General features: G+C 71.5%; 48 protein-coding genes (2 of these 48 running past the window's edge). 28 read left to right on the top strand and 20 right to left on the bottom strand.

The features are described from left to right. A protein-coding gene (locus ACFWV8_RS04860) for an ABC transporter permease (protein WP_384198006.1) crosses the window boundary here: on the top strand, positions 1-487 show its 3' portion. Its footprint begins 374 nt before the window's first position; 487 of the gene's 861 nt are visible here — the last part of the coding sequence; the start codon falls outside the window, past its left edge; its stop codon occupies positions 485-487. Positions 488-511: 24 nt separating this feature from the next. Here ACFWV8_RS04860 and ACFWV8_RS04855 read toward each other — a convergent pair whose 3' ends face one another. After that, positions 512-1,300 carry an SDR family NAD(P)-dependent oxidoreductase gene (locus ACFWV8_RS04855; protein ID WP_384198004.1) on the bottom strand — a complete coding sequence of 263 codons (789 nt, stop codon included), beginning with the start codon at positions 1,298-1,300 and terminating at the stop codon, positions 512-514. A 114-nt stretch (positions 1,301-1,414) separates the two neighbouring features. On the opposite strand from ACFWV8_RS04855, the gene ACFWV8_RS04850 reads away from it, so the two are divergent. Further along, positions 1,415-2,008: a TetR/AcrR family transcriptional regulator gene (locus tag ACFWV8_RS04850; RefSeq protein WP_384198002.1), complete on the top strand. Its 594-nt coding sequence runs from the start codon at positions 1,415-1,417 to the stop codon at positions 2,006-2,008. A 139-nt stretch (positions 2,009-2,147) separates the two neighbouring features. Beyond that, a complete protein-coding gene (locus tag ACFWV8_RS04845) occupies positions 2,148-4,520 on the top strand; it encodes an FG-GAP-like repeat-containing protein (RefSeq protein WP_384198000.1) in 2,373 nt (790 codons plus the stop codon). A gap of 220 nt (positions 4,521-4,740) precedes the next feature. Here the strand turns inward: ACFWV8_RS04845 and sodN are convergent, their stop codons facing one another. Further along, on the bottom strand, positions 4,741-5,136 hold the full coding sequence (gene sodN, locus ACFWV8_RS04840; protein ID WP_189105510.1) for a superoxide dismutase, Ni: 396 nt from the start codon (positions 5,134-5,136) through the stop codon (positions 4,741-4,743). A gap of 151 nt (positions 5,137-5,287) precedes the next feature. Here sodN and sodX point away from each other — a divergent pair, with 151 nt between their 5' ends. Then, the gene (sodX, locus tag ACFWV8_RS04835) at positions 5,288-5,707 is read left to right on the top strand and encodes a nickel-type superoxide dismutase maturation protease (RefSeq protein WP_384197998.1); all 420 of its coding nucleotides are present in this window, start codon (positions 5,288-5,290) and stop codon (positions 5,705-5,707) included. On the opposite strand, the gene ACFWV8_RS04830 is transcribed toward sodX, so the two are convergent. After that, positions 5,611-6,243: a CGNR zinc finger domain-containing protein gene (locus ACFWV8_RS04830; RefSeq protein ID WP_329381695.1), complete on the bottom strand. Its 633-nt coding sequence runs from the start codon at positions 6,241-6,243 to the stop codon at positions 5,611-5,613. The two genes, sodX and ACFWV8_RS04830, sit on opposite strands and share 97 nt — an antisense overlap. 80 nt (positions 6,244-6,323) lie before the next feature. Between ACFWV8_RS04830 and ACFWV8_RS04825 the strand changes: the two genes are divergently transcribed. Continuing rightward, complete coding sequence (locus tag ACFWV8_RS04825) at positions 6,324-7,145, top strand: class I SAM-dependent methyltransferase (RefSeq protein WP_384197996.1); 822 nt, start codon at positions 6,324-6,326, stop codon at positions 7,143-7,145. 56 nt (positions 7,146-7,201) lie between these two features. Here ACFWV8_RS04825 and ACFWV8_RS04820 read toward each other — a convergent pair whose 3' ends face one another. The 3 genes from ACFWV8_RS04820 to ACFWV8_RS04810 are packed head-to-tail and all read right to left on the bottom strand — an operon-like array spanning position 7,202 to position 9,928. Then, positions 7,202-7,993: an amino acid ABC transporter ATP-binding protein gene (locus tag ACFWV8_RS04820; protein WP_329381692.1), complete on the bottom strand. Its 792-nt coding sequence runs from the start codon at positions 7,991-7,993 to the stop codon at positions 7,202-7,204. After that, positions 7,990-8,937 carry an amino acid ABC transporter permease gene (locus ACFWV8_RS04815; RefSeq protein WP_384197993.1) on the bottom strand — a complete coding sequence of 316 codons (948 nt, stop codon included), beginning with the start codon at positions 8,935-8,937 and terminating at the stop codon, positions 7,990-7,992. The genes ACFWV8_RS04820 and ACFWV8_RS04815 overlap by 4 nt, the downstream gene beginning before the upstream one ends. Before the next feature lie 28 nt (positions 8,938-8,965). After that, complete coding sequence (locus ACFWV8_RS04810) at positions 8,966-9,928, bottom strand: ABC transporter substrate-binding protein (protein WP_384197991.1); 963 nt, start codon at positions 9,926-9,928, stop codon at positions 8,966-8,968. Positions 9,929-10,463: 535 nt separating this feature from the next. On the opposite strand from ACFWV8_RS04810, the gene ACFWV8_RS04805 reads away from it, so the two are divergent. The 8 genes from ACFWV8_RS04805 (at position 10,464) to ACFWV8_RS04770 (ending at position 17,156) form a co-directional block, all read left to right on the top strand. Beyond that, on the top strand, positions 10,464-11,711 hold the full coding sequence (locus tag ACFWV8_RS04805; protein ID WP_329381683.1) for an NADP-dependent malic enzyme: 1,248 nt from the start codon (positions 10,464-10,466) through the stop codon (positions 11,709-11,711). 387 nt (positions 11,712-12,098) lie between these two features. Further along, positions 12,099-12,644, top strand: coding sequence for a hypothetical protein (locus ACFWV8_RS04800; RefSeq protein ID WP_384197989.1), 546 nt, complete (start codon positions 12,099-12,101; stop codon positions 12,642-12,644). Between the two features lie 174 nt (positions 12,645-12,818). After that, positions 12,819-13,400: a phosphoesterase gene (locus ACFWV8_RS04795; RefSeq protein ID WP_384197987.1), complete on the top strand. Its 582-nt coding sequence runs from the start codon at positions 12,819-12,821 to the stop codon at positions 13,398-13,400. Beyond that, positions 13,397-14,953 (top strand): alkaline phosphatase D family protein, encoded by a 1,557-nt coding sequence (locus ACFWV8_RS04790; protein ID WP_384197985.1) that lies wholly within the window; start codon positions 13,397-13,399, stop codon positions 14,951-14,953. The genes ACFWV8_RS04795 and ACFWV8_RS04790 overlap by 4 nt, the downstream gene beginning before the upstream one ends. 83 nt (positions 14,954-15,036) lie before the next feature. Beyond that, positions 15,037-15,999 carry a zinc-binding dehydrogenase gene (locus tag ACFWV8_RS04785; protein WP_384197983.1) on the top strand — a complete coding sequence of 321 codons (963 nt, stop codon included), beginning with the start codon at positions 15,037-15,039 and terminating at the stop codon, positions 15,997-15,999. Between the two features lie 10 nt (positions 16,000-16,009). Continuing rightward, entirely contained in the window at positions 16,010-16,345 is a 336-nt protein-coding gene (locus ACFWV8_RS04780; RefSeq protein WP_384197982.1) for a hypothetical protein, read from the top strand. Positions 16,346-16,395: 50 nt separating this feature from the next. Further along, positions 16,396-16,605 carry a helix-turn-helix domain-containing protein gene (locus tag ACFWV8_RS04775; RefSeq protein ID WP_069630502.1) on the top strand — a complete coding sequence of 70 codons (210 nt, stop codon included), beginning with the start codon at positions 16,396-16,398 and terminating at the stop codon, positions 16,603-16,605. Beyond that, positions 16,605-17,156, top strand: coding sequence for a Clp protease N-terminal domain-containing protein (locus tag ACFWV8_RS04770; protein WP_384197980.1), 552 nt, complete (start codon positions 16,605-16,607; stop codon positions 17,154-17,156). Before ACFWV8_RS04775 ends, ACFWV8_RS04770 begins: the two co-directional genes overlap by 1 nt. 125 nt (positions 17,157-17,281) lie before the next feature. Here the strand turns inward: ACFWV8_RS04770 and ACFWV8_RS04765 are convergent, their stop codons facing one another. From ACFWV8_RS04765 to ACFWV8_RS04755, 3 genes are all read right to left on the bottom strand, one after another. Continuing rightward, entirely contained in the window at positions 17,282-18,229 is a 948-nt protein-coding gene (locus ACFWV8_RS04765) for a helix-turn-helix transcriptional regulator (protein ID WP_384197978.1), read from the bottom strand. Position 18,230: 1 nt separating this feature from the next. Beyond that, positions 18,231-19,136: a DUF4097 domain-containing protein gene (locus ACFWV8_RS04760; RefSeq protein WP_384197976.1), complete on the bottom strand. Its 906-nt coding sequence runs from the start codon at positions 19,134-19,136 to the stop codon at positions 18,231-18,233. A gap of 112 nt (positions 19,137-19,248) precedes the next feature. Next, positions 19,249-19,428: a DUF6104 family protein gene (locus ACFWV8_RS04755; protein ID WP_189105494.1), complete on the bottom strand. Its 180-nt coding sequence runs from the start codon at positions 19,426-19,428 to the stop codon at positions 19,249-19,251. 76 nt (positions 19,429-19,504) lie between these two features. On the opposite strand from ACFWV8_RS04755, the gene ACFWV8_RS04750 reads away from it, so the two are divergent. From ACFWV8_RS04750 to fxsT, 7 genes are all read left to right on the top strand, one after another. Further along, positions 19,505-19,999, top strand: coding sequence for a CU044_2847 family protein (locus ACFWV8_RS04750; protein WP_384197974.1), 495 nt, complete (start codon positions 19,505-19,507; stop codon positions 19,997-19,999). Between the two features lie 154 nt (positions 20,000-20,153). After that, positions 20,154-22,184, top strand: a complete 2,031-nt coding sequence (locus ACFWV8_RS04745; protein WP_384197972.1) for a trypsin-like peptidase domain-containing protein — start codon at positions 20,154-20,156, stop codon at positions 22,182-22,184. Positions 22,185-22,296: 112 nt separating this feature from the next. Next, complete coding sequence (locus tag ACFWV8_RS04740) at positions 22,297-23,358, top strand: AAA family ATPase (protein ID WP_384197970.1); 1,062 nt, start codon at positions 22,297-22,299, stop codon at positions 23,356-23,358. A gap of 4 nt (positions 23,359-23,362) precedes the next feature. Beyond that, positions 23,363-26,398: an SAV_2336 N-terminal domain-related protein gene (locus ACFWV8_RS04735; RefSeq protein ID WP_384197968.1), complete on the top strand. Its 3,036-nt coding sequence runs from the start codon at positions 23,363-23,365 to the stop codon at positions 26,396-26,398. Between the two features lie 376 nt (positions 26,399-26,774). Further along, positions 26,775-26,966, top strand: a complete 192-nt coding sequence (locus ACFWV8_RS04730; protein WP_384197966.1) for a hypothetical protein — start codon at positions 26,775-26,777, stop codon at positions 26,964-26,966. Between the two features lie 52 nt (positions 26,967-27,018). Beyond that, positions 27,019-28,296: an aKG-HExxH-type peptide beta-hydroxylase gene (locus ACFWV8_RS04725; protein WP_384197965.1), complete on the top strand. Its 1,278-nt coding sequence runs from the start codon at positions 27,019-27,021 to the stop codon at positions 28,294-28,296. 56 nt (positions 28,297-28,352) lie between these two features. Further along, on the top strand, positions 28,353-31,373 hold the full coding sequence (gene fxsT / locus ACFWV8_RS04720; RefSeq protein WP_384197963.1) for an FxSxx-COOH system tetratricopeptide repeat protein: 3,021 nt from the start codon (positions 28,353-28,355) through the stop codon (positions 31,371-31,373). A 78-nt stretch (positions 31,374-31,451) separates the two neighbouring features. On the opposite strand, the gene ACFWV8_RS04715 is transcribed toward fxsT, so the two are convergent. From ACFWV8_RS04715 to ACFWV8_RS04700, 4 genes are all read right to left on the bottom strand, one after another. Then, positions 31,452-35,324, bottom strand: coding sequence for a multifunctional oxoglutarate decarboxylase/oxoglutarate dehydrogenase thiamine pyrophosphate-binding subunit/dihydrolipoyllysine-residue succinyltransferase subunit (locus ACFWV8_RS04715; protein ID WP_384197961.1), 3,873 nt, complete (start codon positions 35,322-35,324; stop codon positions 31,452-31,454). Positions 35,325-35,571: 247 nt separating this feature from the next. Next, positions 35,572-36,594, bottom strand: a complete 1,023-nt coding sequence (locus tag ACFWV8_RS04710) for an ATP-binding protein (RefSeq protein ID WP_384198079.1) — start codon at positions 36,592-36,594, stop codon at positions 35,572-35,574. Positions 36,595-36,743: 149 nt separating this feature from the next. Next, positions 36,744-37,481, bottom strand: a complete 738-nt coding sequence (locus ACFWV8_RS04705; protein ID WP_329381634.1) for a response regulator transcription factor — start codon at positions 37,479-37,481, stop codon at positions 36,744-36,746. A 109-nt stretch (positions 37,482-37,590) separates the two neighbouring features. Then, positions 37,591-38,358, bottom strand: coding sequence for a spermidine synthase (locus tag ACFWV8_RS04700; RefSeq protein ID WP_384198077.1), 768 nt, complete (start codon positions 38,356-38,358; stop codon positions 37,591-37,593). A gap of 194 nt (positions 38,359-38,552) precedes the next feature. On the opposite strand from ACFWV8_RS04700, the gene lon reads away from it, so the two are divergent. Continuing rightward, entirely contained in the window at positions 38,553-40,967 is a 2,415-nt protein-coding gene (gene lon / locus ACFWV8_RS04695) for an endopeptidase La (protein WP_384197960.1), read from the top strand. Between the two features lie 125 nt (positions 40,968-41,092). Here lon and ACFWV8_RS04690 read toward each other — a convergent pair whose 3' ends face one another. Further along, a complete protein-coding gene (locus ACFWV8_RS04690; RefSeq protein ID WP_329381628.1) occupies positions 41,093-41,938 on the bottom strand; it encodes a lysozyme in 846 nt (281 codons plus the stop codon). Positions 41,939-42,179: 241 nt separating this feature from the next. Here ACFWV8_RS04690 and ACFWV8_RS04685 point away from each other — a divergent pair, with 241 nt between their 5' ends. After that, the gene (locus ACFWV8_RS04685; RefSeq protein WP_384197958.1) at positions 42,180-42,674 is read left to right on the top strand and encodes a MarR family winged helix-turn-helix transcriptional regulator; all 495 of its coding nucleotides are present in this window, start codon (positions 42,180-42,182) and stop codon (positions 42,672-42,674) included. Positions 42,675-42,722: 48 nt separating this feature from the next. Here ACFWV8_RS04685 and ACFWV8_RS04680 read toward each other — a convergent pair whose 3' ends face one another. Further along, positions 42,723-43,508, bottom strand: coding sequence for a hypothetical protein (locus ACFWV8_RS04680; RefSeq protein ID WP_384197956.1), 786 nt, complete (start codon positions 43,506-43,508; stop codon positions 42,723-42,725). A 482-nt stretch (positions 43,509-43,990) separates the two neighbouring features. Between ACFWV8_RS04680 and ACFWV8_RS04675 the strand changes: the two genes are divergently transcribed. Genes ACFWV8_RS04675 through ACFWV8_RS04655 form a run of 5 tightly spaced genes read left to right on the top strand, consistent with a single transcriptional unit; the run spans position 43,991 to position 49,708 of the window. Continuing rightward, positions 43,991-46,849 (top strand): nitrate- and nitrite sensing domain-containing protein, encoded by a 2,859-nt coding sequence (locus ACFWV8_RS04675; protein ID WP_384198075.1) that lies wholly within the window; start codon positions 43,991-43,993, stop codon positions 46,847-46,849. Further along, positions 46,846-47,334 carry a roadblock/LC7 domain-containing protein gene (locus ACFWV8_RS04670; RefSeq protein ID WP_384197954.1) on the top strand — a complete coding sequence of 163 codons (489 nt, stop codon included), beginning with the start codon at positions 46,846-46,848 and terminating at the stop codon, positions 47,332-47,334. The genes ACFWV8_RS04675 and ACFWV8_RS04670 overlap by 4 nt, the downstream gene beginning before the upstream one ends. Next, the gene (locus tag ACFWV8_RS04665) at positions 47,331-47,798 is read left to right on the top strand and encodes a DUF742 domain-containing protein (RefSeq protein WP_384197953.1); all 468 of its coding nucleotides are present in this window, start codon (positions 47,331-47,333) and stop codon (positions 47,796-47,798) included. The genes ACFWV8_RS04670 and ACFWV8_RS04665 overlap by 4 nt, the downstream gene beginning before the upstream one ends. Then, a complete protein-coding gene (locus tag ACFWV8_RS04660; protein WP_384197951.1) occupies positions 47,779-48,435 on the top strand; it encodes an ATP/GTP-binding protein in 657 nt (218 codons plus the stop codon). The genes ACFWV8_RS04665 and ACFWV8_RS04660 overlap by 20 nt, the downstream gene beginning before the upstream one ends. 28 nt (positions 48,436-48,463) lie before the next feature. Next, a complete protein-coding gene (locus ACFWV8_RS04655) occupies positions 48,464-49,708 on the top strand; it encodes a styrene monooxygenase/indole monooxygenase family protein (RefSeq protein WP_384197949.1) in 1,245 nt (414 codons plus the stop codon). A gap of 15 nt (positions 49,709-49,723) precedes the next feature. Here the strand turns inward: ACFWV8_RS04655 and ACFWV8_RS04650 are convergent, their stop codons facing one another. From ACFWV8_RS04650 to ACFWV8_RS04640, 3 genes are all read right to left on the bottom strand, one after another. Next, positions 49,724-51,007: an NlpC/P60 family protein gene (locus ACFWV8_RS04650; protein ID WP_384197948.1), complete on the bottom strand. Its 1,284-nt coding sequence runs from the start codon at positions 51,005-51,007 to the stop codon at positions 49,724-49,726. A 158-nt stretch (positions 51,008-51,165) separates the two neighbouring features. Then, a complete protein-coding gene (locus tag ACFWV8_RS04645) occupies positions 51,166-53,835 on the bottom strand; it encodes a PQQ-binding-like beta-propeller repeat protein (RefSeq protein WP_384198073.1) in 2,670 nt (889 codons plus the stop codon). A 200-nt stretch (positions 53,836-54,035) separates the two neighbouring features. Continuing rightward, complete coding sequence (locus ACFWV8_RS04640) at positions 54,036-54,308, bottom strand: hypothetical protein (RefSeq protein ID WP_384198072.1); 273 nt, start codon at positions 54,306-54,308, stop codon at positions 54,036-54,038. A gap of 258 nt (positions 54,309-54,566) precedes the next feature. Here ACFWV8_RS04640 and ACFWV8_RS04635 point away from each other — a divergent pair, with 258 nt between their 5' ends. Continuing rightward, positions 54,567-55,070 carry a hypothetical protein gene (locus ACFWV8_RS04635; RefSeq protein ID WP_384197946.1) on the top strand — a complete coding sequence of 168 codons (504 nt, stop codon included), beginning with the start codon at positions 54,567-54,569 and terminating at the stop codon, positions 55,068-55,070. 63 nt (positions 55,071-55,133) lie between these two features. On the opposite strand, the gene ACFWV8_RS04630 is transcribed toward ACFWV8_RS04635, so the two are convergent. Next, complete coding sequence (locus ACFWV8_RS04630) at positions 55,134-56,063, bottom strand: diiron oxygenase (protein ID WP_384197944.1); 930 nt, start codon at positions 56,061-56,063, stop codon at positions 55,134-55,136. 116 nt (positions 56,064-56,179) lie between these two features. Beyond that, positions 56,180-57,208, bottom strand: the 3' portion of a protein-coding gene (locus tag ACFWV8_RS04625; protein WP_384197943.1) for an amidase family protein. The gene runs 96 nt beyond the window's last position; only the last 1,029 of its 1,125 coding nucleotides appear in the window; its start codon lies off the right edge, out of view; the stop codon is at positions 56,180-56,182.

The following is a 57,208-nucleotide window of genomic DNA, read 5'->3' as shown; positions in this document are numbered from 1 at the left end:
CCGTTCGGTGATGGCGGCCAAGGTGTGTGTGCTCACGACGGTCATGACGGTGTTCGGGGCGGTGACCGCCGCCCTCTCGTTCTGGCTGTCCCAGGCGATCCTGGCGCGCCACGACGCGGGGGTGTCCATCGCCGACCCGGGGTCCTCGCGGGTGGTCGTGGCCTCGGCGCTGCTCGCGCCGGTGTGCGGGCTCGTCGGGATGGCCCTCGGGGTGCTGCTGCGGCACGGGGCGGCGACGGTGGTCACGGTCGTCGTGGTGCTGCTGGTCGTGCCGCTGGTCTTCGCCGACGACCGCCACTGGGCGGCCGTGGTGGACCACGCGCTGCCCAGCAGCGCGTGGATGCGCCTGGTCGACATCCGTTACGGCACCGGGGGAGCCGGGATCCCGTTCCCCTGGACGGTGGGCGGGGCGTGGACCGTGTTCGCGCTGTGGGCGCTGGGGGCGGCGGCCGTGGCGGTGTTCGCGACGCACCGCCGTGACCAGTGACCGGGCCTCCCGCAGTGGGGCGGGTCAGACGGTCTTGACCGCGCCCCCGTCGATCAGGTGGTCGGCCCCGGTGGTGCTGCCCGCGAGGGGCGAGGCGAGGTAGGCGACAAGGGCGGCGACCTCGTCCGGCCGGACGAGACGACCCGTCACCATCCCCGTGGCGGCGGGGAGTTGGGCCAGGAGTTGCTGGTGTTCCACGCCCATCGACCGGGCCAGCCCGGCACCGTATCCCTCGGGGCTCTCCCACATGTCCGTACGGACGGCGCCGGGCGAGACGGTGTTGACCCGCACGCCCTGCGGCCCGAACTCCTCGGCCAGTGCCTTGCCGAACGCGGTCAGCGCCGCCTTGGACGTGGTGTACGGGACGGGGCCCGCGTGCGGTGTACGGGCGCCGTTGGACGAGATGTTGACCACTGCGCCGCGCCGCTCGACGACATGGGGCAGCGCGGCGCGGGTGGTGCGTACGGCGGCGAGGAAGTTCAGGTCGAACACCTGCTGCCACTGCTCGTCGGTGAAGGTGAGGAAGCCGCCGGTGTGCCCTTCCCCGCCGTCGCCGCCACCGACGTTGTTGACGAGCACGTCGATGCCGGAGAGCTCGGCCGCGGCCTGCTCGATGAGCCGAGCGGGTCCGTCGGCGGTGGAGAGGTCGACGGGTATCCCGACGGCCCCCGTGGCCTTGAGCTCGGGAGTCGGATTCCGGGCGGCGGCCACGACGCGCATGCCCTCGTCGACGAGCGCGGCGACGGTGGCCAGCCCGATCCCGCGGCTCGCACCGGTGACGACGGCTGTCCTGCCGGCCAGTTGCAGATCCATTGCGTGCTCCGATGCTCGGAAAGATGAGTCACTGCCGATACCAAAACACTAATACATGCATCACATATGTTGCAACTAATCAGGGAACGGCAACCGCGGCGTACTCTTCTTGTCATGGTCGAGCAGAAGAACCCCAAGCCCCTGCGGGCGGACGCGGAGCGGACCGTACAGACGATCCTGACCGCCGCCGAACGCGTGCTGAGCGCCAGTCCGGCGGCGACGATGGAGCAGATCGCCGAGGCGGCGGGGGTCGCCCGTACGACGGTCCACCGGCGTTTCGCGACCCGCGAGGCCCTGGTCGACGCGCTGAGCGCGTGGGCGACACGGCAGTTCCACGACGCCGTGGTGAGCGCCCCGTTCACCGCCCCGCCGCTCGTCACGCTCTACCAGGCGACCGCCAACGTCCTGCGGGTGAAGATCAGTTGGAACTTCGCGATGAGCAGGACGACCCCGCACGACCCTGAGGTGGCCCGGATCCACGCCGACGTACTGGAACGCTGCGACGCCCTGTTCCTGCGCGCGAGGGACGCCGGAGTCCTCCGCCCTGACGTGGACCTGCTCTGGGTCCGGCAGGTCTACTACGCCCTGATCCACGAGGCGGCCCAGACCAACTCCCCGTCCGACGACACGGACGCGCTGGCCACCCTGGTGGTGGACACCCTGCTACGGGGCGCCGGCGGCCCGGCGGCCTCACTCACCCACCGGTAACCCCCACGGCGCCGCCACCACCCACAGAGGTGTTCACCGGGCGTTCACGCCACCCTTGTCGGGGCTCGAAACGATCTCCTCATTTGATGGGGAGGTGCGCGTGAACACGCGAAGAACGACTGGCCGTACGGCCTTGATCATGTCCATCATGGTCGCTTTGATGGTCGGCCTGATACCTGTGGCGTCGGCGATGCCGGCGACGCGAACAGCGGCGGCGGAGCCGCTCCTGGCCGCGCCTGCCGGTTCGGTGGGAGAGTTTTCCCTGGCGGTGGCGGGGGACGAGTCGGTCACCCTGTCTCTGGAAGCGTCCGACTTCGACCCGGACCGGATGCGCCGGGTTCTCGACGAGACCCAGAACCGCAACCCGCTCCTCAGCGATACCTTCCGCGAGGACTTCGAGGCGAATTCGAGCGGCACATCCGGGGGTGGTGTCGGCACCGGCGACTGGATCGACTTCGACGGGGAACTGTCGATGACGGCGACCGGTATCGCGCTGCGCATCGACGGCGGTGAGCCGCTGATGGACGTCGGGTTCTGGGAAAGTGTCGGGGCCTCGGCCGCGGGGGCGCTGGCCGGGCTGGTGGTGCGGGCCGGCTGCATCGGCTTCTTTCCCGAGGCGGCCGTCATGTGCGTCTCCATCGGCGGCTTCGTCGGCGGGCTGACGCGGGGAATGATCATCCAGGCGATCGAAGGCACACTCAAGGACGGTGAGGCATGGGCCAAGACGCTCGCCGGTGCGCTCATTCTGGCCGCCGGCGGAGCCGCCTGGGAGGCCGGGGTCAAGGACTGGTCCAAGGAGGTGCTGCCCGCTCACATCGAACGTCTGGGGGCGGCGCTCGTCCGGTTCGGTGAGAAGCTGTCCGCCGGGTGGGGCGTCCTCAAGGCGGGCTGCGTGACGGCGGGCCAGTTCCTGGCGGAGGTCGGCAGGCACCTCGCCGACGCGGTCTCCCGGGTCCACATCCCGGTCGCCTTGCGGGTCATGCCGCTCGGAGACTCGATCACGTACGGTGTGGAGAGTTCCGACGGGAACGGCTACCGCGACGAGTTGTACAACTACTTGCAGGGCAGCGCGCCCAGCGTCGATTTCGTCGGGTCGGTGCGGTCCGGCACGATGAGTGACCGCGACAACGAGGGTCATCCGGGCGACCGGATCGACGAGATCGCGGGCTTCGCGTTCTGCAGCGTGCCTCGTTACCAGCCGAACTTGATCACCCTGCACGCGGGCACCAACGACATGAACCAGGAATACAAGCTGGCCACCGCGCCCGACCGGCTCAGGAAGCTGGTGAACCAGGCGCTGGCGGATTCACCGCGTGCCACGGTGCTGGTCGCCCAGCTCATCCCGACCGGCAAGGCCGGGCTGCAGTCGCGCATCGACGCCTACAACGACGCGCTGCCCGACATGGTGGAGGACCTGCGACGCGAGGGCAAGCACGTCCTGTCGGTGGCCATGGCGCGGGTCGAGGTCAGTGACGGGCTGCAGAACGACGCCCATCCGACGGACGCCGGCTACGCGAAGATGGCCGACGCCTGGTACGACTCCGTGCTGGAGGCGAACGCCCTGGGCTGGCTTGAGACGCCGTCGGCGGAGCAGGCTCCCGCCGACTGCAACCCGGCGGACTCGGGCATCGGGACCGGCGACCCCGGGGACTCCGGGGTGGGTGACAGTGGAACGGCTCTCGGCGAGGGCTGGCGCGCGCTGGGCGTGATCGCCCCCGGATACGGCACCCGGGAGGGCCGCACGGTCATCACCGAGCTCAACGGTGACCAGCGGGCCGACTACCTCCAGGTCCGCGACGACGGCAGCTTTCGCGCCTCGGTGAACACCGTCGGCACACCCGGCCAACCCGACTGGGTGGCCGCGGGCACGTACAAGCCGGCGGACGGCGTCCACGGGGACCAGGTGCGGTTCGCCGACCTCAACGGGGACGGACGCGACGACTACCTTGTGGTGAGCCCCGAGAGCAAGGTACGGGCCCACATCAACTCTCCCGGACCGGACGGCAAGCTCAAGTTCGTCGAATGGGGGGTCGTGTTCGACGAGGAGGCGTTCAGCCGCGACAACCTCCGGTTCGCTGACGTCACCGGCGACGGACGTGACGACATCCTGCGGGTCGGCGCGGAGGGCGCGGTCCACGTGTACCAGAACCAGTGGGACCCCGCCGGCGGGCAGGTCAGCGACAAGCCGACTCCCCCGGAGTGGCCGCTGTGGCTCAACTGGGCCGGAGGAACCCGCGGCTCGTCGCTGGAAGCCGTCCGGTTCGCCGACGGCGACGGCGACGGCCGGGCCGACTATCTCCAGGTCGGCCTCGACGGCACGGTGCACGCCTTCCTCAACCGCGGCGGCGGAGGCAACGGCAGCTTCGAGGCCCGCTACAACTGGGCCAACGCGTCCAACTACCCCCGGCCGTACGTCCAGTTCGCCGACATCAGCGGCGACGGCAAAGCCGACTACCTCGCCGTCTACGACGGCGGCACGGTCCGCGCCTGGCTCAACCGCGGCGGCAACTAGGTCCTGTACGGAGTGCGGCGCGGCGTGAACTGCGCTATGACGAATGGGAGTTGACCGGACCGTTCCTGCGGACAGGCAGGAACGGTCCACCACCCCGCCCGCGGCAAAAAGGTCCGCACCCGCTCCGGCAGGGTCGCCTCTCTCGGCGGTCTGCGGATCGGGTGCGGACTGGTAAGCGATACGACCCGCGAGACCGCGGGTCTGGCAGCCTGGGTAAAGATCAGGCCTTCTTGGTCTCCCAGAAGATCTTGTCGACCTGGGCGATGTAGTCCAGCGCCTTCTGGCCCGTCGCCGGGTCCTTCGACGCCTTCGCGGCCGACAGGGCCTTCAGGGTGTCGTTGATCAGCTGGTGCAGCTCCGGGTACTTCTCGAAGTGCGGGGGCTTGAAGTAGTCGCTCCACAGCACCGAGACGTGGTGCTTCGCGAGCTCGGCGCGCTGTTCCTTGATGACCGTGGCGCGGGCCTGGAAGTGCGCGTCGTCGTTACCCGCCATCTTCTCCTGGACGGCCTTGACCGACTCGGCTTCGATGCGGGCCTGGGCGGGGTCGTAAACGCCGCAGGGAAGGTCGCAGTGGGCGCTGACCTTCACCTTGGGGGCAAACAGGCGGGAGAGCATTGAGCTGTCCTTCCTCGTGATCGTCTTCTCAGGTGGGACATTACTCCGTGAGAAGCCGGATTTCGCGTGTGCCCCCTAGGGCTTAGGACAAAAGTCCGGGGTCGGATCGGGACCGGACGGCCGAACGTACCGTGGGACCGGGAGGTGTGGGATGACGGAGCACGGGCGGGAGCCGAGGGCGCTGTTGGGGATCGCGGAGGTGTCCGGGCCGTCCATGTATCCCACCCTCAAGCAGGGCGATCAGCTGCTGGTGCACTACCGCGCACCGGTCAAGGCGGGGGACATCGCCGTGCTGAAACATCCACTCCAGCAGGACCTGCTCATCGTGAAGCGGCTGGTCCAGCGGCGTGACGGCGGATGGTGGGTGCTCGGGGACAATCCCGGGGCCGAGGGCGACAGCCGGGTGTTCGGCACCGTCCCCGGTGAGCTCGTGCTCGGCCGGGTGCGGGCCCGTTACCGGCCGCGTGCCGAGGATCAGCGGTCCGTGGCCGGGGCGCTCGCGTGGGCCTTCTCGGCACTGCGGCCCGTGCTGTCGGACCGTTCCGTCTCCAGGCGTTTACGGGCCCGGTAGGCGGCCACGTTGGCCCGGGTCGCGCAGCGGTCCGAGCAGTAGCGGCGCGAGCGGTTGGTCGAGGTGTCGAGATAGGCGTTACGGCACGGCGCCGCCTGGCACAGGCCCAGCCGGTCCACGCCGTACTCCGTCAGATGGAACGCCAGCCCCATCGCGGCGATCGCCGCGAACCCCGCGGTCGCGTTCGACGGGTGCTCCGCCAGATGCATGTGCCAGCGCGGGTGCCCCTCGTCGTCGAGGAAGTCGTGGCCCGAGATCTGCGGGCTGACGGGGAACTCCAGCAGCAGCGAGTTCAGCAGGTCGACGGCGTGCGTCGCCTCGCCCGCGTCCGCCGCCGCGAACACCGCGCGCAGCCTGCCGCGTACGGAACGGAAGCGGGTGACGTCCGCGTCCGTGGCCCGGCGCGAGGCCTGGGTGGAGGACCCGCCGAAGAGGGCGCGGACGGCCTCGACCGAGGTCAGCGTGTCCGTACCGCGGGCCGGTTCCTCGGTGTTGACCAGGCGTACGGCGTAGTCCGAGTAAGAGGCCAGTTCCACTTGTAGTCCTTACGGCAGCGGTCTAGGGTCGGTGTAATAGCTGGTCTTGCTGACAGGGTATTACGGAGCGGAGGGTTTCGATGGTGGACGCGGGGACGGAGCCGGGGACCGGGGCGGCGGACACGGGCAGCGCGGTGGGCGGGGCGCCCGCCGTGGGGCGGGCCGAATGGCGTGCCTGGCAGGACAGCTGGGACCGCCAGCAGGAGTGGTACATGCCCGACCGCGAGGAGCGCTTCCGGGTGATGCTCGACATGGTCGAGGCCCTGGTGGGGCGGGAACCGAGGGTGCTCGACCTGGCGTGCGGTACGGGAAGCATCAGCGACCGGCTGTTGCAGCGGTTCCCGGCGGCGACAAGCACCGGCGTCGACCTCGACCCCGCGCTGCTCGCCATCGCGGGCGGCTACTTCGCCGGCGACACCCGCCTGACCCTGGTGCGGGCCGACCTCAAGGACCCCGGCTGGACGGCGAAGCTGCCGTACGAGTCGTACGACGCCGTCCTCACCGCCACCGCGCTGCACTGGCTCCACAGCGAGCCGCTGGCCGTGCTGTACGGGCAGATCGCCGGACTCGTCAGGCCCGGCGGCGTCTTCATGAACGCCGACCACATGACGGACGGCGGCACGCCCCGTATCAACGAGGCCGAGCGCGCCCACCGGCACCGGGAGATGGACCGCGCCAAGGAAGCGGGCGCCCTCGACTGGGCCGAATGGTGGAATCTCGCCGCCAAGGACCCGGTGCTCGCCGGGCCGACCGCCGAGCGGTTCGCGATCTACGGCGAGCACGCGGACGGGGACACGCCCTCCGCCGAGTGGCACGCGAGGACGCTGATGGACGCGGGCTTCGGCGAGGCGCGGGCGGTCTGGTCCTCGCCGTCGGACTCGCTGGTCCTGGCGCTGAAGTAGCCGGGCAGCACGGAGGGGGGTGACGGACCGAGGCCCGTCACCCCCCTTCGCGACAGCTACAGCACCTTCGACAGGAACGACTTCGTCCGCTCGTGCTGCGGATTCGTCAGCACCTCGCGCGGATGGCCCGACTCCACGACCACCCCGTCGTCCATGAACACCAGCGCGTCCCCGACCTCACGCGCGAAGCCCATCTCGTGCGTCACGACGACCATCGTCATGCCGTCCTCGGCGAGATCACGCATCACGTCCAGCACATCGCCCACCAGCTCCGGGTCGAGCGCCGACGTCGGCTCGTCGAAGAGCATCAGCTTCGGCTCCATCGCCAGCGCGCGGGCGATGGCCACGCGCTGCTGCTGGCCGCCGGAGAGCTGGGACGGATAGCCGCCGGCCTTGTCCGCCAGCCCCACCCGGTCCAGCAGCTTCTCGGCCCGCGCCCTCGCGACCGCCTTCGGCTCACGGCGCACCTGCATCGGCGCCTCCATGATGTTCTCGATGGCCGTCATGTGCGGGAAGAGGTTGAAGCGCTGGAAGACCATGCCGATGTCCCGGCGCTTCAGGGCTACTTCGGCGTCCCGCAGCTCGTACAGCTTGTCGCCCTTCTGGCGGTAGCCGACCAGCTCGCCGTCGACGTACAGCCGCCCGGCGTTGACCTGCTCCAGATGGTTGATGCAGCGCAGGAACGTCGACTTGCCGGACCCGGAGGGCCCGATCAGACAGAAGACCTCGCGCGGCGCGACCTCCAGGTCGATGCCCTTCAGCACATGCGCGGGACCGAAGGACTTGTGTACGCCCTCGGCCTTCACCATCGCGGTCGCGCCGTTCGTCGTCTTCGCGATGGCGGTCATGCCGTGCCTCCGTTCGGGCGGCCCAGGGAGAAGAGACTGGCCCTGACTTTCTGGAACGGGGTCTGCGGCAGGGTGCGCAGCGAGCCGCGCGCATAGTGCCGCTCCAGGTAGTACTGGCCGACGCTCAGGACCGAGGTCATCAGCAGATACCAGGCGGCGGCGAGGAAGAGCATCTCGACCGGGGCGCCGGACGTCTGCCCGATGTCCTGCGCGTATCTCAGCAACTCGTAGAACTGCACCGTCGCCACCAACGACGTCGTCTTCAGCATGTTGATGACTTCGTTGCCGGTCGGCGGCACGATCACCCGCATCGCCTGCGGGATCACGATGCGGCGCAGCGTCTTGGCGTGGCTCATGCCCAGCGCGTGCGACGCCTCCGTCTGGCCCTCGTCCACCGAGAGCAGACCGGCGCGGCAGATCTCCGCCATGTACGCGGCCTCGTTGAGACCGAGACCGAGCAGCGCCGTCAGGAACGGCGTCATGAAGCTGGCCCAGTAGTCCTTGTAGATCGGCCCGAGGTTGATGTACTCGAAGACCAGGCCCAGGTTGAACCAGACCATCAGCTGGACGAGGACCGGCGTACCGCGGAAGAACCAGATGTACGACCAGGCGATGGACGACATCACCGGGTTCTTCGACAGCCGCATCACCGCGAGGACGATGCCGCCGACCACACCGATGGCCATCGACAGGATGGTCAGGATCATCGTCTGGCCGACACCCTTGAGGATGCGGTCGTCGAAGAAGTAGTCGGGTACGGCGCCCCAGTTGATCTTTCCCTGGGAGAACGCGTAGATGATCGTCGCCAGCAGCGCGAGCGCGACGACCGCGCTCACGTACCGCCCGTAGTGCCGGACCGGGATGGCCTTGATGGCCACCGGTCCGGCGGGTCCCGATGGTGGAGCGTCGGAGGGACCGTCCGACTTCGATACGTCAACAGACACGGGTGCTGCCTTTCGGAGCCGGGTGCGATCAGGTGCCGGCGTTGATCGTGGCTTCCTTGACCGCGCCGGCGTCGACGCCCCACTTCGCGATGATCTTGTCGTACTCGCCGTTGGCGATGATCGCGTCGAGCGCGGACTTCAGCGCCTTGCTCAGCTCGTCGTTGCCCTTGGCGACCGCGATGCCGTACGGGGCGGCCTCGATCTGCTCGCCGACGAGCTGGAAGTCGTTGCCGCCGCCCGAGGTCTTCACCGCGTACGCCGCGACCGGGAAGTCCGACGAACCGGCGTCGGCGCCGCCGGCGCGCAGCCGCGTCTGGGCCAGCTGGTCGTTGTCGAACGCCTGGATCCCGATGGCCTTCTTGCCGTCGTCCGTGCACTTCTTCGACTCGGCCTTGGCCAGGTCGTGCGAGACGGTGCCGCGCTGGACGACCATCTTCTTGCCGCAGAGGTCCGACCAGGCCGCGATGCCCTTGTCGTCGCCCTTCTTGGTGTAGATGGAGACACCGGCCGTGAAGTAGTCGACGAAGTCGACACCCTCGCCGACCTTCTTGCCGGTCTCGGAGTCCACGCCGTCCTGGCGGGCCTTGGTGTCCGTCATCGCCGACATCGCTATGTCGTAGCGCTTGGAGCGCAGACCCGTGAGCAGCGTGTCGAACGTGCCGTTCTCGAACTCGAACGTCACGCCGAGCTGCTTGCCGAGCGCGTCGGCGATGTCCGGGTCGATACCGACGGTCTTGCCCGCGTCGTCCTTGAACTCGACCGGCGGGTACGCGATGTCGGAGCCCACCTTGATGACACCCTTGTCCGCGATCTCCTTCGGCAGCTGGTCGGCCAGCGGCGCGCTCTTCGTGGAGGCGGCGGGGTCCTTCTTGCCGTCGTCGGTCTGGTCGCCACAGGCGGTCAGCAGCAGCGCGCCGGCGACCGCGAGCGCGCCGACCGCGGCGATCCGGGACTTCCCGGCGGTGGTACGACTGGTGAGGCTGGCGGTCATGATGAGGATCCTCCGGCGGACGAGGGAATTACCACGCGGTGGGCACGCGCCATCGGGTGTCGCGACCGTGTGTGACTGATTAGGGCATCTTGCCATTCGGACTGGGCCGTTCAGGGACCTCGTCATGTCAAAATCGGATAACGGGTCACCCCCGTCCACCGGCAGACCGGCACATCGAGACCGGACCATCTACTGGAGTGCCTTCTTCCGGCCGGACAATCTCCGGTCCGTCCCGCTCCTCCAGGCGGTTTCGTGTCGTGCGGCGGAAGTGTCCTGAAACTCCGCTATGAGTCATGTCACCGCGTGTAGAAGGTTTCATGGGCGACCCGCCGACCCGGCCCGTCCGGTATGAAGGACACCAACACCCCTCATCCGGGGCTCAGGGCGCGTGTGCGGTGCGCCCGGCGCGTACGTACCTCCTCCTGTTCGGCCTTCCAATCGCCGATAACAGGTCATGTACGCGGTGCCCGCCCACCCCTCCCTAACCCAGGAGTGGACACCCTCAACTGATGAAGAGAATTAAGGGGTCAAGAACATGGCAGCGGAGATCGTGAATCCTCGCAGCGAGAGTGAGAGCGAAAGCGCCCGGGACGCCGCCGGTGACGGTGTCGGCGACGACGCCACCGACGAGCCCTTCGATCCGGCCTTCGCGCTCCACCGCGGCGGGAAGATGGCCATCCAGGCCACCGTGCCCGTCCGCGACAAGGACGACCTGTCCCTCGCGTACACGCCGGGCGTCGCCAAGGTGTGCACGGCGATCGCGGAGAACCCGGACCTGGTCCACGACTACACCTGGAAGTCGCAGGTCGTCGCCGTCGTGACCGACGGGACCGCGGTCCTGGGGCTGGGCGACATCGGTCCGGAGGCGTCGCTCCCCGTGATGGAGGGGAAGGCGATCCTCTTCAAGCAGTTCGGCGGCGTCGACGCGGTGCCGCTCGCGCTGGCCACGACCGACACCGACGAGATCATCGACACCGTCGTGCGGCTCGCGCCGTCCTTCGGCGGCGTCAACCTGGAGGACATCTCGGCGCCCCGCTGCTTCGAGATCGAGCGCCGGCTCCAGGAACGGCTCGACATCCCCGTCTTCCACGACGACCAGCACGGCACGGCCGTCGTGACGCTGGCCGCCCTGCGGAACGCGGCGAAGCTCACCGGGCGCGAGCTCGGCGAGCTGCGCGCGGTCATCTCCGGGGCGGGGGCGGCGGGGGTCGCCATCGCGAAGTTCCTGCTGGCGGCGGGGATCGGGGATGTGTCGGTCGCCGACCGCAAGGGCATCGTCAGCCCGGACCGCGACGACCTGACGGACGTCAAGCGCGAGCTGGCCGAGATCACGAACCACGCGGGTCTCTCCGGCTCGCTGGAGGCCGCGCTCTCGGGCGCGGACGTCTTCATCGGCGTCTCGGGCGGTACGGTCCCGGAGCCGGCGATCGCGTCGATGGCCCCCGGGGCGTTCGTCTTCGCCATGGCCAACCCGAACCCGGAGGTCCACCCGGACATCGCGCACCAGTACGCGGCGGTGGTGGCGACGGGGCGCAGCGACTACCCGAACCAGATCAACAACGTGCTGGCGTTCCCCGGGATCTTCGCGGGCGCGCTCCAGGTGCGGGCGTCACGCATCACGGAGGGCATGAAGATCGCGGCGGCGAACGCACTGGCGGACGTGGTCGGTGACGAACTGTCGGCGGACTACGTGATCCCGTCCCCGTTCGACGAGCGGGTGGCCCCGGCGGTGACGTCGGCGGTGGCGTCGGCGGCACGCTCGGAGGGGGTCGCACGGCGCTGAGCCACGTTGCCGCACGGGCCGTCTCTCCCTGGTGGGTGGGGCGGCCCGTTGCGGTTCGCGTGCAGCGGGGTCGCCTCCGGCGCGGGTCCGCCTCCGGCGGGGTCGGTGGTGCGGGTCCGCCTCCGGCGGGGTTCGTGGTGTGGGTCGGTTGCCGGGTGCCGCTCCGGGGTCATGCCCGGACGGCGTGATTTACGCCGCGTGCAACGCTCGTTGGACCCGGGGGAGCCGGGTTGTCCACGCGACACAAATCAGCCTGAGTGTCCGGACACGACCCCTGCACGTCCCCCTTCCAACGCGCGGTCTGCCCTGGGCTCGGGAACCGTTCCCCCCCGATCCTGCGTGAGCACTTGATGTGCTGTCCGGTGGTGAGGCGAAGCGGAGGACCCCATGAAAGCGCGGACGATGGCGAGCGCGGCGGTATCGGCATGCGTGGTGCTGGTGACGTGTGCGTGCGGTCCGGAGAAATCGGCGGAGGACGCGGACACGAAGCCGTCGCAACCGGCCGCGTCCACACCGGCGGAGAAGCCCTCGGAGAAGCCGTCGATCACGCCGTCCGCGACCCCGACCGGCGACCAGCCCGCGCCCAGGACGATGGCGGGCGCGATCGAGCGGTACGAGGAGTTCCTCCACGCCGTAGGCCGCGAGGACATCGACACGGTTTGCGAGGTGGCCGGGCCCGCGGCGAAGCAGGCCGAGGACCAGGGGTTCGGCCCGTGCACCACGACGTTCCAGATCACGTTCCAGATGATCCCGCCGGAGAAGAAGAAGGCGCTTCAGACCGCGACGGTCGACCCGCAGCGCGTCGTCGAGCTGGCGGCCGACAAGTTCGAGATGCCCGTGGAATCGGTCAAGTCCTCGGTGACGTTCGGAGAGGAGGAGATCGGCAGCTCCACCATGGAGTACCTCAAGAACGACTGGTACGTCACCGACTGAACCCAACATCGGGTCCAACGACCTTGCACGCGCCATAAATCACGCCGTCCGGACATACCCCTCCGGAGGCCCCGAACCCCGCCCGCAACCGACAACCGCAACCTAACAGCCCCCACCCATTCACCCGCGCCTGGTGGGATCCTCGCGCTCAGGATCCACGAACAGGAGGCGCTAGTGAATCTGCTTGTCAACGGTGACGCCGAGAAGGGACCCGGTGGCACCGCCGAGCCGGTCGGGAGTGTTGTCGGGTGGGGCGTACGGAAAGGCGCGCCCGCGCTCATCGGATACGACGTCGGCGACGGCTACCCCACGCCCGCCGACCCCGGCCCCGGCGCCGCCGCCGGGGCGCGGTTCTTCGCCGGGGGGAACAGCCCCCTCACCACACTGGTGCAGGAAGCGACCCTGCCCGCCCACGGAGCCACCGGGCACGGTCCCGTCGACGCCGGGCGCGTCCGGTACGTGCTGAGCGGCTGGCTCGGCGGGTACGCCGGGCAGGAGGACGGCGTCAGGTTGTCCGTCGAGTTCCGGGACCGCGCGGGCAACCCCCTCGCGCTCTCCGTACTCGGCCCCGTCACCGCCGCCGAACGCGGCCACGCCACGGCCCTGTTGGAGCGCCGCGCCGAGGCGGCCGTACCGCCGGGCGCCCGGTCCGCCCACGTACAGCTCTCGTTCACGCGCAGTGGCGGGGGCACGTCGAACGACGGCTACGCGGACCAGATCTCACTCGCCCTCACGGCCTCGGGAAGGCACAAGTGACCCTCAACAGACGTGATCTGCTCAAGGCCGCCGGCGCCGCGGGCGCGCTCAACGCCGTCTGGCCCCTGACCGCCGGGCTCTCGCCCGCGCAGGCCCGCGAGGCCGCGGAGGCGCTCGGATCGACGTACGACAACGCGCCGTTCACGCTCGGCGTCGCGTCCGGCGACCCGCAGCCCACCAGCGTCGTGCTCTGGACGCGCCTCGCGCCCGAGCCGTTCGCCGAGCCGGGCGAGCAGAAGCTCGCCGAGGTCGTCGACGTCCGCTGGGTCGTCGCCGAGGACCGCGCCCTGCGCCGTGTCGTCGCGCGCGGCACCGTCCCCGCGTCCGCGACGCTCGCGCACAGTGTGCACGTGCCGGTGGGCGGTCTGCGCCCCGGCCGTACGTACTACTACGCCTTCACCGCGCTCGGCAGGACGAGCCGCCTGGGCAGGACCCGTACCGCGCCCGCCGGTCACGTCCGCTCCGCCCGCTTCGCCACCGCCAACTGCCAGAACTACCCGCAGGGCCACTACGCCGCGCTGCGCGCCCTCGCCCGCGAGGACCTGGACTTCGTCATCCACCTCGGCGACTACATATACGAGCACGGTCCCGAGGGCAGTGACATCCGCGACCACAACGGTCCGACGATCCTCACGCTCCAGGACTACCGGGTACGCCACGCCCTCTACAAGGGCGACGCGTCGCTGCGCGAGGCGCACGCCGCGCACCCCTGGTTCCTCACCTGGGACGACCACGAGGTCGCGAACGACTACAGCGGTACGGGCGGCGGCGCCCCGTTCATGCGGCGCCGGGCCGCGGCGTACCAGGCGTGGTACGAGCACCAGCCCCACCGCGGCGCCGGCGAGTCCGTGCTGCCGGACATCGACATCCACCGGGTGCGCCGCTGGGGTGACCTGCTGGAGCTGGCCGTGCTCGACCTGCGGCAGTACCGGTCCGCGCAGAACATCCCCGGCGGCACCATCCTGGGCGCCGACCAGAAGGCGTGGCTGAAGAAGACCGTCGACCGCGCGCCCGACAGCTGGCACATCTGGGCCAACTCGATCATGCTCAGCCAGCTGCGCGGGCGTCCCGGTGGCGGCTTCATGTTCACCGACCAGTGGGACGGCTTCCTCGGCGAGCGCAAGGAGGTGCTGGAGCACGTGCGCACCAGCGGCCTCGAAGACCTCGTGGTCCTGACCGGTGACTGGCACTCCGCGTTCGTCGACGACATCCGGCCGGATTACGACAACACCGAATCGCCCGTCCTGGGAACGGAGTTCACCGCGCACTCGGTCAGCTCCAGCGCCTACGACGCGCCGTGGAACGCCGCCAACGGTCCGCTGATGGGCGCGGCGAATCCGCACCTCCAGTACTTCGAGGGCAACCGTTACGGCTACGACGTGTACGAGGTCACGCCGGAACGGTTCAGCACCCATATGCGGGTCATCGGCGACCGCCGCGATCCGGCGTCCCCCGTCTCCACCCTGACCACCTTCCATGTGGACCGGGGCACGGCGGGCGCGTACGAGGACCCGGCGACGAAGTCGTCGCCCGCGCAGTACCGCAGGGACTGACGCGCGGCCCGGAGCGGAGGCGGGACCCGCCTCACACGCGTGTGTGGTTCCGCGCGTACCGCCTCCGCTCTAGGGTCAAGGTCATGTTCGCCGCCTACGCAGCCCGCATCGACAGGGACCAGCCCATCAACGGCCTTGAGTTGGGCGACCGCCCGGCTCCGGAGCCGCGCCCCGGCTGGTCCACCGTGACCGTGAAAGCCGCCTCGCTCAACCACCACGACCTCTGGACCCTGCGCGGGGTCGGTATCACGGAGGACCGGTTGCCCATGATCCTCGGCTGTGACGCCGCCGGGATCGACGAGGAGGGCAACGAGGTCGTTATCCACTCCGTCATCGGACAGACCGGCCACGGCGTCGGCCCCCGCGAGCCGCGCTCGATCCTCACCGAGCGCCACCAGGGCACCTTCGCCGAACAGGTCTCCGTCCCCACCTGGAATCTGCTGCCCAAGCCCGCGGGGCTGAGCTTCGAAGAGGCCGCCTGTCTGCCGACCGCCTGGCTGACCGCGTACCGGATGCTGTTCACCAACGCCGGCGTACGGCCCGGGGACTCCGTCCTCGTACAGGGCGCGGGCGGCGGTGTCGCGACCGCCGCGATCGTCCTCGGGAAGGCCGCCGGGATGCGGGTGTACGCCACCAGCCGCGACGAGGCCAAGCGCAAGCGCGCCGTCGAACTGGGCGCCACCGAGGCGTTCGAGCCCGGCGCGCGGCTGCCGCAGCGCGTGGACGCCGTCCTGGAGACGGTGGGCGCCGCGACCTGGTCGCACTCGGTCAAGTCCCTGCGGCCCGGCGGCACGCTGGTGATCTCCGGCGCCACCAGCGGCGACCGCCCCTCGCACGCCGAACTGACCCGGATCTTCTTCCTGGAGCTCAGGATCGTCGGCTCGACGATGGGCACGAAGGACGAACTGGAGGACCTGCTGTCCTTCTGTACGACGACGGGCATCCGCCCGGTCATCGACGCCGTCCTGCCGCTCGACCGGGCGCGCGAGGGCTTCGAGCGGATGAGCGCGGGCGATCTGTTCGGCAAGATCGTGCTGACCCGCTGAGGAGGGTGCCGTGAACGAGCTGCTGCCCTTACTGGTGGTCGTCGCCTGTCTGGCGCTGGTCATGGGCTTCTTCGGCCTGCTCGCGCTGCGCGTGCGACGCCGGGGCAGCGCGGGCGCGGCGATCACCGCGGCCATGGCCTCGTACGACGAGGCGTTCCGGGTGACCGCGCACGACGCGCACTACGAGATCCAGGCGGCGGCGGAGCGGCAGCTCCCGCTGCCCTCGCCCGACGATCCGGACCACCGCCGCGCCACCGGCCTTGGCCCGTCCGGGCGTTCGCCCTCCGGGCGTCCTGCCCGCCGCCGCTCCGTACTGCGGCGCTGGGCGTGGCGCCTGCGCGGTTGAGTTGTCAATTTTGGTTGACGGGATCCGTTTGTCAACGTAGATTGACAGTCATGACCGATGCAACGGATCTCGCCGAACGGGCGGGCGACCGCGATCCCCGCGTCGGGCTGCGAGCTGTCGCCGCGCTGCGGCGGCTGCTCGAACAGCTCGAAGCCGTCCAGGTGCGCAGCGCACGGAACCAGGGCTGGTCGTGGCAGGAGATCGCGGCCCAGCTCGGTGTCAGCAGGCAGGCGGTACACAAGAAGTACGGGAGGCAGTGATGTTCGAACGGTTCACGAAGGGTGCGCGCGCCGTGGTGACGGGCGCTGTCGCCCAGGCCGAACGCACGGCGTCGCCCCAGGTCACCGACGAGCACATGCTCCTCGCGCTGCTCGAATCCGAGGGGACGCGATCGGCGTTCGCCTTCGCCTCGCTCGGCATCCTGGACCGGCGCGACTCGGTCGAGGCGGGGCTGGCGGACGCGCGGCGGCGGGGCGGGATGTCGTCGGCCGATACGGCGGCGCTCGCCGGGATCGGGATCGACGTCGGCCAGATCGTCTCGAAGGTCGAGGAGGCGCACGGCGCGGGCGCGATGGGGGCGCGGGGGGCGGTGAAGCGGGGCTGGACGTCCCACCGGAAGTTCGCGCCCACCGCGAAGAAGACGCTGGAGCAGTCGCTGCGGGTCGCACTGGGTCGCGGCGACAAGGAGATCACCGACGGCCACATCCTGCTGGCCCTGACGGCACGGCCGGGAGTGGTGTCGGACGTGCTGGCGGACCACGGGGGGACGTACGTGGCGATGGAACGGGCGCTGTTCGGGGAACGCGAGTAGAGGGGTGCCGTCCGGCGGTTCGCGGGGTTGTCGGGTTGCGGGTGGCCGCTCCGGGCATGACCCCGGAGCGGCACCCGGACACCCACCCGCACCACGAACCCCCGCCGGAGGCGACCCCGTGCGCCCTACGCCGGAGGCCTCCGCAGCAGTGCTCCGATGTGGGCCGCCGCCGTGGACAAGTGGCCGCGGGCCTCCGTCAGTTGGGCCTCCGTCACCCCGTGGTCGCGCGCCGCGTCGCGGACGTCGTCGCGGAAGCGGTCCAGCAGGCGGTCCAGGTCACGGGCCGGGTCGCCCGTCGCGGGTGTGTCCTCGGCCCACGCGGAGTCGGTGTCCGGTTTGGCGTACGGGGGCCATGCGGAGCCCTTCGCCAAGCCTCCGAGCTGCGTGGACAGTTCGGACAGGCCCTCCCGTACCCCCGTCGGCCAGTCGCCGCGCGAGAAGTGGCCCTGGACCTGGTCCTGGACCTGTTTGGCGATGCGCAGCATCTCCTGGCGGGCCGTCTCCTGGGCCTCCTTGGCCTGGCGGCGGGCCTGTTGGGCGTCTTCGCGGGCCCGGCGCGACTCGTCCTTCGCGCGGCGGGCCTGTTCCTTCCACTCCTGCTTCGCGCGCCGCAACTCCTCCTTCGCCGCGCGCCACGACTCGCCGTCCCCGGGCCCGTTCTCCCAGTCGGGGCCAGGGGAAGGCGTGCCCGCCGCGGACGCCGCCGCGCGCATCTCGTTGCGCAGCTGGCCCGCCGCACCCCGTACGTCGTCCCGGATCTCCGCGGCGAGTTCGGAGACGGACTCGCGGATCTCCAGCTCCAGGTCGGCGAGTTCACCGCTGCGGCCCGCCAACTCCTCGCGGCCCGCGTCCGTGATCGAGTAGACCTTGCGGCCGCCCTCGGTGGCGTGCGTGACCAGGCCCTCGGCCTCCAGCTTGGACAGCCGCGGGTAGACCGTGCCGGCGGACGGCGCGTACAGCCCCTGGAAGCGCTCCTCCAGCAGCCGGATCACCTCGTACCCGTGCCGCGGTGCCTCGTCGAGCAGCTTGAGCAGATAGAGGCGGAGGCGGCCGTGGGCGAAGACCGGGGGCATGTCAGAGCTCCTTCTTGTCGGCCGGCGTCGCGTCGTCCGCGACGGTGTCCACGGGTGCCGCGTCGTACGGTTCCTCCGCCGGCGGCCTCCGCAGGAGGGCGATCGAGCCGGACACCGTCACCGCCTTGAGCTGCCCCGTACCCGACCCGAGCGTGCCGGTGATCTTCTTCGAGCCCCAGTGTCCGCCGACGCGCAGATCGTCGAACGCGTTGGAGACCGAACCGCTCGTCGTGTTCGCCTCGACCGTCGCGTCCGCCGGGTGCGGCAGTCTGATGGCGACCTCGCCCGAGACCGTGTTGACCTTGATGTCGGTGGGTTTGCCGGCGGACTCCAGGTCGATGGCCATGTCGCCGCTGACGGTATCGGCCCGTACGGAGGATCCCCCGCAGTCCACGACGGTCAGATCACCGGAGACCGAGTTGAAGCGGAGGTCGCCGGTGACGGCCTGGGCCTCGACGTTCCCGGTGACGGTCTCCGCGCGGACCCGGCCGGCCAGGCGGACGAGGGTGGTGTCGCCGTGCACGCCGCGTACGTCCGTACGCCCCTTGATCCCGGAGATCACCGCGCCCGCCCCGACGACGCCGACCTCGACGCTCGCCGTCGAGGGGACCGTGAGTGAGACGACGGCGCGGCGCCGGCGGCCCTTGGGGTCGAGCCAGCTGAGGAGGTTCTGCCAGGGCAGGTCCTGGTAGGCGATCGTGAGCGTGCTGCCCGTGCGGGTCACGATCAGGGGCGGGCCCTGGATCTCGGAGATCTCCAGACGCGCGCCGCCCTGGTCGGCCAGTGCGGTCTCGTCCATGCCGACGACATTGACGGTGCCGTTCGCGATGCGCACGCTGAGCGCCGTCACGGGGTCGTCGAACGTCAGCTTCTTCGGCTCGCTGACTTCCCACGTCGACTCTGCCATGGTGCTGACTCCCCTGGGCCGGCCACGACGCAACATATCGCGTCTCTTACTCGACACGATATATCGCGGATGGGGGAAGTCAAGACCTATCGCGATGCCCGTCGGCGGCGCTTCAGTCGTCCTCGTCGTCGTCCAGACGCGCCAGCCAGGTCGCCAGGCGTTCCACCGGAACCTCGAAGTCCGGGTTGAGGTCGACGAACGTACGGAGCTGCTCGGCCAGCCACTCGAAGGTCACTTCCTCCTCGCCGCGCCGCTTTTCCAGTTCCTCGATCCCGCGATCGGTGAAGTACATGCGGACAGCGTAACTACCTGGTGGGGAGGGGAGGTATCCCACACATCGGTGTGGAGCGAGCGGGGGAGGGGTGGCGGTGGACCGCGACATACGGGGCGGCCATGAGGTACGGGAGGTGGTCCTGCCCGGTGGGGAGGTCATCCTCGCCAGGGTCGGCGTGCTGAGGGAGGACAATTCCGGGTTCGACGACGTCGGAGCCGCCGACCGGCTGCGCGCGGGCGTGACCCGCGTCAACGAAGTGATCGCCGCGGTCGGCGCGACCGTGATGGACGCGGCGCGGGCGGCGGGGCCCAGCGAGGTCAGTGCCACGTTCGGCATCGAGCTGGCGATGAAGCCCGGCGCGGCGGTGGCGGCCGTCCTGGCGGACGGGGAGGCCAAGGCGTCCATCTCCGTCACCCTCACCTGGCAGCCGGGGCGCGAGCCGTCGGCCGTACCCCCCGGCGTCCCGTCGGCGTCGGCCGCCCCGCCGGTGCCCCCGCCTCCCGGCGTCCCCCCGGCGCCCGCCGCCCCGCCCCGGCCGCAGGGCTCGCCGGGAGAGGAACCACTCCCCACTTCGGGATCATCCGGTTAGCCTCGTCCCACTTGCCTCAACTTCGGGGGAACGGGGTGCGGATGAAAGACGCTCAGGTCTGCGGATCGCTCGGTACGGGGAAACGCGCTGTTCCAGAACATGCCGATCGCTCGCGCGCCCTCCCAACGCCCTTGTACCCCCCGTGTGTTGACGCATGAGCTCCCTCGAAGACCCCGTGAGCCGGGGAGTCGTCCGCATCGGCCCCGCCGCCGACGGGTATGACAGGGACAGTGCCGGATTCTGGGGCAGCGGCTTCTTCGTCGCCCCCGAATGGGTCGTGACCTGCGCACATGTCGTGGACAAGAGGGTGGGTGCGATGGAGCGGGAGCCAGGGGGCCCAGTCACGGTCACCACCTACGAGGACGAGCGCTTCGACGGCGAGATCGCCCATGTCCTCGCCGGGCACGACCTCGCGCTCGTGCGGGTGCCCGGCGCGGACTTCGCCGACTGCCTCTGGCTCAGCGACCGTTCGGCGGCGACACCAGCCGAGGTCGAGCTGTACGGCTGGGCGGACACGGCGGGGGCGCACGGCAGCGAGGAGTTCCTCTCCGCGACGGCGATGGCCACCGGAGGCCGCCGCAGGAATCCGATGTGGCTCCAGAACGGCCTGGTGCTGCACGGCTGTTCGGGCGGTCCCGTCATCGACACCCGGTACGGATCGGTCATCGGCGTCATCAAGGGCAAGAAGCAGGGCGACGTCACGATCGGCCGTGCCGAGTCCGTCACCGCGCTGCGCACGCTCTGCGACCAGGGCGCCGAATCCCTCTGGGCCGAGGTCATAGGCGCCCACGACCGGCACCATCTGCGGCGCTTCGAGGGCTCCGGCGAGAGCTGGCCCCGTCTGCACACCCGCCTCGCGGTGGCGCAGGGCCAGCCGCACAGCTTCACCCCACAGGCCCGCACCCAGCTGTACGGGCTCTTCGCCGACGTCGAACCGCCGTCGGGCCCCGGCCAGGTGCTGCACCTGGTCAACGGCGCGAGCCGGCGGCTGCTGCGCAGCCCGCAGCGCATCGAGTCCAACGACCCGCGCAGCTGGCGCGAGGGCTCGGGCCTGCTCTACGACCCCCGCGAGCACACCGAAGGCGCCCTCGCGGGACGGGATCTCGAACAGGAAGCCGTCGTCCTGTACGCGGCGATGGTGTACGGCACGCTGCGCGCGCCCCGCGACACCCCGGCCGCCAAGAAGCTCCGCCACTGGGTGGAGAGCGCCGCCAACGCCCTGGAGACCGACGTGATCCGCGAGGAGAGCCTGGCGCTCCTCGCCGGCTGCGACGGCGCCGACGACGGCGAGGCAGGCGCGGGCACCGTCCCCGGCGACGCGGCCCACGACGACGTACTCGTCGTCATCGAGCCCGAGGTCTACGGCACCCACCCCTGGCGCGTGCAGCTGCTGGACCCCGACGGCGGTACGACCACCGTCCGGTACGACGAGGAGGGCGTGCCGCGCACCGGGCTTGAGGCCGCCGTACGCCAGGGGCTGAGCGAGGCGCTGGCCCGCGCCGACGCCGGGCAGTACGTGGCGGCCGTCGACTTCCTGCTGCCCCGCGCGCTCTTCGACGAGCCCGTCGACGAGTGGCGCTCCCGGCTGCCGGGCGCCGACGAACCGCCCAGCGTGCACACGCTCCCGATCGGACTGCGCCGAGTCGTCGCCCTGCGCGACCAGTTGCGCCGCCGCGACGGCGTGACCCCGGAGTGGAACCGCGGCAGACGCGCCACCGCCCGGGGGCCGCTGGAGGCCGTACCGCTCTGTCTGGACGTACCGGACTGGGGGCACACGGCCGGTGCGCCGGAGGGCGAGGAGGCGGCGTACGCGCGGCTGTCGGTGAGCACGGCGGGCGTCGCGGGCGTATCCCTTCCCGTGTACTGCGCGAGTACGGCCACCGGGCGCGGCTCCCGCGTCCTCACCCGCGCCTTCCACGCCGGCCATGTCGCGGTGCTGTGCCGCCGTGCCGCCGAGGACGGGCACGACGACTGCGCCGAGTTCTACCGCAGGGCCGCCCAGTTGGTGCGCGAGGCACCCACCGGCAGCGCGCTGCGCGAACGTGTACGGGTGCTGCGCAACCTCAGCGCTGGCCCTGAACATACCGACCAGGACACAGCCTGGGCACGGCACATCGTCCTCATCTACGATCCACCCCACAGGCCGGCGCTTCCCGACGAACCTCTGCACGCCCCGCCCCTATGACAGGCAGCTGCCCCCAAGTGACCTGCCGTGGAGGGGGTATGAGCGACCAAGCGGGGTACGGACGTCCAGGATGCCGGGCGTACGCCGGGCTGACATCGATGAGGAGCCCACAGTGAGCGACTGGCGCATCTACCGAGGAGCGGGACTGCCGCACGACGGTGCGCGGCAATTACCCGATCCGCCTCCCTGGCGCGAGTTCACCGCACGGAGCGCCCACGGCGCCGACGGGCCCGATCCCGCGGACGGCGCCGGCGGTACGGGGGACGGGGCGGACACCGAAGAGGTGGACAACGCCCGCAGGCTGGGCGTCAAACGCCGCCTCGTGGAGTCGTTCCACCCGCGCCCCGAAGAGGTCGAGGCCGTCAACGCCGCGCTCCAGCTGCGCCGTCCACTCCTCGTCACCGGAACTCCCGGCACCGGCAAGTCGACGCTCGCGCACGCGGTCGCCCACGAACTGCGTCTCGGCCGTGTGCTGCGCTGGCCCATCGTCAGCCGCACCACCCTCCAGGACGGCCTCTACCACTACGACGCCATCGGCCGCCTCCAGGACGTGCAGTTGGACCGCGCGGTGTCCGGCGACGCGGTGACGCAGCCGCCCATCGGCTCGTACATCAGGCTCGGCCCGCTCGGTACGGCGCTGCTGCCCTCGCCCGACGGACTGCCCCGGGTGCTGCTGATCGACGAGTTCGACAAGAGCGACATCGACCTGCCGAACGACCTCCTGAACGTCCTGGAGGAGGGCGAGTTCACGATCCGTGAGCTGGAACGGCGCGCCGAGCGGGAGCCCACGACCGACGTCCTCACCGACGACGGGACACCGGTGGCCGTGGTGGGCGGCCGGGTACGGTGCACGGCGTTCCCCTTCATCATCCTCACCTCCAACGGTGAACGGGACTTCCCCGCCGCCCTGTTGCGCCGCTGCATCCAGCTCGACCTCAAACCGCCCGGCGAGAAACAGCTCGCCGCGATGGTCGCGGCCCATCTGGGCGAGGAGGCCCTGGAGGAGGGGGCCGAGCTGATAGAGCGGTTCCTCCAGCGCGAGCCCGGCGAGGTCGTCGCCACCGACCAGCTGCTGAACGCGCTCTATGTGACCCAGCGGGCCGCCGCCGCCGAACAGGTCACCCGCAACAGGCTCGCCGAGATGCTGCTCCGCCCTCTGGACCGTCCGAGGTGATGGCGTGACCATCCCCGACCCGCCTCCCGGCGCAACGCCACGCCCGCCCCCCGACGGCACGCCCGACGCGCCGCCCGCCGGGCCCGACGCCGGACACAGCGGGCCCGCCGCGGCGGCCGGGCTGGCGGAGCTCGTCGGCAGACTGCGCGCGGCGGGCCGCGACGTATCGGCCAGAGAGCTGGCCGAGGCCGTCTGGCTGGCGCGTCTGACGGCTCCGGAGGCGCGGACGGGGGATCGTCCGGAGCATCATGAACCACCGACCACCCGGCACTCCGGGCCAGACTCGGCCGTGCGGCCACCCGCCGAAGAGCCCGAGCCCCGGCCCGAGCCCCCGCCCCGCAGCTCCGAGCACACCGCACCCCTCTCGCTCTACGCCCCGTCCGGCGCCGACGCCGTCCCGACCCGCTCGTTCCCGATACGGGCCCCCGCCACCGGCGCCCTCTCCGGTCTGCTCGGCCTCCAGCGCGCGCTGCGACCGCTGCGCGGCTACCGCCCGCCCGTCCCCCCGGTCCTCGGTGAGGAACTGGACGAGGAGGCGACCGCCGAACGCAGCGCCGCCGACGGCTTCCTGCGCCCCGTACGCCGCCCGGCCGCGCACCGGGAGGCCGAGATCCAGCTCCTGATGGACGCCTCACCGACCACTTCCGTGTGGCAACTGACCCTGGAACGGCTCCGGCAGGCCTGCGAACGGCTCGGCGCGTTCCGTGACGTCCAGGTGCACTATCTGCACCAGGGTCCGGACGGCTCCGCGATGGCCGGTACCGGACCCGACCCGAACCACACCCGGCTGCGCCCCGCCGACCAGCACCGTGACATCACCGGGCGCCGGCTCACCCTGGTCATCAGCGACTGCGTGGGACCGCTGTGGCAGTCCGGCGGTGCCCAACGGCTGCTGTACCGCTGGGCCGAGGCCTCCCAGATCGCCGTCGTCCAGCCACTGCCGCCGCGCCTGTGGGACCGTACGGCGCTGCCCGCCGATCCCGGGATGCTCGTGCACGAGCCGGGCGTGGGGCGCGGCATGCGGTTCGTCGCCGACGAGAGACACGGCCGCGAGGCGCCGCCCGTCGGCGCACGCCCCGTGCCCGTCCTGCTGCCGACCGACCGGGTACTCGGCGGCTGGGCCCAGCTGCTCGGCGGCACCGGCACCCGTACGATGCGCGGCGCGGCGGGCTGGGTGCTGCCGCAGCACCCGGCGCAGCCCGCGTCGGGGCCGTACGGCGGGGCGCGTACCCCGCAGGCGCGGCTGCGCGACTTCCGCTCCGGCACGTCGCCCGGCGCGCTCGAACTGGCCGTGCATCTCGCGGCCGTACCGCTCTACTTGCCGGTCATGCAGCTCGTACAGGAAGCCCTGCTCCCGGACACCGGCCCGATGCAGCTGGCCGAGGTGCTCCTCGGCGGGCTGCTGGAGCGGCTGCCCGACACCGCGGGCGTGCCGGGACCGCGCTACGACTTCGCGCCCGGCGTACGCGAACTGCTGCTGGAGATGCTCGACCGGGGCGCCGCCGAGCTGGTCCTCAAATATCTGTCGGAGTACGTCGCCCGGCGCTTCGGCAAGGGCATGCGCAACTTCCCCGCGCTGGCCGTCGCCCGTCTCCAGGGGCTGGAGGCCGGCGAGGCGAGCGTGCCGGAGGACCCCGACGGCGGACCGCAGGCCGACGAGGAGCTGTTCGCGCAGGTCCCGGCGCGGGTGGTGCGCTGGTACAAGCCCGTACGGCCGGTGCCCGGCAGGCTGGACGAGGTGGAGCGGCTGCTCGGGCTGTGGCGCGACCGCCGCGACCGGCAGATGCTCTTCGACGCGCAGGCGCTCGCCGAGGCGGCGCTGGCCGCCGACGGCGACGAACGCGCACGCCATTTGCTCGGGCGGGTGCTGTTCGCCCGCGCCAACTCGGCGGAGGCGCGCCGTGATCCCGAGGAGGCGCACGGGCTGCTGGTGCGGGCCGAGCGGCTGCTCGTAGGAGAGGAGCCGGCGACGGCGGTCGCCCGCGCGGACGTCCGGCACGAACTGTGGCGCCAGGACGGTGACACCCGGTGGCTGCGCGCGGCCGTGGACGGGCTGGCCGAGGTCCCCGACGGGGGGGACCTCGCCACGGAGACGGCCCGCCGGCTGCGGATGGGCCGGGCCCTGCTCGACCTCGCGAGGAACGAGACCGATCGGGACGAGCCCGCCACCGCGTCGGTACGTGAACTGCGTTCCGCGCTCGCGCTGTTGGACGAGCTGGCGGCACCGCCCCCTCGCCGCGCCGGCGCACTCCTCGACCTCGTCTCGGCTCTGCGGCTGACGCGGGAGCAGGACACGGCGGAGCTGCTCGCCCTGACGGACGCGGCCGAGTCGGCGGCCGAGGACAGCGCCCCGCTGCTGCTGCGCGCCCGGCGCGAGCGGGCGCGGATCCACCGCGAGGCGCACGACTGGGAGGCGGCGGCGACCGCGTACCGGCAGGCCGAGCGCGCCGCGCCGCGTGACAGCGACATCCGCTGCGAACTCCTCGCCGAATGGGGCGAGATGCTGCTCGCCGAGGCCCGGCGCCCCGACCGCGCCGAGGGCATCCTGCGCGAGGCCCTGACGAACGTGTCCTCCGGGGCCCCGCTCCGCTGGCACCTGCATCTCCTGCTCGGTACGGCCCTGCTGGAGCGCTACCGCGGCGACAGCGCGGGCAGCGGCTTCCTGCCCGACGTCTACGAGGGCTGCCATCTGCTGGAGCTCGCGGCCCGGCGCGCGGCCGAGTCCCCGGCCAGGGCCCGCTCCTGGCTGATGCTGGCGGGCGCGCGGCTGGATCTGCCGGACCCGCAGGCGCACTTCGCCTCCGCGGAGTCCGCCTACGGCCGGGCGCTGCGCGAGACCACCGAATCGCCCTCGCTCACGGCGGCCCGCGCCCTGCACGGCCGCGGTGAACTGTACGAGCGGATGGCACGCCCCTTCGCGGCACGGGCCGACTACCGCACGGCGGAGGGCCACTGGCGCCGGCTGATGGAGCAGGGCACCCCGGTCCCGGAGGACGAGGTACGGGCGACCCGCGAGCGGGCGCGGGCGCTGGGCGAGTGAGGCACCGGGGCTGAGGCGCCAGGGCTCAGACACCGCGGGGCCGCGGACCGGAAGACCGGGCACGTGCGTGGACCGACCCGTCCGAGGATCCCGTCCGTGCGCGACCGTGCTGTGCCTCTACGCGCCCGGCATGCGCTCCCCGTCGTGTGTCCATGAAGTTACGTGCTCCGGCCGGAACACCAACTCCCTGTGTGGCGAACGGGTTTCCGAATCATGGGCCTCGGGAAGTAGAACCCTCGCGGCAGCGCCTCCCACGGCATGCCGTGAACGCGGCACCGTCCGCCCCGCAGAGCGGTGCTCACCGGTGTCTGGTGTGTGCGATCGCAAGGCGGGACTTTCACCACACGCCCTCGGGGGCATCGGGGAGGAGCAGAGCGTGCTGGAGCAACGTGTGCCCGGATCCGCGGAGGAGACGGGTGGGTTTCCGGGGAGCCCGGTGCTCCCCGATCTCACCGGTGTCGACCTGCTGACCCTCCAGGGGCTGGACGACGAGGCGCTGACAGCGGCCGTCGAGGACGTGCTCGGCTGCCCAGGCTCGTTCACCGACTCGTGGGGCGACTCACCGTGAACCGGCCGCTCCGGCGGCGGGATCCGGCCGCTCTCGCCGCGGAGCGGAGGTAATGGCCGCGGCTCCCGGGGCCTTCCATGTCCCGCCCGCCACGCTGGTGCGGATCGCCGCCACCCGCCAGCGGCCCCACGACATGGACCTGCTGGACGCCGCGCTGCACAGCCGCCGGCTGGTTCTGTTCAAAGCCCTCCTCGCCCGTGTCGGACGGGAGGACTTACCCGCGCCCGCCCGTGCCGCGTTCGACCGGGACTGGCGCCTGCTGGAGCGGGCCGAGTCGCCCGCACCGGCCGCCGCCCGCAGGCTCCTCGACTACCCGGCCGTCGGCGGCTGGATCGTGGACGCCCTCAACGCACCCGGACCGGACGGTCTCGCCGCCTCCCTGCACCCCCTCGGCGGCATCGCCGCCGGTACGGCCCTGCGCACCGGAGCCCAGCTCCGCACGGTGCTCCCCACGGCCGGCGGACGGCTCGTCCTGCCCGGCACCGGCGTCCAGGACACCCGGGCGTCCCACGTACGGATCCGCACCGGCCCGCGCGGCACGCTGCTCACCCCGGTGGGACACGCCGCCCGGTCCGTGCTCCTGCGGCCCGACGGCCGGGGAGCGGGGGCGGGCTGGACCTCCCTGGCCGTGCTGCCCGGCAGCGCCGCCCGGCTCGACGGCACCGGCACCGGACACACCGCCGCCCAGGACGCGGGGCCGCCGCCGCCCGACCGTGCCGCCTGGCTCACCCGCTGGCGCGCCGCGGTCGACCTCCTCCAGGCAGCCGACCCCTGGCGCGCCGCCGAGGTCACCGGGCTCGTACGGTCCCTGGTCCCGATGGACCCGGCCGGCGAAGGCGCTTCAAGCCGCACGCTCAGGGCCGCCCCCTGGGCCGTGCACACCGCGCTGCCCGACACCGCCCGGCGGTTCGCGGAGGTGCTCGTGCACGAGCTCGCCCACAGCAAGCTGGCCGTACTCGCCGACCTCGTCGCGCTGCACCACGCCGACGGCTCCGCCGTCCACCACGTCGCCTGGCGCGAGGACCCGCGCCCCTTCGACGGTGTGCTCCAGGGGACGTACGCGCATCTCGCCCTCGCCGACCTCTGGTCGCGCGTCGCCGAGCGCCCCGGCGCCGGGCCGCCCGCCCGCCGCGCGGCCCGCGCCCGCCGCGAGGAGTACCGCGCCCAGGTCGCCGACGCGCTGCCCATTCTGCTGAACAGCCATCAACTCACCGAGCACGGCGAGCGGTTCACCGTATCGATGAGGGACCACCTGACCTCGCTGGGCGGGGGGCCCAATAGCCCGTACGCACTGTCCGATTCCCTGTCCGCGGACGGTGACGTTCGGTAACCTTTCAGACGCGCCGTCAGGGAATGGCGCAGCTCGATGAATGAGGAGACGCGCGCATGGTCGCTCAGCGACACCTGACGGAGGACGGCGGCCCCGATCAGGAGTCACAGCATTTCGTGGTCGCCTTCCCGGGCCATCACCGGCCCTGGGCCACCTGGATCGCACGCCGGCTCGAAGCACACGGCCACCGCGTCACCTCGCACCGCTGGGACCCCGATCGCGACGAGTCCCTGGAGGACGCGCTCGGTGACCTGCTGCTGGCCAGAGGACGGGTCCTGCTGGTGCTCAGCGACTGGTTCTTCCAGCTGGGCCCCCGGCGCGAGGGCGAGTGGAACACGGTGCTGCGCGGCTTCGTGGCCGCCAACGCCGAGCGGTTCGCCGCCGTCAATCTGACCAACCGCGCGCTGCTGCCCGCGACCGCCGTGCTCGAACCGGTCGACCTGTGGGGCATCGCCGAACAGGAAGCCGAACGGCGCCTGCTGACACGGCTCTCCCTCGAACCGACACCGCGCGCCGACGCGGTGGCCTCCCCCTCCCGCTATCCCAGCGACGCGCCGGCCGTCTGGGGCGAGGTGCCGCGCCGTAACTCCCGCTTCACCGGCCGTGACGACCTGCTCAACCGCATCCAGGAATCCCTCACGGACGTCGAGTCCGGCGCGGCGGTCTGCGCGCTGGTCGGTATGTCGGGCATCGGCAAGACCCAGCTCGCCGCCGAGTACGCGCACCGCTTCAGCCCCGACTACGACGTCGTGTGGTGGGTCAACTCCGACCAGCGCGGCACCCAGCGCGACCGGTTCGGCGAACTGGCACCGGCCCTCGGCCTGCGCGGTGGCTCCGAGCCCGGTGAGCGGATCCGCGCGGTGCGTGACGCGCTGCGCCGGGGTGATCCGCACAGCCGCTGGCTGGTGATCTTCGACGGCTGGGAGGACGTGGAGGAGGCGACCGCGATGCTGCCACGCGGCGGCACCGGCCATGTGCTGATCACCTCGCGCAACCACGGCTGGCGCACCGTCGGTGAAGTCGTCGAGGTGCCCGTCTTCCGGCGCGCCGAATCGACCGGCTATCTGATGCGCAGGGCCCCGCACATCACGGCGGAGGAGGCCGACAAGGTCGCCGTCGAGTTCGCGGACCTGCCGCTCCAGATGGCCCACGCGGCGGCGCTGCTCGGTGAGTGGCAGATGCCCGTGGCGGAGTATCTGGACAAGGTCCACAGCGGTGAGATCAACCCCCTGGACACCACGACGGAGCTGGGCGACTACCCCAGCTCCTCGCTCACCTCCTGGTCGATGTTCTTCAACCGGGTCCGCGACTCCGAGCCGCGCGCCCTCGAACTCCTCAAGCTGTGCGCCTGCTTCGCCCCCGGGCGCATCCCCATCGGCCTGGTCCGCGGCGTGGCCCCGGCCGACCTTCCCGAACAGCTGCGCTGGATCGCCGACAACACCCCGGACTGGCCGCGCGCCCTGGACACTCTCGCCAACTACTCGGTCATCACGAAGGATTCACGCAGCCCGTCCGTCGCCGAGGGACGCGAGGCCGGGCCCCGCCAGGAGTCCGTCCATATGCACCGCGTCGTGCACGGCATCGTCAGGCAGCTCACCGCGAGCGACGACCGCGAGATCCACCGCGATGTGGTCCGCCAGGTCCTCATCGGCAGCAACCCCGGTGAACCGTCCGACAGCAGGCAGTGGCCCCGGTACGCGGAGATCCTGCCGCAGCTCGAATTCTCGGGCGTGCTGGAGAGCACCGACCCGCGCGCCGTCCAGCTCGTTCTGAACAGCCTGCGTTACTGCTACAGCAGCGGTGAGTACACCGTCGGTATGGACCTCGTCGGGTTGGTCCGGGCGAAGTGGGAAGAGCTGTTCGAGCCCGACGCCCCCGAGATGCTGGAGCTCAGCGCGCGGACCACGGTGATTCTCCGGGCCAGCGGGCGGTTCCACGAGGCGTTGGACAGGGACGTGGCGGCCCTGGCGTTGCTGGAGGCCCAGCCGGAGCCGGACCCGATCAGGCTGATGACGGCCAACGCGGGGCTCAGCTCCGACCTCCGGTTCCTCGGCCGCTATCCGGAGGCGTACGAGCTCCAGCGGGACCTCGTCGAGGTCGGCCGGGAGCTGCTGGGCGCCGAGGAGTGGACGACGCTCCTCGCCCAGCACAGCCTGGGGGTGTCCCTGCGGCTTCTCGGCCAGTACGAGAAGGCGTACGAGGTCGACCTCGACACGCTGCGCAAACGCGAGGCCGTCCTGCGCGCCCGGCACTCCAACACCCTGCACTCGGTCAACGCCTGCGCCCGCGACCTGCGGCTCCTCGGCCGCTACCACGACGCCCTGGCCCGCCAGGAGCTCGGCGTACGGACCCATATTCAGGTCCTCGGCGAGCATCACCCGCAGACCCTGTGGGCGCAGCACAACCTCGTCCTGTGCAGGCGCAGGGCGGGCACGAAGGGTGAGGACTTCGGTCCCGTGATGGCCGACCTGCTCGCGCGCCACGAGCGCGTGTACGGCAAGAGCCATCACAACAACCTGATGCTCGTCACGGACTACGGCAACTACCTGCGCGTGCACGGCGATCTGGGGCACGCCAAGGATCTGCTCGCGGAGGCCGAGGACACCTACCGCTCCCTGGTCGGCCAGGCCCACCCCGTACCGACCGGCATGCAGTCCAACGTCGGGCTCCTCATGCAGGCCGAGGGGAACAGGGACGGCGCGCTCGTCCTCTTCGAGCAGGCGCTCACGGGTCTGCGCACCCTGCTCGGCGACGACCACCCCTGGACCCTGGGCTGCGCGCTCAACGCGTCCGGCGGGCGCAATCTGACGGGACGTCTGGAGGAGGCCGCCGAGCTGAGCAGGGACACGCTGCGGCGCGCCCGTGCGGTGATGGGCGACGACCATCCGATGACGCTCTCCAGCCAGACGGCGCTCGCGGCCGACCTGCGCGCGCTCCAGCAGCGCGAGGAGGCGGACAAGGTGGAGGAGGACGCGCTCCAGAAGCTGACGCGCACCATGGGCGCGCAGCACCAGCACACCCTCTCCGCCCGCCAACGGGTACGGCCCTACTGGGACTTCGAGCCGTATCTGGGCTGAGCACCAGGCAGCGACGTACGAGGGCCCGGCACCGCTCGCGCGGTACCGGGCCCTCGTACGTACGTCGGATCACACCGGTCAGGCGTCGAACACCTCGGCGCACAGCTGCGCCTGCTCCGCCTGGTGCCGCTTGGCGGAACCGACCGCCGGCGACGAGGACGCGGGCCGCGAGATACGGCGCAGCCGCTCGTCGTGCGGGACGTCGGCGCCGACCGCCAGGTCCAGGTGGTCGATCAGGTTGAGCGCGATGAACGGCCACGCACCCTGGTTCGCCGGCTCCTCCTGCGCCCACAGGTACTTCTCGGCGTTCGGGTACTTCGCGATCTCCGCCTGGAGCTCCGCGCCCGGCAGCGGGTACAGCCGCTCAAGACGCACGATCACCGTGTCCGTCAGACCGCGCTTCTGCCGCTCGGCGTCCAGATCGTAGTAGACCTTGCCCGCGCAGAAGACGACCTTGCGGACGGCCGCCGGATCGATCGTGCCCGCCTCGGTCATCGAGTCGCCGATCACCGGGCGGAAGCCGCCGGTGGTGAACTCCTCGATCTTCGAGGTCGCCGCCTTCAGCCGCAGCAGCAGCTTCGGGGTGAAGACGACCAGCGGCTTGTGGTGCGGATTGTGGACCTGCCAGCGCAGCAGGTGGAAGTAGTTCGACGGCAGGGTCGGCATCGCGACCGTCATGTTGTTCTGCGCGCACACCTGGAGGAAGCGCTCGGGGCGCGCGGACGAGTGGTCCGGGCCCTGGCCCTCGTAGCCGTGCGGCAGCAGCAGCGTGACGCCCGAGGTCTGGCCCCACTTCTGCTCCGCCGATGAGATGAACTCGTCGACGACGGTCTGCGCCCCGTTGACGAAGTCGCCGAACTGGGCCTCCCACATGACCAGCGACTCCGGGCGGGCCAGTGAGTAGCCGTACTCGAAGCCCATCGCCGCGTACTCGCTGAGCAGCGAGTCGTAGACGTTGTACCGGGCCTGGTCCTCGGCCAGGTACAGCAGCGGGGTGTAGTCCTCGCCGGTCTCCTGGTCCACCAGCACCGCGTGGCGCTGGCCGAACGTGCCGCGGCGGGTGTCCTGGCCCGAGAGCCGGACCGGGGTGCCCTCCATCAGCAGCGAGCCGATGGCGAGCGTCTCGCCGGTGCCCCAGTCGATCGTGCCGTCCTCCACCGACGCGGCGCGGCGCTGCATCTGCGGCATGAGCCGCGGGTGCACCGTGATGTGGTCGGGGATGTTGACCTGGGACTCGGCGATCCGCTTGACGACCTCCTGGGAGATGGCCGTGGTGACCGCGACCGGGAACTCCGCCTGGGCGTCCGGGACATGGGCCGGAGCCGGGTGCGACGTGGCCTCGCGGACCTCGGCGAACACCTTCTCCAGCTGGCCCTGGAAGTCCTGGAGCGCCTGCTCCGCCTCTTCCAGGGTGATGTCGCCGCGCCCGATCAGCGACTCGGTGTAGAGCTTGCGCACCGAGCGCTTCTTGTCGATCAGGGTGACCATCTGCGGGTTGGTGAACTGCGGGTTGTCGCCCTCGTTGTGACCGCGCCTGCGGTAGCAGATGAGGTCGATCACGACGTCCTTGTTGAACGTCTGGCGGAACTCGAACGCGAGCCGCGCCACCCGGACGCACGCCTCCGGGTCGTCACCGTTCACATGGATGATCGGCGCCTCGATCATGCGCGCGACGTCGGTCGCGTACATGGAGGAGCGCGAGGCCTCCGGGGCGGCGGTGAAGCCGACCTGGTTGTTGATCACCACGTGCACCGTGCCGCCGGTGCGGTAGCCGCGCAGCTGCGACATGTTGAGCGTCTCGGCGACGACACCCTGGCCCGCGAAGGCCGCGTCGCCGTGCAGCGCGACGGGCAGCACGGTGAAGTCCGTGCCCGCCTTGTTGATGATGTCCTGCTTGGCGCGCGCGATGCCTTCGAGGACCGGGTCGACCGCCTCCAGGTGCGAGGGGTTCGCGGCCAGCGAGACCTTGATCTGCTCGCCGTCGAGACCGGTGAAGGTGCCCTCGGCGCCCAGGTGGTACTTCACGTCGCCGGAGCCGTGCATCGACTTCGGGTCGAGGTTGCCCTCGAACTCGCGGAAGATCTGGGCGTACGACTTGCCGACGATGTTCGCCAGGACGTTGAGCCGGCCGCGGTGGGCCATGCCGATGACGACCTCGTCCAGCCGTGACTCGGCCGCCGAGTCGATGACCGCGTCGAGCAGCGGGATGACGGACTCGCCGCCCTCCAGCGAGAACCGCTTCTGGCCGACGTACTTGGTCTGGAGGAACGTCTCGAACGCCTCGGCGGCGTTGAGCCTGCGCAGGATCCGCAGCTGTTCCTCGCGCTCCGGCTTGGTGTTGGAGCGCTCGATGCGGTCCTGGAGCCACTTGCGCTGCTTCGGGTCCTGGATGTGCATGAACTCGACGCCGGTGGTGCGGCAGTACGAGTTGCGCAGCACGCCCAGGATGTCGCGCAGCTTCATCATCGACTGGCCGGCGAAGCCGCCGACCGCGAACTCCCGCTCCAGGTCCCACAGGGTGAGGCCGTGCTCGGTGATGTCCAGGTCGGGGTGCTTGCGCTGGCGGTACTCCAACGGGTCGGTGTCGGCCATGACATGGCCGCGCACCCGGTAGGAGTGGATCAGCTCGAAGACCCGCGCGGGCTTCGTGACGTCCTCGTCGTGCGAGGCGTCGATGTCCTTGAGCCAGCGGACCGGCTCGTAGGGGATGCGCAGCGACTGGAAGATCTCGTCGTAGAACTCGTTCTCGCCGAGCAGCAGTTGGCTGACGATCCGCAGGAACTCGCCCGAGGCGGCGCCCTGGATGACGCGGTGGTCGTACGTGGAGGTCAGCGTCATGACCTTGGAGATGCCCAGCTTGTTCAGGGTGTCCTGCGAGGTGCCCTGGAACTCGGCCGGGTAGTCCATCGATCCGACGCCCATGATGACCGACTGACCGGGCATCAGACGCGGCACGGAGTGGACCGTGCCGAGACCGCCCGGGTTGGTCAGCGAGACGGTGACGCCGCTGAAGTCGTCCATCGTCAGCTTGTTGTTGCGGGCGCGCCGGACGATGTCCTCGTACGCCTGCCAGAACTCGAAGAAGTTGAGCGTCTCGGCCTTCTTGATGCCGGCGACGACCAGTTGGCGGTCGCCGTTCGGCTTCACCAGGTCGATGGCCAGACCGAAGTTGATGTGCTCCGGCTTGACCAGGGTGGGCTTGCCGTCCTTCACCGTGAAGGAGTAGTTCATCGACGGCATGGCCTTGATGGCCTGCACCATCGCGTAGCCGATGAGGTGCGTGAAGGAGATCTTGCCGCCGCGCGCCCGCTTCAGGTGGTTGTTGATGACGATGCGGTTGTCGAAGAGCAGCTTCACCGGGACGGCGCGCACGGACGTGGCCGTGGGCAGCTCCAGCGACAGGTTCATGTTCTTCGCGACGGCCGCCGACGGGCCGCGCAGCGTCACGTACTCGGGGCCCGTGGGCTCCTCGGCCGGCGCTTCCTTCGGCTCGGCCACGACCGCGGGCTTGGCGGCGGGCGCCGCCTTCGCCGGTGCGGGCGCGGCGGCGGCGGGCCTGGCAGGCGCGGCGGGGGCGGCCGGCGCCTGGGTCTCGGCCTTGGGGGCGGGGGCCTGCGCGGGAGCCGCGGCCACGGGCTTCGCCGGCGCGGCCGGGGCCGTCGCGGTGGTGGTGGCGGGCGGCGCTGCCGGTGCGGCGCTCACCGCAGCCCCCGCGGCTGCGGTGGATGTCGCGGCCGGCTCCGGGGATTTGTCCGCCGCACCGGTGGTGCCCGGCTTGTAGTCGGCGAAGAAGTCCCACCAGGCACGGTCGACCGAATTCGGGTCCTGGAGGTACTGCTGGTAGATCTCGTCGACGAGCCATTCGTTGGGCCCGAAGGCGGCGGCAGGATTCTTTTCCTGCCCCGTTTGGTCGGTCGAGACGCTTGAGTTACTGGGGGACTGAGACGACACGGCGGCAACCGCCCTCTTCCGCTTCACAAGGTGATGGACAGCGGGAATCAAGGCTACGCCTACCGGACCGAGAGGAGCAGACCGGGCGGGGGCAACGTCATGCAAGTCACACCGGAAGGCGGGTTTCGGCACAGGAATTGGCGGGAAACTAGCCAGGTTTCCTTGGGGCAGTCCTTGTAGCTGTCCTCGGAACTGTGGACACACCGTGGGAACGAGCACTTCCGGTGCCTCCGGCTCGAACCTTACGTCAACCCCGCGCCCGAGGTATTCCCGGAAGTGTCACCTGGATGAGGCACCCGCGAACGGATTCGGCCACCCCGATGCGTCCGCCGTGCAGATCCACCGCCCAGCTCGCGATCGCCAGCCCCAACCCCGTACCGCCGTCGCTGCCCGGCCCGTGCGGCGAGGGTGAGCTGCCGCGGTTGAAACGCTCGAAGACCCGGTGGCGCTCCGGCTCCGGAATGCCCGGCCCCTCGTCCTGGATCTCCAGATCCAGCGACTCGGGACCGTGCCCGCGCCGCGCCCGTACGGTCACCCGGCCGTGCGGCGGGCTGTGTTTGACCGCGTTGTCGATGAGATTGGCCACCACCTGGTGCAGCCGCTCCGCGTCCGCGTGCGCCGTCAGCTCCGGCGGCGACACATCCAGATGCAGATGGACGTCCGTACGGGTGTGATTGCCCGAGGCCGAGCTGAGGCCGCGCTGCGAGGCCGCGAGATTGGCCTCCTTCAGGACGCCCGACAGATACGGCCACACCTCGAAGCGCCGTGCTTTGAGCGGCAGCACACCGTTGTCGAGCCGGGAGAGGTCCAGCAGCGTCTCGACCAGCCGGCCCAGACGCTCCGTCTGCTTCAGCGCCGTACGCATCGTCTCCGGGTCGGCGGCGGACACCCCGTCCACCACGTTCTCCAGCACGGCACGCAGGGCGGCGATCGGGGTGCGCAGCTCGTGCGAGACGTTGGCGACCAGCTCCTTGCGGTGCCGGTCGACGGCCTCCAGATCGTCCGCCATCCGGTTGATGGTGGAGGCCAGATCGCCCAGTTCGTCACGGCGGTCGGCGCCACTGACCCGCCGGGTGTAGTCACCGTGCGAGATGCCCTTCGCGACGGTGTTCATCTCGTCCAGCGGCGCGGTCAGACCGTGCGCCACGAACTGCGTTATCAACAGCGTCGCGATCATCGAGAAGACCGTGATGAAACGCAGCTCCGTCTCGGTGCGCAGCGCCACCATCAGCAGGCCCGTGGTGATGAGCACGGAGACCACGACGAGCATGCCGAGCTTCGTCTTGATCGAGAACGGCCGCAGACCGCCGCCGTCGGGCCCGCCGACGGCGCCGTGCCCGGCTCTGATCCTGGCCGGGCCCTTCCGTGCGGGGCCCTGCCTGGACGGATCCTGGCGCGGCGCGCCGCCCGGCGACCGGCTCATGGCGCCGGTGTCTCCAGGGCGTACCCCACACCGTGCACCGTACGGATCCGCTCGGCGCCGATCTTGCGGCGCAGCGCCTTGATGTGGCTGTCGACCGTACGGGTGCCCGAGGCGTCCGCCCAGTCCCACACCTCGGCCAGCAGCTGCTCGCGCGATAGCACCGCGCGGGGCGTGTTCGCCAGGCAGACCAGCAGGTCGAACTCGGTGGGCGTCAGATGCACGTCCTCGCCGCGCACCCGTACCCGGCGCTGCGCGTGATCGATCTCCAGCTCGCCGAGGCGCAGGATGCCGCTGCGCGGGGTCACGGCGGCCAGCGCCGCGCGTTCCACCCTTCGCAGCAGCACATGCACCCGGGCCGCCAGCTCCCGCATCGAGAACGGCTTGGTCATGTAGTCGTCGGCCCCGACACCGAGGCCCACGAGCATGTCGGTCTCGTCGTCGCGCGCCGTCAGCATCAGCACCGGCACGGGGCGCTGCGCCTGGACACGGCGGCAGACCTCCAGACCGTCAAAGCCGGGCAGCATCACGTCGAGCACCATCAGGTCGGGCTGCCAGGCCTCGGCGGCGTCGACGGCGGCAGGGCCGTCGACGGCCGTCTGGACGACGAAGCCCTCGGCACGCAGCCGGGCCGCGATGGCGTCCACGATCGTCGCGTCGTCCTCGACCACGAGCACCCGGCGCTGCGCGCCGGGAGAGGCCGCGACCCCGTTCTGGCTGGTGTGTGTCTGCTCCATCGCCCCGCCCCTGGTACGTTCCGCGATCCGTGTTCCTCGATCCATCAACCTCATGAGGATGTGGATCCCATGTGTGGGGAGCAGCGTAGAGGCACCGGAGGGGTCCCGGCTACGCAGGGCGAACGCCGAGGTGGACCACGTCAGGCACTCCCCGGGCAACTTGGATCTCTTCGGTCCTAACCCCGGTGAAACCGGCATTCCGCAGGGCGTCCTCGAACGCGGACGAAGGTTGCGCGGACCAGACGGCGAGCACTCCGCCGGGGTTGAGCAGGGCCAGACAGGCGGCCAGTCCGCCGGGTGTGTAGAGGTTCGCGTTCTCGTCCGTGACGGTCCAGCCGGGGCCGTTGTCGATGTCCAGGCAGAGCGCGTCGTAGCGGTCGAGCGGCTGGTCGCCGCCTTCCGGCGGCTCCGTCCCCGGCTCTGTGTTCGTACGGATGTAGTCGACCAGATCGGTGTGGAGGATCACAGTCCGCGGGTCGCCGAGCGCCGCTCCGGAGATCCGTGCGAGCGGTCCCTCGTGGTGCCAGTCGATGACCGCCTGCTCGCGTTCGACCACCACGATCCGGCCCCAGCGCTCGTCGTCGGCGGCGTGCGCGAGCGAGAAGCCGACGCCGAGCCCGCCGATGAGGACGGACGGCAGGCCCTCGCGGCGGCCGGGGGCGAGGGCGGCCCGCGCGGCGTCGATCAGCAGGCGTTCGGAGCGGCCGTCGGAGGTGTCCATCAGGAAGGTGCCGTTGGCGATGATCTCGTGGATGTCACCACCACTCCCGCCGTCACCTGTGCCGCCGCGACCGGACCGCCGGCGCAGGACGACCTCGCCGTACGGGCCGTCGCGCCGGTCCAGGGTGACGGGACGGTCGTGGATCGTTCGGGACATGGGCTCGGGCACGGGGACGTCTCCTCAGTTCTGCGGGCGACCGGGGCCGGCGCCATCCTCGCGGGGTACGCGGGGCGACGGCAAACCGGTGGGATCGCTCAGAGCGAACACCCTCCCCAGGTATCGGGGAACAACTGGGGGCTCACAAGCATTGAGTCTGCATAGCTCAACTTTTTACTGCCGAAGGGGAGACCATGGCTGCCACGTCCACACCGCTCACCCTGCCCGTGCTGCCGCTCGACGACGAGGTCGTGCTGCCGGGGATGGTGGTGCCCCTGGACCTGTCCGACACCGAGGTGCGCGCCGCCGTCGAGGCCGCCCAGGCGGCTGCCCGCGACGAATCCGACGGGGGAAAGCCGAAGGTGCTGCTCGTGCCGCGCCTCGACGGGGCTTACGCGGGGACCGGCGTCCTCGGGACCGTCGAGCAGGTCGGCAGGCTCTCCGACGGCGACCCCGGCGCCCTGATCCGCGGCAGGGGCCGCGTCAGGATCGGCGCCGGTACGACCGGGCCCGGCCGGGCCCTGTGGGTCGAGGGTCTGCACGTCGACGAGACCGTGCCCGACCCGCTGCCCGGCTCCGTCACCGAACTGATCAAGGAATACAAGGCTCTCGCCACCGACTGGCTGAAGAAGCGCGGCGCCTGGCAGGTCGTGGACCGCGTCCAGCAGATCGACGACGTCTCGCAGCTCGCCGACAACGCCGGTTACTCGCCGTTCCTCAGCACCGCCCAGAAGGTCGAGCTGCTGGAGACCGCCGACCCGGTGGCCCGTCTGAAGACGGCGACCGACCAGCTCCGCGAGCACTTCGCCGAGCAGGACGTCGCCGAGTCCATCGCCAAGGACGTCCAGGAGGGCGTCGACAGGCAGCAGCGCGAGTTCCTGCTGCGGCGCCAGCTCGACGCCGTACGCAAGGAGCTGTCCGAGCTCAACGGCGACGCCGCCGACGAGTCCGACGACTACCGGACCCGCGTGGAGGCCGCCGACCTGCCCGAGCACGTCCGTGAGGCGGCGCTCAAGGAGGTCGACAAGCTGGAGCGGTCGTCCGACCAGAGCCCCGAGGGCTCGTGGATCCGCACCTGGCTGGACACCGTCCTCGAACTGCCGTGGAACGAGCGGTCCGAGGACGCGTACGACATCCAGGGAGCCCAGCGCGTCCTCGACGCCGAGCACGCGGGCCTGGACGACGTTAAGGAACGGATCACGGAGTACCTGGCCGTGCGCAAGCGCCGTAACGACCGCGGCCTGGGCGTCGTGGGAGGCCGCCGCGGCGGCGCCGTCCTCGCCCTCGTCGGTCCGCCCGGCGTCGGCAAGACCTCGCTCGGCGAATCCGTCGCGCACGCCATGGGACGGTCCTTCGTCCGCGTCGCGCTCGGCGGTGTCCGGGACGAGGCGGAGATCCGCGGCCACCGGCGTACGTACGTGGGCGCTCTCCCGGGCCGTATCGTCCGGGCGATCAAGGAGGCCGGTTCGATGAACCCGGTCGTCCTGCTCGACGAGATCGACAAGGTCGGCTCCGACTACCGGGGCGACCCGGCCGCGGCCCTCCTGGAAGTCCTCGACCCGGCGCAGAACCACACCTTCCGCGACCACTACCTGGAGGTCGAACTCGACCTCTCCGACGTGGTGTTCCTCGCCACCGCGAACGTCCTGGAGTCCATCCCCGAGGCACTGCTCGACCGGATGGAGCTGGTCCGTCTCGACGGCTACACGGAGGACGAGAAGGTCGTCATCGCACGCGACCACCTGCTGCCCCGGCAGCTGGAGCGGGCCGGTCTGGAGACCGGCGAGGTCACGCTGGAGGACGAGGCGCTGCGCAAGCTGGCGGGTGAGTACACCCGCGAGGCGGGCGTGCGTAACCTCGAACGCTCCATCGCCAGACTGCTCCGCAAGGTCGCCGCACAGCACGAGCTGGGCGAGCGTGAGCTGCCCTTCTCCGTGGGAGACGGCGAGCTGCGCGGTCTCATCGGCCGCCCGCACCACGTGCCCGAGTCCGCCCAGGACCCGGCCGAGCGCCGCACCGCGGTGCCCGGCGTGGCCACCGGCCTCGCCGTCACCGGCGCGGGCGGGGACGTCCTCTTCGTGGAGGCGTCGCTGGCCGACCCGGAGACGGGCGGTTCGGGGCTCACCCTGACCGGACAGCTGGGCGATGTCATGAAGGAGTCGGCGCAGATCGCGCTCTCCTTCCTGCGCTCGCACGGCGCGGAGCTGGAACTGCCGGTCGCCGACCTGAAGGACCGGGGTGTGCACATCCACTTCCCGGCGGGCGCGGTGCCGAAGGACGGCCCGAGCGCGGGCATCACGATGACGACGGCGCTCGCCTCGCTGCTGAGCGGACGCCAGGTCCGTACGGATGTCGCCATGACCGGTGAGGTCTCGCTGACCGGGCGTGTCCTGCCCATCGGCGGCCTGAAGCAGAAGCTGCTGGCCGCGCACCGCGCGGGCATCACGACCGTCGTGATCCCCAAGCGGAACGAGGCGGACCTGGACGACGTCCCCGCCGAGATCCTGGAGAAGCTGGAGGTCCACCCGGTGACGGATGTCCGCCAGGTTCTGGAGATCGCGCTCTCGTCGGCGACGGCCGCCGCGACGGAGATCCCGGTCGCCGCGTAACGGCGCAGGCCGGAGACGGCCGGAGACAGGGGTGGGCCCCCGGCACCGAGTGCCGGGGGCCCCACCTCGTTCGCGCGCGGGTCGTTCCGCGCGCGGGCGGCTCGTGCGCGCGGCCGGCGCCGCTGTCAGCCGTTCGCGAGGGCCACGACGCGGTCGAGCGCGCCGTTGAACCTGTTGTGGTCGCCGACGATGGGCCCGGTGGAGGTGTACTGCCACATCGTGTAGTAGCCCCAGCCGGCCGGGAGTTCACCCACGGTGGAGTTGTACCGGGCCACCCAGAGCGGGTTCGTGGAGCCGAAGCCGCTGTAGTTGCCCGTGCACTGGGTCCACCAGCTGGTGGCCGTGTAGATCACGGCGTCACGGCCGGTGCGGGACTTGTACGTGTTCAGGAACTCGCGGATCCAGGCGACCATCTGCGCCTGCGTCTTGCCGTAGCAGGCGGCGCCGTACGGATTCCACTCGATGTCCAGCACACCGGGCAGCGTCTTGCCGTCACGCGACCAGCCACCGCCGCCGTCGACGAAGTAGTTGGCCTGGTTGGCGCCGCTGGAGTCGTTGGGGGTGGCGAAGTGGTACGCGCCACGGATCATGCCGATGTTGTACGAACCGTTGTACTGCTGCGCGAAGTACGGGTTCTTGTAGTAGTTGCCTTCCGTGGCCTTCACATACGCCCACTTGACGCCGCTGGTCCACAGGGAGCCCCAGTTGACGTTCCCCTGGTGGCTGGAGACGTCGACGCCTTCGGTCTGCACGGCGCGGTTTCCGGCGGCCGGGCTGCCGCCCTGGCCGTCGTGCTCGATGACGCCCATGCCCATGTGGGCCGAGCCCCGTTGGGGGGTGTCCGAGGTGCGGGGGGTGCCGTCGGCGCTCGCCGCGCCCGGCAGGGTGAGGAGAAGGGCGAGAGCCGCGAGGAGGACACCGGCCAGGGTGAGGCGGCGGTGGCCTGACGCGTCGGATCTGTGCACGGACATGTTCGTGCCTCCGAGAACCGTTGAGGGGGGAGCCCATGAGGGGGAGCCCATGACGTGTCGGCGGTCATGGTGTGGACATGCCAACACTGCGCTGGGAACGACGCTACGCGGACGCGGCGGAGCGGGGGAAGGGGCTCAGGCCGGTGCCGTTGGTATAAACCTGCGAAATAATGACCGAGCTGGGGCAATGGGTCCCGGCGACGGGAAACTTTCAGGAGCGGGAAAGCTCGCGATGAGTGCTATGGGTGCTGACGTGCACGGAGACGGTACGGCGAATGAACCCGAACCGGCCGGGAAAAGTGATGTGGACAGCGAATTCCTGGCGCTGGAACGGGAGTTGGCCGTTTTCCTGCGGCGCGCCAGAGCCAATTCCGGTGAAATGGCCCGCGAGGTCCACCCCGAACTGGAGCCCGCCGCCTACGGACTTCTCGTACGGCTGGAGGACACCGGCCAGCAGCGCGCCACCGATCTCGCCCTCTATTTCGGCGTCGGCAAAGCGACGATGAGCCGTCAACTCCACGCGCTGGAAGGGCTCGGACTGGTCACGCGGGAGCCCGATCCCGCCGACGGGCGCGCCTCGCTGGTCCGTCTCACGGCCGAGGGGCTCGCGCGCTTCCGCCGGGTGCGGGACGCGCGGCGCGAGCGGTACGTGCGCAAGCTCGCGGACTGGAACCGGGCCGAGGTCGCCGAACTGGCGCGGCTGCTGCACCAGTTGAACACCCGCGCGGCGAACTGACCGCGCCTGCCGAAGAAGCGGCGGTCGGAGGCGGGGCGGCCGGGGGGGTTACGGCTCCACGTACACGACGGTCGCGTCGTCGTACGGCTTGCCCCGCCGGAAGGCCACCCCGTCCGGGTCCGCCGACTCCGCCGCCCGTACCCGGTCGATCAGCTCCTGCGGGCCGCTCTTCCTGACGAGGGCCAGACAGTCCGCCCAGTCGCCCTCCCGGAACACCTCGACCCAGCGCGCCGCGCCGTCGGTGAGGGCCACCATCGCCCGTACCTCCGAGGCGGGCGTACGCCCCGTCACGGCCTTCGACGCCACGTCCGGGTCGACGGCCGCGGTGAAGAAGCCGCCCGCCGCGTTGCGCAGCGCGTCCGTCGCGGCGGCCTGACGGCGGACGGCGCGCGGGATGCGGTCCAGCCGGTCGTCCACGACGGCGCGTACCTCGCCCGCCGGCGACTCCAGGAGGAGGGTGGAGTCCGAGAGGACGAGATGCTCGACCGTCGCCGCGTCCCAGCGCACCATGACGACGGTTGCCTGGGGTGTTCGGGCGTGAGAAAGGTCACACGTGTCACGGTGGGCGTCGGCCGTACGCAGGATCGACTCCCCGAGCACGTCGGTGAGGGTCATCTCCCGCCGGGAAGCGGACAGTTCGGTCAGCGCCCCGCCCAGTCGCGAGGTGAACCACGGCACGCCGTGGGCGCAGCCGTCGCCGCCGTCCCGCGGAGGCGTCACACCGTCCAGCGCGATCAGGGTGCCACCGCTGCCCGCCGACGGCGTGGCCACGGCGGTCCAGTCCTCGTTCGGGCGCGGGTGGCTGCCGGGGGCGGTGGCGATGTCGATACGCATGGGGCCCAGTCTGCCGCAGCCCCGCGCGGCTCCGCCGGGCGCCCGCGCCCCGTCCGCGCGGCTGCGGCGAGTCGTCTTCTGCGCTCCGGCGGGCCGCTGACGTATCGGGCGTAACGCCCCGTACCGGCGATGCGGCCGGGGATCGCGACGCGCCTTCGCGTACCCACCGCGCGGTGCGCCGGGACCTCGCGACCGAATGGACCGGAATGGTCGGCTCCGCGCCGATGCGGCCCGGCATCCTGCCAAAGCTCACGCGTAAGTTCCAACCGCCCCACCGTGCGCCCCCGTGACGCGCGCCCGCGCGAGTTGTTCGCCAACTCCTCCTTGATGTTCACTCGTTCAGGTGGCGGAGCGGCCGATACGCGCCCCCTCCGAGAAACGCTGGAATGGTCGGAAGCCGTGCCAGGGGTGGAGGGCTTATCCGGATCTGACCGGACGTCATCTCCGCTTCATGGGCGGACGAGTCGAGAATGCGAGCACCGGTGCAGAAGAAGCGGCCTCGGGGCAAGAGCGGCACGCGCGGCGGGTCCCAGGGCTCGACGGAGCCCCGTAAGCCGGCGGCGCCCCGAAAGGCGGGGACGCCCGATTCCGCCGGAGCGGACGTGCCGGGGACTCCCGCCGGACGGCCCGTACGCGTACGCACCCGGCTCGTCGCCGCGGTCGCCGTCGTCGGCGTCACCGTCGTGGCGGCGGGCATGCCAGCCGTCCTGGGCGCATCCTCCGAACTGAACGACGCCCAGAGCCTGGTCACCCTCGCCGAGCTGAACCGGCAGACCGCTGTCCTGGCCCACTCGCTGGCCGACGAGCGGGACGAGGTCGTCGTCCATATCGCCGGGGGCCGCCAGGAGGCGGACGCCGGGAGCGACGGCGGCAAGGGCGAGGACGGCGACAAGACCGACGGCGCGCCCGGCGCCGCCCCCGCGACGCGCGTCGACCGGCAGATCGACGAGATCGACCCCGTCGCCTCCGTCGGCCTGCGCAGGGACCTCTCCACCGTCCCGTCCATCCGCCGCACGGCCCTCACCGGCAAGGGCACCGCCCTGGAGGCGTACCAGGCCTACACGGACGTCATCACCAAGCTGCACGCCCTCGGCGACGAGGTCGCCGAGAAGACACCCCCCGGGGCCGCCGACGACACCCGCGCCCCCGCCGCCCTCGGCCGCGCCGTGGAGCAGGCGTCGGCCACCCGCGGTCTGCTGCTGGCCGCGCTCGCCGTCCCGGAGCCCAAGAGCGAGGCGCCGCAGTACGACCCCGTCACCGGCCTGCCCGTCCAGTCCGACGACAGCGACGAGGGAGCCGAGAGCGAGCGCACGCGCGACGCGCTCAGCGCCGCCGCCCAGCAGGCCCGCGTCCATGAACTCGTCTCCCTCGCCGACTTCGACCGGTCGGCGGGCGCCGACGCGCGCGACTCCCTGGCCACGACCGTCACCGGGCCCGACGTCACCACGGCGGAGAAGTACCTGTCCAACCTCGCGGACAGTCCCGAACTCTCCGACGGCGACCGCGACGCCAACAGGGAAAAGGTCGAGTCGTCGCTGTCCAGCCGTATCGAGCAGATGCGGGGCGTCGAGTCCGGCATCGGCTCCGCCCAGCTCAAGCGGCTGGAGGCGCTGCGCGACGACGGGGTCACCACGCTGGAGGCGGGCATCGCGCTCCTCGGCGGCCTGCTGATCGTCGCCGTGGGGGCGTCCACCGCCGTGGCGCGTACGCTCACCCGGCCGCTCGCCGTCGTGCGTATCGGTGCGGCCCGGCTGGCCTCCGAGCCCACGACCGGGGAACCGGTGCGGTTCACCGGCCGCAACGACGAGTTCGGCCAGGTCGTACGGTCGGTCAACAGCCTGCACGCCAAGCTGCTCGACGTCTCCGCGCGCGCCGAGAAGCTCAACGGCGAGCGCACCGGACTGATCGGCGCCCGGCAGGCCATGGCCGACCAGCGCACCGAACTCCAGGAGCGGACCGGGGAGATCACCGCAGAGCTTGAAGCGCTGCGGCACACCGTCGACCACACGTTCGTCAATCTCTCGCTGCGCACGCTCGGCCTCGTGGAGCGCCAACTCGGCGTCATCGAGACCCTGGAGGAGCGCGAGCAGGACCCGGACCGGCTCGGCGTCCTCTTCCAGCTCGACCATCTCGCCACGGTCATGCGCCGGCACAGCGAGAACCTGCTGGTGCTCGCCGGGCATGAGCAGGGCGCGAGTTACGCGGGCCCCGTACCGCTCGTCGATGTCCTGCGGGCGGCCGTCAGCGAGATCGAGAAGTACGAGCGGGTCACCATCCTGTCGCTGCCGCCGGGGGCCCAGCTGGCCGGGTTCGCCGCGGACGACGTCAGCCATCTCGTCGCCGAACTCCTGGAGAACGCCACGTCGTTCTCGCCGCCCGGCGCGCAGGTCGAGCTCTCCGGCTGGCGGCTGGAGAACGGCGACGTGACGCTCGAAGTGCAGGACAAGGGCATCGGTATGCCGGCTGAGCGGATCGCCGAACTCAACGAGCGGCTCGCGGACCCGGAGTCGTACCGGCCGCAGCCGGCCAAGAAGGGGAAGTCCAAGAAGTCCGGGAAGGCGGGGGCGTCCGGCACCGACGGCGACGGTGACGGTCTCGGCCTGCACATGGCCGCACTGCTCGCCACGCGTCACGGCGTCGGCATCACGCTGCGCGAGCACCAGCAGGGCGGGCTCGCGGCCGTCGTCGTACTGCCGGGGGCCCTGCTGCCGACGGCCCTTCCGGTCGCGGGTCAGCACCGCTCGACGGCGGCGGGCGAGGCGCCGCAGGTGCTGCTGCCGGGGGCAGCCGCTGAGGCCAACTCCAATGCCCTGCCCGGCCGTTCGGAGGAGCCCGCCGAGGACCCGTACGCCATCGGACCCGAGGCGCACGAGCGCGTCGCGGACGAAACGGACGACGAGCAGGACGAGTTGACCGAGCCGGCCGAGGCCGCCGAGGCAGGGAAAGCGGACGGCACGGACGACACGGCTGGGACGGCCGGCACGGACGACGAGGAGTCGCCCACCGACGCGGTCACCGACGTCGTCACCGACACGGGGCTCCCGAAGCGCACCCCCAAAGTCGTCAAGCCGGGCGCCACATCGGCCGACCGGACGGGTAGCGTCGACGCGGACGCGTTGCGCCGCAGGCTCGGTGGCTTTCACCGAGGGGCCAAGGACGGCAGGCGCGACGCCGATGCCGAGCTCTTGGAGCAGACCGAAGTGCAGAAGCAGACCGGCCCGGTTCAGACGGGCCCAGCGCAGACCAGTTCAGTACCGCGGCAGCGGGACGACGCGGCGGAGGCGACCACCGGAGGACGGACGGACGAGACGGGGGAAACTGTCGAGGAGGCACGCAGTTGACGGCGACCGGCACATTCGGACTCAGTAGCGAAGCCCGCAATCTCCACTGGCTGTTGACGAATCTCGTGCGGGAGGTGCGGGGCGCACGCTCCGTCGCGGTCGTCTCCTCCGACGGACTGCTCCTGCTGTCGTCGGACCCTGCACAGCACGAGGCGGCCGACGCGGCGGACGGGAGCGCGAGCGAGAGCCCGCGCGGCTCCAGCTCCGACCTGGCCACCGTCATCTCCGGCATCAGCAGTCTCACCCTCGGCGCGGCCGAACTGATGGACACCGGGGGCGTGAAGCACACCATGGTCGCCATGGCGGAGGCCAGCGTCTTCGTCATGTCGATCAGCGACGGTTCGCTGCTCGGGCTGCACGCGGGCGCCGACTGCGACATGCACGACGTGGCGTACCACATGGCCGTGTTCGTCGGCCGCGCCGGACACGTACTCACCCCCGAACTCCGCAGCGAGCTGCGCAAGTCCCTGGAGAGTGCCCGATGACATCGGTGTCCGCGGCCGGAACCGGCCGCGGATTCCCCGGCGGTGGGCCGCGCGCCCGCGGCCTGCCGGTGCGTGTCCCCGACCGCCGCGCCGCGCGCGTACGGCCGTACTCGCTGACCGGCGGTCGGACGCGCTTCGGCCATGTGCTGCTGGTCGAGACGTTCGTCGCCGCGCTGGAGGCGTCGGAGGAGCACCAGGAGCACCACGAGCACAAGGAGCCGGCGAGCGCCGCCGGTGCGCGGCGCTCCATGCCGGAGACCCGCGCCATCGTGGAGCTGTGCGCCCGGATGCGGACCGTCGCCGAGATCTCGGCGCTCCTGAAGATGCCGCTGGGAGTCGTCCGGGTGTTGCTCAGCGACCTGGCCGACCAGGGCAGGATCCGGGTGTACGGGACGGGCCAGGGCAGCGACCACCCGGACCGGGCGCTGCTGGAGAGGGTGCTGGGTGGACTCCGCCGTCTCTGACGTGTCGCGGGCGCCGGGCACGGCCGACGGCGCCTCCGAAGAGGGCCTGCGCGCCTGGCAGTTGGACCGCAGCAGGGCGCCCATAGCCACCAAGATCGTGGTCGCGGGCGGCTTCGGCGTCGGCAAGACGACCTTCGTCGGAGCCGTCTCCGAGGTACGGCCGCTGCGCACCGAGGCCGTGATGACGAGCGCCGCCCAGGACATCGACGACCTCAGCGCCACCCCGGAGAAGACGACCACCACCGTCGTGATGGACTTCGGCCGGGTCACGCTCGACGACGACCTCGTGCTGTACGTCTTCGGCACCCCGGGCCAGCAGCGCTTCTGGTTCCTCTGGGACGATCTGGTGCGCGGCGCGATCGGCGCCGTCGTCCTGGCCGACACCCGCCGGCTCTCCGACTGCTTCCCCGCGCTCGACTACTTCGAGAACAACGGCCTGCCGTACGTTGTCGCCGTCAACCACTTCGAGGGCACGGAGTCCTACGACGTGAAGGACGTACGGGAGGCCCTGTCCGTGCCGGCGGGCGTCCCCGTGCTGACCATGGACGCGCGCAACCGGATCACCGTCGTCGACACGCTGCTGGCCCTGGTCGGCCACGCAGTCGAAGCGGCCCCCGAACAGCCCGCAGGCAGCTGAGCGGGCAGCAACATACGGAGAACCCGCCATGCGGAAGATACTCGTCGTCGGGGCCGGACAGTCCGGCCTCCAGCTCGCCCTGGGACTCCAGTCGCACGGGTACGAGATCACCCTGATGTCCAACCGCACGGCGGACGAGATCAGGTGCGGCCGGGTGATGTCCACCCAGTGCATGTTCCACACCGCGCTCCAGCACGAGCGGGATCTCCGGCTCAACTTCTGGGAGTCCCAGGCCCCGTGCGTCGAGGGGCTCGGCGTCTCCGTCGCCGCGCCCGACTCCTCCCGCGCGACGGACTGGCTGGGCAGGCTGGACGGGATCGCCCAGTCCGTGGACCAGCGGGTCAAGATGGCCGGCTGGATGGAGACGTTCGCCCAGCGCGGCGGCCAACTCGTCATCCACGGTGCGGCGGTGTCCGACCTCGACTACTTCTCCCGTACGTACGACCTCGTCCTCGTCTCCGCGGGCAAGGGCGAACTGGTCGCGATGTTCGGCAGGGACGCCGCCCGCTCCCCGTACGACACTCCTCGGCGCATGCTCGCCGTCGCGTACGTCCACGGGCTGGGCCCGCGCCCGGAGCATCCCGACCTGGACGCCGTTCGCTGCAACCTCGTCCCCGGCGTCGGCGAGCTGTTCGTGATGCCGACGCTGACCGTCACCGGCCGCGCGGACATTCTCTTCTGGGAGGGCATACCCGGCGGCCCCGTCGACGTCTTCCAGGGCGTCAGGGACCCGGCCGACCATCTTTCGCTGACGCTGGAGCTGATGGAGCGGTACACGCCCTGGGAGTACTCGCGGGCCACGAAGGTCGAGCTGACCGACGCCAACGCCACCCTGTCGGGCCGTTACACGCCCACGGTCCGCAACCCCGTCGGGCGGCTGCCCGGCGGCGGCGTGGTCCTCGGTGTCGCCGATGTCGTCGTGGCCAACGACCCCGTCACCGGCCAGGGCTCCAACTCGGCCTCCAAGTGCGCCGCCTCGTATCTGGACTCGATACTGGCGCACGGCGACCGCGAGTTCGACGAGGCGTGGATGCGGGCGACGTTCGAGCGCCACTGGGAGAGCGCGCGGCACACCACCAGGTGGACGAACACGATGCTCGCCCCGCCGCCGGCGCATGTGCTGGACCTGTTCGAGGCGGCTGGCCGGCTCCAGCCGGTCGCAGACCGGTTCGCGAACGGCTTCGACGACCCGTCGGACTTCGAGAACTTCTTCTACGACGCGCGGAAGACCAAGGCCTATCTCACGGAGGCGGGCGGGAGCACGGCCGGCTGACGCCGTCTCCGGAGGTCAACCCGCCGGTGCGGTGGCCGAGTTGTTGCCCGTGTCGTCGCCCGCGGTGGCCCCCGGCGGCAGCTCCGGAGGCTCGTACGACGCCGCGTCGAGCGGCGAGGCCCCCGGGTCCGGCCGTACGGCGCCGAGCAGCGGGTTCGACGCGATCGGGGAGACCTTCACCCGGCCCCCGGGGCGCGGGGCATGAATGACCTTCCCGGCGCCGAGGTAGATCGCCACATGGGTGGCCTTCGGGAAGTACACCACCAGATCGCCGGGGCGCAGCTCGCTCAGCTTCACCCTGGGCAGTTCGGCCCACTGCTCCTGGCTCGTACGGGGCACGCTCACCCCGGCGCGCGCCCAGGCCCGCGAGGTCAGCCCCGAGCAGTCGTACGACTCCGGGCCCTCCGCGCCCCACAGATACGGCTTGCCGATCTGGCCGACGGCGTACGTCAGCGCCTCGTCGCCGTCGGCCGACGGAGCCCGGAGGCTTCTGCTCAGGCCCCCCGTCGTGGCCGTCCCCGCCACCGCCCCTGACGCGGTCTCGGGCGCGGGTGCGGCGTCGCCGAGCGCGCCGGAAGTGATCAGCTTCTCCTGCGCCTTGTCCGTGTCGGCGTCCTCGCGCTCGGCGATCGCCGCGATCTGTCCGGCGGTGAGCGAGGCGAGCATCTTCTCCACGTCCGCCAGCCTCGCCCGGACCGTGTCGCGCTGCCTCTTCTGCTTCGCGGCGAGTGCCTTCTGTTCCGCAAGTGCCTTCCGGGACTGGGCGGCGAGGGTGTCGGCACGCCTCTCGCCGTTGGTCAGCCGCGCGATCGTCGACAGCCGGTCGCCCTGCGCACGGTCCATCAGATGCTGCTGGTCGAGCGCGTGTTGGGGGTCGCCGGAAAGCAACAGCTGGATGTAGGAGGAGAGTTCGGAGGTGCCCTGGTACTGCTGACGGGCGAGCCGCCCGGCCTGGGCCCGGCTGCGGACCAGTGCCTCACGGGCGTCGGTGAGGCCCGTGCCGACGCTCTTCGCCTTGGCCTGCTGGGCGGTGAGTTTCACCTCGGTGGCGTTGTACGCCTCGGTGGCCTCCTCGGCCTGCCGGTACAGTTTCCGCAGCTCGGTGAGCAGTTGGGAGACGCTGCGCGGGGCGCCGTCGCCGCGTGGAGCGGCGACGGGCCCGGCACCCGTGACGGACGGGGCACTTGGGGACGCCTCGGCGCCCGGACCGGGTTCGGCGCCGGCCGGTGCGGCGTACGGGGCCGCCACGACGGCGGCGAGTGCCGCCGTACAGACGGCTCGGGGAAGTCTGCCTGACACTCCATCACCTCCGTTTGCGGGACGGCCTGTCCGGCCCCAAGGTGATGATGCGGCGTCACTTGCCCCGATCCCGTGTGCTTACCGCACAATTGGGCGACATGGCGGCATGCCGTCACCCCCGGAGGGCCGATACGACGGCCCCCCGGCGTGGTGGCTTGTCAGTCGACCGGCAGCGCGTAGAACGTGCCCCCGCGCCGGATCACGGCGGTCTTCCCGGCCATCAGCGGCTGGTACGGGGGCGTGGCCACGGCCGCGCCGTCCGCGCCGGGGGAGGGGGCGGGGCCGCCGGCGTTCTGGAACTTCCAGAGCCGCTTGCCGTCCTTCGCCCCGAACGCCGTCACCTGGAGTCCGTCGGCCGACAGCACCGTCCGGCCGCTCTCGCTGAGCGAGATCCGGGGGACCCCCGTCCAGGCCGGGCCCTCGGTCGTGCCCTTCCAGCGCTGTACGCCGGACTCGGGGTCGAGCGCGTACACCTCCTGGTAGCGGTTGGCGATGTAGAGCGTGGAGCCGGCGAGCGTGCCGGTGCCGAAGGCGAAGGGCTTCTGCCCCGGCACCTCGGGCGCGCCCGACCTGCGCCACACCTGCTTGGCGTCGGCGGTGTCGTACGCGTACAGCTGATCGGCCGCAGCGGCGTACAGCCGGCCCTTCGCGTCACCGACCGAACCGCCCACGGGCGGCACGGCGCCGAACGACTTCGACCAGGTCCGCTTCCCGCTCACGCGGTTGAAGCAGTGGTAGACCGACCGGCTCTTGGCCGCCTTGACCTGGACGGGCAGCAGCGACTTGGCGTCCTGGCGCACCACGATGTCCGCGTCCCGTACGGCGATCAGCTGGTACACCGGGGTCAACGGCGCGCGGCCGTTGGCGATCACGGTGCGCCACAGCTCCTTACGGGTCGTCAGATCGAAGGCGAAGAGATGGGTGCGGACCACGGCCGCCTTCCCCGTACCGGTCCGGTACGAGCCGGTGAACCAGACCTGGCCGTTGGCGGTCCCGGCGACGCCCGCGACCTTCAGACCGGGCGCGCCCTTGATGCCGTCGGCGTAGTCGACGCGGTGTTCGACGGCGCCCGACGCGGCCCTGATCCAGAGCAGACCGGCCGCCCCGGCGACGAAGCCGAGCCCGGCCGGGACGGGCAGGGCCTGGTGGAGGGAGGCGGCCTCGGACTTCTGCCAGAGCCGCTTCCCGGTGCGTACGTCCACGCCGGTGGCGCCGGAGCCCGTGGTCAGGACGAGGGTGCGGTCGCCGATGACGGCGGCGTTCAGGACCTCGTCGGCTGCCACCTTGTGCTCGTACGCCCAGAGGGCTTCGGGCGGCAGCCCGGTCAGGCCCTTGGAGGTGTCGTCGGCGGGCTTGTTGTCGCTGTCGTCGGACGCCTCGTCGTCGGCGAGTGCGAGGACGCCCCCGCCGCCGATCACCAGACCCGCGGCGCCGGCGGCCATGGCGGTGAGGAGTGCGCGCCGGCCGAGCGGCTGTCCGGGCGGCCCGCCGGGAGGGCGTCCGAGGGGCCGTCTGAGAGGCCGTCTGAGCGCGGCGAAGGGGCCTGAGCCGGTGCCGGTTCCGGCGGGCGCGGTGAGGGCGGGCGCCGGCGCCGGTGGCGGCCCCGGCGGCAGGGCGGGCGGTCCTTGCGGCCCCTGCGGTCCCGGCGCCGGCGGGAGGGACTGCGACTGCTGCGGCACCGGAGCGGCGGCCGGCGGCAGCGGGAGGGCGGTCGGCTCCGGCCGGGCGCGGGGCAGCGACAAGGCGGCGGTCGGCCGGTCGACGACACCGCTCTCGCCACCGGACGCGGTCCGGGGCCGGCCGATGCGGGTGGTGCGGGTGTCGGGCTCGGGCGCGGCGCCGGGTGCGGCGTCGGCCGGCGCACCGGGGACCGAGTTCGCCGGGGTGTCCGCCGCCCCGTCCTTCGGACCCTCCAGCGGGGCGTGCAGAGCGTCGACCCGGGCGGCCTGTTCGGCGATCGAGGCCGACAGGGCGGCGGGCAGCCACCCGTCCGGCCCGGCGCTCGCCGCCGCTGCCGCGCCCTCCAGCGCCAGTTCGGCGGCGACGGCACCGGCGGTCGGCCGCTCGCCCGGCCCCTTCGCCAGGCAGCGCGCGACGAGGGGCCGCAACTCCTGTGGCACACCGTCGAGTTCGGCCGCTCCGTACGCGATGCGTTCGATCGCCGATTCGGCAGGACCCTTCGTGAGGGGCGTCGTACCGGTGGCCGCGTACGCCAGCAGCAGCCCCAGTACGAAGATGTCCGACGGCGGTCCCGGTACCTCGCCCTCCAGCTGCTCCGGAGTGAGATACCCGAGCCGCACCGACAGCCGTCCGCCCTCCACGGCCTCGGCGGACGCCGCCGCGCCCAGCGCCCCGAAGGCGGTGAGACGCGGCCCGTCGGCGGCCAGTGTCACGGTGTCGGGCGCCAGCCCCTGGAGGACGGCTCCGCTCGCGTGCACCCGCGACAGCGTCTCGGCGAGCCCGGCGCCCAGTATCCGCACGGCCCGCTCGGGCAGCGGACCGGCGACGGCGACGGCCTCGCCGAGGGTGAGCGCGGGGACGTAGTCCGACGCGGTCCAGAGCGTGGCTTCCCCGGACGGGTCCGTACGGGAGTCCAGCAGCGGCTGCACCCAGCCGCCCGCCAGCCGCTCGGCGGTCCGTGCCTCGGCCTGGAAGCGCCGCTGGAAGGCGGGCAGCGCGGCGAGGACGGGGCGGGCGACCGTGACGACGACGGTGCCGCCGTTCGGCCCGTACGCCAGATACCGCACGGCACTCGCCGACTCCCGGTACCGCGCCAGCACGGTGTAAGGGCCGACGAGACGCGGGTCGTCGTGCCGCAGCGGTTCCATCACGCGTATGCCCCCTGGTGGCTCGGCCGGGAGGTCGTCTCCGGCCTGGTCGATCCTAGGTTCCTGGTCGATCGGTCCGACGGGGCGTGCGGGCCCCGCGACAGAACCTAGATGGTGCCCGACAAATCCCGCCTGCCGCACCATATGTGGCCGTGTAAGGCCAGGGAGTTGGCGATCGGGTGGTGTCCGAAACCGTCCCGTCAGCCGTTCCCCGGCTTCGACCAGGGCCACTTGAGCGCGCGCCGCTCGCGGCCCCCGGGGACGTACTCGTACTTCCAGCCCCGTTGCAGCCCGAGCCGCTTGGTGTACCCGGCGGGCGCGCGCCGGTACGCGAACACCGTGGGCGGCCCGCCGGCGGCGTCCGGCACGGGGACCTCGTACCACTTGGGCGGCTGCCCGGTCGGGCCGGTCAGCACGGGCAGTACACGACCGTCCAGCGGCCCGCCGACAAAGACGGTCTCTTCGCTTCTCACGCCGCCAGTGTCGCGCAGCGCCCGCCCCGCGCCGACGCCGGTCACCCCCGCGGCGTACGGCACCCGCCCCGCCGTCCGTCCCCGCCCCACCTCCCCGACCAGCGGCTTAGCGGTCCCGGCTGATCCGTTCGACGGAACCCGGCGCCACGCCTCGGCGCGCCCCTTGACGGCGCCTCTGCCTTTGATGAAGGCCACGGCCCGGTTTCCCCAGCGGGTGGCCGACGCCCGCGCCGCGCCAAGGAAGCGGAGATCCTCACCATGCGCGTTGTTCGCGTTCTCGCCACCGCCGCCCTGTCCTCGCTGGCCATCGGCGTGGGTGCGACGGCCGTCCATGCCGACCCCCAGCCGACCCTCACGGTGAGCCCGAGCCCGGCGCGGCCCGGCTCCCCGGTCACCCTCTCCCTCAACGGCGGCTGCGACGCCAGCACCGTGACGGCCTCCTCCGGGGCCTTCACGGGCTCGGTCACGCTCACCGCGAGCTCGACGACGGGCATCTACCGGGGCACGGCCACGATCCGCCGTGACGCCCGCGCCGGCACCCACACGGTCAACATCTCCTGCCCGAACGGCAGCCCCTCCACCTTCACCTTCACCGTCGCGAGGTCCTCGACCCCGTCCCCGACCCCGACCAGGGGTGCCAGGGGCGGTCTGGGCGGGAGCGTCTCGGGCATGGACGCGACGAAGGTCGCGGCAGGGGCGGGACTGGTCACGCTGGCCGCCGCGGGCGGCACGCTGGCGCTGCGCCGCCGGGCGAAGCACTGACGTCCACGCGGGCCACCGGGACCGGCGCGTGTCAGCGCCGGTCCCGGTGGCCTCGCGCGCTCCTCATGCCAGCAGCCCCGACGCCTTCCAGAGCCGACGCCCAGTCCCCCGCATCACCCCGATGTCGTCCAGGAAGTCCGTGAGGCGTTTCGCGCCGGACTGCATCACCTCCCGGCGATGCCCGCTCGCGCGGACCTGGGTGACGGCCTCGCGGCGGTCCAGGCCCACGTTCTCGTAGACCTGGGGGTTGACGAAGCAGACGGAGAAGACGCGCGCCGCCTGGCCGGCCGTGAGGCGCGTCAGTTCCCTCTCCCAGTGCGGGGACGTGACCATCTGTCGGCGCAACTCCTCGCGGGCGTAGCGGACGTGGCGGGCCTCCTCCACCACATGGATGCGTGTCACGCCGCGTACGAGCGTCTGGACGCGCTCGTCCGGGAACGTCAGGCGCTGCATCCAGTCCAGGATCTCCTCGCCCAGGAGCGTCGCGGCGAACGAGCCCGGGGTCGTGGAGACGGTCTTCAGCAGGCGCGCGACGTTGTGGTAGACGCGGGGGACGGGGTACGCCGGGGCGCCGCCCTTCTGGATCAACTTCGCGAACATCATCGAGTGGCGGCACTCGTCCGCTATCTCGGTGAGCGCGTAGCGGACATGACTGCTGGTCACCGACTTGTCGTAGATGTGCCTGACCAGCAACTGCATCAGGATGATCTCGAACCAGATGCCGAGCGAGGCGAGCGACGCCGCCTCGTGGCGGGCCAGGTCCATCCGCCGCTCCTCGGACATCCGCCGCCACAGCGCGGTGTCGTAGAGCGAGACGAGCTCCGGCGGCCAGAACCACTTGCCGTCCTCCGCCGGGGCGTCCCAGTCGAGGTCCTTCTCCGGGTCGAAGGAGTGCTTGGCCGAGGCTTCGAGCAGGCGCCTGGCGACCTGCTCGCGGTCCCGCAGCGGGCCGAGCGCGTCGTGGAGGAGCTGGATGTCGTGCGCTGCTGTCATGGCTGAGAGCACCTCGTGTTACCGGGGGTACGGTTCTCGACCCTCTTATAAGACTTCCTGTCAGCAGCTCTCGTCAATGCCTTGCGCACCACTTGTTGACGCCCCGTCCGGTGTCGTCATGGGCGCACGATAGGCAGGACCGCCTCGGCCGCACCCGCGATGTCGAGGAGTGGGACGTCCGCCCCGCGCGCGGCCACGAGTTGGAGTCCCACGGGGCAGCCGTCCGGTGTGAAACCGGCGGGCAGACTCGCCGCCGGATGGCCGCTCAGGTTGAACGCCCAGGTCAGCGCCGTCGAGTAGACGTCCGCGCCCGGACCCTCGTGGCCATGCGGGCGGTTCGGTGTCACCGGGGTGAGCAGCAGCGGCGTACGCGCGAAGTATGCGTCGAGCCGCCGGTCGTTCTCCTCCCGGGCGCCCGCTCCCGCCCCGCCGGACGGATCACCGCCGCGTACCGCCGACCATGCCTCGCGCGGGTCGAGCAGTGACAGAGACGAACCGGGGGCCTCGTCGAGGCGTACGGCGCCGGCCGCCGCCAACCGGTCAACCGCCGCCCGCACCACCGCCTCCACCGCCGGATCGGTCCGCGCGAAGCCGAGATCCGGCGAGTACGTGGCCGGCACCGGTGCCGTCGGCGGCACCCAGGCTCCCGCCGCGGCCTCGTACCCGTCCAGTACGTACCGCAGATACCTCCGCGCGTCCGCCACCCGGCGTGTCAGCACCCCCGCCGACGCCAGCCCCGTCCGGTCCGGCGTGGGCAGCAGCCCGTTCGTCGTCTTCAGGCCGAACACCCCGCACCACGCCGCCGGGATCCGCACCGACCCCGCCCCGTCGCTGCCCGTCGCCAGCGGCACCAGTCCGGCCGCGACCGCCGCCGCCGAGCCCGCCGACGAACCACCGGGCGTACGGTCGGCGCGGTAGGGGTTGACCGTACGGCCGTGCGCGCCCAGGCCCCACGTCTGCCAGTACGTCCCCGGCCCCGGCACCGCCGTCGAGCCGACCGGCACCGCCCCCGCCGCGATGAGCCGCCGCGCCGCGTACGAGCGGATGCCCGTCGGGCCCTTCACCGCGAACGGCAGCCCCGCCAGCGGCAGTTGGGTGTCCACCGTGCGCGCCCGCTCCAGCGCGTCCGCGTGCCACACCTCGAT

The organism is Streptomyces sp. NPDC058665 (assembly GCF_042714995.1).
Taxonomy (GTDB): domain Bacteria; phylum Actinomycetota; class Actinomycetes; order Streptomycetales; family Streptomycetaceae; genus Streptomyces.
Note: the sequence above shows the minus strand (reverse complement) of the source record. Positions and strands in the feature narration are given on the sequence as shown.

What these genes read in the sequence shown, in the direction of transcription:
- ACFWV8_RS04855 (WP_384198004.1), bottom strand. Translation starts at nt 1,300, where the DNA reads ATGGATCTGCAACTGGCCGGCAGGACAGCCGTCGTCACCGGTGCGAGC.
- ACFWV8_RS04850 (WP_384198002.1), top strand. Translation starts at nt 1,415, where the DNA reads ATGGTCGAGCAGAAGAACCCCAAGCCCCTGCGGGCGGACGCGGAGCGG.
- ACFWV8_RS04845 (WP_384198000.1), top strand. Translation starts at nt 2,148, where the DNA reads ATGTCCATCATGGTCGCTTTGATGGTCGGCCTGATACCTGTGGCGTCG.
- sodN (WP_189105510.1), bottom strand. Translation starts at nt 5,136, where the DNA reads ATGCTCTCCCGCCTGTTTGCCCCCAAGGTGAAGGTCAGCGCCCACTGC.
- sodX (WP_384197998.1), top strand. Translation starts at nt 5,288, where the DNA reads ATGACGGAGCACGGGCGGGAGCCGAGGGCGCTGTTGGGGATCGCGGAG.
- ACFWV8_RS04825 (WP_384197996.1), top strand. Translation starts at nt 6,324, where the DNA reads ATGGTGGACGCGGGGACGGAGCCGGGGACCGGGGCGGCGGACACGGGC.
- ACFWV8_RS04820 (WP_329381692.1), bottom strand. Translation starts at nt 7,993, where the DNA reads ATGACCGCCATCGCGAAGACGACGAACGGCGCGACCGCGATGGTGAAG.
- ACFWV8_RS04810 (WP_384197991.1), bottom strand. Translation starts at nt 9,928, where the DNA reads ATGACCGCCAGCCTCACCAGTCGTACCACCGCCGGGAAGTCCCGGATC.
- ACFWV8_RS04805 (WP_329381683.1), top strand. Translation starts at nt 10,464, where the DNA reads ATGGCAGCGGAGATCGTGAATCCTCGCAGCGAGAGTGAGAGCGAAAGC.
- ACFWV8_RS04800 (WP_384197989.1), top strand. Translation starts at nt 12,099, where the DNA reads ATGAAAGCGCGGACGATGGCGAGCGCGGCGGTATCGGCATGCGTGGTG.
- ACFWV8_RS04785 (WP_384197983.1), top strand. Translation starts at nt 15,037, where the DNA reads ATGTTCGCCGCCTACGCAGCCCGCATCGACAGGGACCAGCCCATCAAC.
- ACFWV8_RS04775 (WP_069630502.1), top strand. Translation starts at nt 16,396, where the DNA reads ATGACCGATGCAACGGATCTCGCCGAACGGGCGGGCGACCGCGATCCC.
- ACFWV8_RS04770 (WP_384197980.1), top strand. Translation starts at nt 16,605, where the DNA reads ATGTTCGAACGGTTCACGAAGGGTGCGCGCGCCGTGGTGACGGGCGCT.
- ACFWV8_RS04765 (WP_384197978.1), bottom strand. Translation starts at nt 18,229, where the DNA reads ATGCCCCCGGTCTTCGCCCACGGCCGCCTCCGCCTCTATCTGCTCAAG.
- ACFWV8_RS04760 (WP_384197976.1), bottom strand. Translation starts at nt 19,136, where the DNA reads ATGGCAGAGTCGACGTGGGAAGTCAGCGAGCCGAAGAAGCTGACGTTC.
- ACFWV8_RS04755 (WP_189105494.1), bottom strand. Translation starts at nt 19,428, where the DNA reads ATGTACTTCACCGATCGCGGGATCGAGGAACTGGAAAAGCGGCGCGGC.
- ACFWV8_RS04745 (WP_384197972.1), top strand. Translation starts at nt 20,154, where the DNA reads ATGAGCTCCCTCGAAGACCCCGTGAGCCGGGGAGTCGTCCGCATCGGC.
- ACFWV8_RS04725 (WP_384197965.1), top strand. Translation starts at nt 27,019, where the DNA reads ATGGCCGCGGCTCCCGGGGCCTTCCATGTCCCGCCCGCCACGCTGGTG.
- fxsT (WP_384197963.1), top strand. Translation starts at nt 28,353, where the DNA reads ATGGTCGCTCAGCGACACCTGACGGAGGACGGCGGCCCCGATCAGGAG.
- ACFWV8_RS04710 (WP_384198079.1), bottom strand. Translation starts at nt 36,594, where the DNA reads ATGCTCGTCGTGGTCTCCGTGCTCATCACCACGGGCCTGCTGATGGTG.
- ACFWV8_RS04705 (WP_329381634.1), bottom strand. Translation starts at nt 37,481, where the DNA reads ATGGAGCAGACACACACCAGCCAGAACGGGGTCGCGGCCTCTCCCGGC.
- ACFWV8_RS04700 (WP_384198077.1), bottom strand. Translation starts at nt 38,358, where the DNA reads ATGTCCCGAACGATCCACGACCGTCCCGTCACCCTGGACCGGCGCGAC.
- lon (WP_384197960.1), top strand. Translation starts at nt 38,553, where the DNA reads ATGGCTGCCACGTCCACACCGCTCACCCTGCCCGTGCTGCCGCTCGAC.
- ACFWV8_RS04690 (WP_329381628.1), bottom strand. Translation starts at nt 41,938, where the DNA reads ATGTCCGTGCACAGATCCGACGCGTCAGGCCACCGCCGCCTCACCCTG.
- ACFWV8_RS04685 (WP_384197958.1), top strand. Translation starts at nt 42,180, where the DNA reads ATGGGTGCTGACGTGCACGGAGACGGTACGGCGAATGAACCCGAACCG.
- ACFWV8_RS04680 (WP_384197956.1), bottom strand. Translation starts at nt 43,508, where the DNA reads ATGCGTATCGACATCGCCACCGCCCCCGGCAGCCACCCGCGCCCGAAC.
- ACFWV8_RS04665 (WP_384197953.1), top strand. Translation starts at nt 47,331, where the DNA reads ATGACATCGGTGTCCGCGGCCGGAACCGGCCGCGGATTCCCCGGCGGT.
- ACFWV8_RS04655 (WP_384197949.1), top strand. Translation starts at nt 48,464, where the DNA reads ATGCGGAAGATACTCGTCGTCGGGGCCGGACAGTCCGGCCTCCAGCTC.
- ACFWV8_RS04645 (WP_384198073.1), bottom strand. Translation starts at nt 53,835, where the DNA reads ATGGAACCGCTGCGGCACGACGACCCGCGTCTCGTCGGCCCTTACACC.
- ACFWV8_RS04635 (WP_384197946.1), top strand. Translation starts at nt 54,567, where the DNA reads ATGCGCGTTGTTCGCGTTCTCGCCACCGCCGCCCTGTCCTCGCTGGCC.
- ACFWV8_RS04630 (WP_384197944.1), bottom strand. Translation starts at nt 56,063, where the DNA reads ATGACAGCAGCGCACGACATCCAGCTCCTCCACGACGCGCTCGGCCCG.